The following is a 57671-nucleotide window of genomic DNA, read 5'->3' as shown; positions in this document are numbered from 1 at the left end:
ATGACTCAGGGAAAAGCATCTTAAAAGGAGCAGATGGCAAAGCGTCCGTAACAGATCTGCAAGGGCTGAATGCAAAAGCAAGCAAAGGCAAGCATGTCATCACTCTTATTACAGGTGATGTCGTGACTGTAACGGAATTTGCAGATGGAAAGAATATCATTCATGTTGAACCGGCAGACCCTTCCGCCAGCGGAGCGCGTATTTTGACGGCCAACAAGGAAACGTATGTCATTCCTGATCAGGCTATGCCTTATCTGGCATCTGGATTTTTGGACCAGGACTTATTCAATATTACGGCTTTAATTAAAGATGGCTATGATGATGAGAATCAAAAGGAATTACCTGTCATCATCCAATACTCCGAGTCCAAGGGCCGTTCTGCTAATGTTCTTCCAGCCCCAAAAGGCTCAAAGAAAACCCATGTACTTGAAAGTATCGATAGTGTGGCAGTCTCTGCTGATAAGAAGGAAACAAAGGAATTCTGGTCAGAGATTACCAAAGGAAATAAAGCTGCTAAAAAGTCTAAGGCTGCACTGGCTCCCGGCATTGAAAAGATCTGGCTGGATGGCCGGGTCGAAGCATCTCTTGAACAAAGTGTCCCGCAAATTGGAGCTCCTTCAGCCTGGGAATCCGGCTATGATGGATCAGGCGTAAAGGTGGCTGTTCTGGATACAGGAATTGATTCTGCGCATCCGGACCTGGCTGGCCAGCTGGATGAGGCTGTGAGCTTTGTTCCGGGAGAAGAAGTAACCGATATGCATGCACATGGAACCCATGTGGCCTCCACAGTGCTTGGGACTGGAGAAGCATCAGAAGGACGGAATAAGGGTGTGGCACCAGGTGCACGCCTCCTTGTAGGAAAAGTACTAAGTGACGACGGCTTTGGCCAGGATTCCTGGATTATCGATGGAATGGAATGGGCTGCTGAAAATGCCAAAGTCGTCAACATGAGCCTGGGCAGTCCTGAACCAAGCGATGGAACGGATCCGATGGCTCAGGCTGTAAACAATCTCAGTAAAGAAACAGGCTCCCTGTTCGTCATTGCTGCCGGTAACACTGGCATGGAAGGGATTGGATCACCAGGAGCCGCTGAAGCAGCCCTTACTGTCGGCGCAGTGGACAAGTCAGACAATTTAGCCTGGTTTTCGTCCAAAGGACCCAGCTTTGGAAGTGCTGGATTAAAGCCTGATCTCACCGCTCCAGGAGTCGGAATCATAGCAGCCCGTTCACAGCATACGGACAAGGGAAGCGGCTTTTATATGAGCATGGATGGCACCTCAATGGCCTCTCCTCATGTTGCAGGCGCTGCAGCTATTCTTTCCCAGCGTCACCCCGACTGGACCGGAGAACAGCTTAAGGAAGCTTTGATGAGCACGACCAAGAAGATTGAGGACATTAAACCTTTTGAAGGCGGGACAGGCCGTCTTGATACAGTCGCTGCACTTGGTGAAGTAAGAGCTACAGGTTCCCTTGATTTCGGATTCTATGACTGGCCGCATGAGAATGATGTTCCGGCTGAGAAGACCATTACGTATACAAATGATGGCGACCAGGATGTGACATTGGATCTGTCAGTGTCTGTCAAAGATGTGAATGGCACTGATGCACCTTCTGGAATGGTAAAGCTATCGGCTGAAAAAGTGACTGTTCCTGCAAAGGGAAGTACCGATGTCACCGTTACACTTGACCCGAATGCCGGTGATTTTGGCACCCGATATCAGGGACATATCAGCGCTTCATCAGAGGCGCAGAGCGTTGTTCATACTTCACTGGGCATGATCAAAGAAGATGAAAGATACCCGCTGACTATCAAGGCAATCGACCGGGACGGTGAAGCTGCCTCTGCATACTTCTATCTTTTAGGACCAACTGGCGAACCACAGTTTATGTCAGTGGAAGGGACAAAAGAGCTTAGACTGCCGAAAGGAACGTATTCGGTTATGTCGATGATGGATGTGGATACAGATACAGATCATGCTGGAGTGGCACTTGTCGGCGACCCGGAAATTAATCTGGAGGGCCCTCAGACCGTTATGCTTGATGCACGCAAAGCCAATGAGATTACAGTAGATGTTCCGAAGAAAACAGAAGCCAATTACCGGAAAATGGAGTATTTCCGCAGCATTGAAGGTAACGAAGTGAATGACATTTACATCGTCCCAGCAGTGGTGGACAAAATGTATGCTGCCCCAACAGAGAAAGTAAAAGGTGGCGAATTCACACAGGCAACGCGCTGGCGCCTGGCAGAACCACTGCTGACAATCGGTTATAAAGGAAAGGAACTGGATGATATCCCGCAGGCAGGAAGCACGCTTATAAACGGAAAGGATAATTTGAAGGCTGTCTATGCAGGGAATGGATCACCGGATGATTATAAAGGTCTCGATGTAAAAGGAAAAGCCGTCATTGTGCAGCGCAGTGATGAATTAACCGGATCCGAACGTGCGGCAGCAGCTTTAGCAGCAGGGGCAAAGCTATTAATTACTGTCAATGATGGGCCAGAGGAGCTAAGTGAATGGGTAGGAGTAGAAAATGAAGATTTCTCACTATCCGATAGCCCTCTTCCAGTTGCAGGCATCAGCGGCACTGAAGGCAAAGAACTGATTGAAGCGGCCAAGTCCGGAAAATTGACCTTAAAAGTCGAGGGTACTCCTGATTCGGACTACTTATATGACTTGGTGGACATGCATCATCAGGCAGTTCCTCAAAAAGTGGACTATTCACCGAAAAAGAAGGAACTTGTCCAAATCAACTCTGAATATAAATCAGATCGCCCTGCACCTGGTGCCGAGTTCCGGTACGATATCCTGGAACACAGCTTTGCCGGAGTTGGCTTCCTGCAGAAACTTTCACTCCCGTCCGTGAGAACAGAGTGGGTATCGGCTCAAAAAGGAACTTCCTGGTATCATCAGGCTGGAGTCCTTGATGCCCAGTGGGAAGTAAGACAGCCAAAAGTGGAATACAAACCAGGTCAAACATTGAATGAAGAATGGTTTTCGCCTGTAGTCCGCCCTCGTTTTGGCGCCGGCTTTTGGGCTCCATACCGTTCCGGCAATTATTTGATCCTCAATGTTCCTGCCTGGGCTGACTCTGGCCCTGGACATACAGGTGCTGACATGAATTACCCTGGCGACCAGACATTAAAGCTATATCAGGGGGATAAGCTGGTTAAAGAGGGAGCGGGCCAGGCCCTCTACTTATTTAATGAGTTTCCGGCAGAGAAAACCCAGTATAAACTTATAAGTGATGCTGCCCGTGATGCAGAGCGCTGGAACACATCAGTCCGTACACATACGGAGTGGACATTCTGGTCCGGGAAGCAGGAAGGATACCAGAACACACTTCCACTGATTTCCCTGGATTATAAAGTGGATACGGACATGGCCGGCAATTCCCTGGCCGGTAAGAAGATTAAGCTTGATTTATCAGCTGTTCAAATAGCCGATGCTCCTGAAAACGGCAAAATATCAGGAGCCAGCCTCGAAGTGTCCTTTGATGAAGGAAAGACATGGGAAGCGGCAAAGTTAGTAACTAAAGGCAATGGATGGTCTGCTGAAATCAAGCATCCAAATAAGAAGGGGGCCTCTGTCTCCCTGCGTGCCAGCGCATGGGATGATGCAGGCAATCGCGTGAAGCAGGAGATTATCAAGGCGTATGGATTAAAGTAATAAAGAAATGAACCAGGCTGTTAATGCCTGGTTTATTTTTTTGAACAGCGGATTGACCTCCGTGCTCTTCAGGAACGTATACTAGGCTATTTTAATATATTGGTTAAATCCGAGGCTTTATTTTTTAGAACGGAGGAATAACATGACCAATTTTCAATATTTTACAGGGACTATCAGGCAAATCACTGATTTTAACACCGAAGGCTGCCTTAAGATGATTTCCATTGAGAACGGTATGGGAGGAACCGTCCACTTCATCGTATCTCCTTCTACGTATGTTTTAGATCAAACCATGCTGTCTGCAGGGGACATCATTACCGGATATTATGACGGCAATGCTCCTGTACCCATGATATATCCCCCTCAATATCGCGCGCTTGTGGTCGTAAAACATACTTCCCATCAAAATGTAAAAACGGACCATTTTAATAGCCAGCTCATCAGCAGCGATGGCCAGCTGCAATTAAACGTCTCGCCGTATACCCGGATGGTGCTGACCAATGGGCAGGCCTTTACCGGCAGTCCCGCTAACAGAGACCTGGTTGTGGCCTATGGTCCTTCTACCAAAAGCATCCCTGCCCAGACCACACCATATAAAATTGTTGTTTTATGTTTATCCTCCATTTAAGAAAGCATGCAGTTATTTCGCGGCGCAATAGAAATAGGGCCCAATCTGGTGATTGGGGCCTTGGCTGTTTTGGATTGGGCGGGTTCGGACTCTGGGTGTTGCTTGGTGTCCGTAGGTTGGACCAGGTTCCGACTCTAAACCGGAGTTTTCTGCCTTTTGTGTCCGAAGGTGGACCAAGTTCCGACTCTAATCCGTGGTTCCATCCCTTTTGTGTCCAAAGGTAGACCAAGTTCCGACTCTATCTCGCGATACCCTGCCTTTTGTGTCCGAAGGTGGACCAAGTTCCGACTCTATCTCGCGGATTCCCACCTTTTGTGTCTGAAGCTGGACCAAGTTCCGACTTTATCTCGCGGGTTCCCACCTTTTGTGTCCGAAGGTGGACCAAGTTCCGACTCTATCTCGCGTTTTCTCTCCTTTTATGTCCGAAGGTGGACCTGGTCCCGACTCTACCCCCGGCCTCCCCTGCTTTTTTTAGTCCAAACCAAGCAGCTTATTACTCATCATCAATTTCCCCATCACCGATTTCATCCTCTTCTTCTACGTCTTCAACCTGTTCGTCTTCCTCAGGCTTTTCATCGTTTCCGCAGCCCGTTAACGTTACGAAAGAAAGCGATAGTAAAAGCATCAATAATAATTTTTTCATATAAGTAACCTCCTTTTGGCTAGTTTTTCTAAAAGACCCCTCTTCTATGTATGTTTACTAATTCGCCGCCTTCCTCCCTTTTGAATATTTGCACCCGGATAGGAAAACACTTGTATAAGGCTATACTATTTTTTTACTCAGATTAAAGGATGTGCCACAGATGGATTTTATACACAGTCAGCACTCGCTTTCTGCTTTGGAGTGGGGACTCAGGGCTGTCATCTCTTATTTCTTCTTAGTTATTGTCGTCCGGGTGCTGGGGCAGCGTGCTATTTCCCAATTAAGGCTCCTTGATTTAGTAATGGCTTTCGTCATAGGCAACATTATTGCCCATCCCTTATCAGATGAGGAGCTTGGATTAAAAGGCTCCATGATTACAACGATTGTGCTGGTAATACTTTACCTGATCAGTTTATTCAGTGTACTGAAATGGCCGGCAGTCAGAAATCTGGTGAATAGCAAGCCCATCACCGTCGTGCAGAATGGCGAAATCCTATACAAAGGCTTAAACAAAGCAAGGATTTCTATTGATGTGCTTCTGGAGGAACTGCGGGAGAAAAAAGTGGAAGATGTCAAAAAGGTGGCGCTGGCTCTGTGGGAACCGAGCGGGAATATTTCGTTCTTTTTAGATCCCAAATATGAACCTATTACACCTGCATACCTTCAAAGGAGTGCGGAACCATTTGATTTGCCAAGAACGATTATTAAAGAAGGTAAAGTGGATAAACAAACACTGCAAACCATGCAAAAGGATGAAGGATGGCTAATCGCCCATCTACAGCGTTTTTATCAGACGGAAATAAATAATGTTCTGTTAGCTACCCTGGACAGCAAAGGAACTTTGAAGATATTTTTATATCAATAATTCGGTTGTAGTTTTCACCATTCTGTCACAACTCTCTCTAATCCCCCTGTCGTTTTCCCCCTTTCATTTCGATTATCAGTGATGAAAGGGCGGTGCAAAGATATGAATCTTAAATCAGGCAGTGTGAACCAGTTTGAACAGTTTTCTCAGTTTAAAGACCTTCAGGAATTTAATGCCCATCTGGAAATGTGGCTGGCCGTATATAAAATTAAGTTTTCAAAAGGAGAACTTGTTGGGCTGAAACGGCTTATCCGTTTTGCCGCGAAGGTTCCCGGTGTTTCCAATGCAAAGATCGGGACCGTTTTAAAAGCCATTCATGCTGAATACAGCGGCAATGGCATTTCACGCTCTACTTTTAAAAGAATGATTGCAAAAGCCATAAGTCTCGGCATTTTCACTGTTCATGAAACAGAAAGAAAAAATGGCTCGCAATCCAGCAACTTATATGTATTTAATCGTTTTCCCCAAAGTGGGCCACCCAAAAAGGAAAAAATGGACCACCCTAAAACTATCAATCTTTCTAAAACTAATAACCATCAAAAGATTACTAAACGTAACGAAACCGAACTTGATTACCGCTTTACCAGTGATCGTGTTCCAAGAGCATTCACCGAGCTTGTCCAATACTTTTTCCCGGAAGCAAAGCAGATCGAGGAATTCTGGAAAATGACAGCCATTGCTGCCTATAAACATAATTGTGAACAAAATGTGAACGTTGTACAGGATTTAGCGATTCAGGCTTTTCAACAGCTGATCCGGAAAATGAAAACCTCTTCAATAGCCCGTCCTATCGCGTATTTCTATGGGATTGTAACGAAAAAATTTGAAGAACAATACTACGAAGAATTATACGAAATGGGCTTTTCAGCGTATGAAAAAGATGTTTTCGCGGAATTTTTTTATAAAAAATAAAAAAAACTTGCTTAATGCCCGTAATTCTCAAGTTAGACCCCCTAACTCCGGAATTAGACCCCTTAATTCCTGAGTTAAGGGGTCTAAACGGCCGATTTACGGCTTTTGCCCAATTCGCAAAAATAGGATAAAAAACCTATATTTGAGCTACCCGGGAATACTTTGAAAGCGCGCTTTCCTGAAGGGAATCCAGCATGGAAAGCTTTGAGCAAGTGGCAGTGCAATTTGAACCGATGATTCACCAGATTATACGGTCTTTAAACATTTATCAAAATCAGGAAGACTATTTTCAAATTGGCCTGATTCGTCTTTGGGAGGCGTGGAAACTATTTGATCCTTCAAGGGGAAACTTTTTGACGTTTGCTTATTCCATCGTTAAACAGGGACTCATTGATGAGTTGAGAAAAACCAGGATGCAGAAAAACAGCGCTGTCACCCTTAGTGAGGAATTCTGGTCATCAGTGGAATCTGTCTATACATTCCAGCCTCTCGAAAAAGAGAAGCTTCTTTCTTACTGCAGCAGCCTCACCCAAAACCAGACCATATGGGTGCTTTCGACTTTCCTCCTTGATTTGTCAACCAAAGAGATCGCTGCACAGCAGGGAGTAACTGTTTCAGCGGTAAAAGCCTGGAAAAAAGGAGCCCTGATAAAACTTAGGACTACTATTCCGCAAAACTAAAAATTTTTATCGGGCACCATGTCTTTTTTCAGCCTTCATTTCGATTATATAGGTGAAAAGGAGGTGAGCAGAAATGGCACAGGCAATCATCACTACTTCTAAGCTTCGCCTGGTTTTTGAAACAGGATTGAACGGACAGGGCAAACCTGTCTATAAATCAAAAACCTATAACAGCGTGAAGCAATCCGCTACCGCGGACCAGCTTTTCACAGTGGGACAGGCAATCGCCGGATTATCCAGCTACCCGCTGTCAGAGCTGAACAGAAATGACAGCTTCAATATTTTAGGCTAATCCCGGTTGGAAATAACGATGTGGGAGGTGAAAGGAATGGCAAAGACACTTGAAATGACATTTGTAACGGAACTGGGCAAGGAAACCAAATTATCGGTTGACAGCCCGAAGGAGCCGATTAATCCAGCTGCGGTTAAGGCAGCGATGGAACAGATCATTGCAGCTAATGCATTTGACGGCAATGGCGGGGACTTTGTTTCTATTAAGGATGCCAGATTAATAGAACGCAATGTAAAAGATTATGAGTTAGTGTAAGGAAATGAGGCCGGATTCTTAGAAACCGGCCTTTTTAAGCTATAAAGAAAGGAGCATGCCTAATGGAACAAATGGTCACCCTGATCAGCGAACTCGGCTTCCCGATTGTGGTCACGCTTTTTCTGCTGAGCCGGATTGAAGCCAAGCTTGATGTGGTCGTGTCCTCAATCCAGGGATTGCCGGATCGGCTGAAAGAATAGAAAAGCGAAAGCGCCTTGACCAAAACTATGGTCAGGCGCTCTAAAAAGGGACCTACTTTTTCGCAACCGGAATCCAGATTTCACTGCGGAAGGTGGGAGAAGCGGTATCTTTGCTTTCATTCCATAGAATTTCCGGCCCTTCTACTTGCTGGTAAGAGGATGAAGGGAACCATTCTGAGTAGATTCTTCCCCAAACATTCTGAAGCGTTTCCGGAAACGGCCCCACTGCTTCAAAGACAGCCCATGAACAGGCTGGAACCTCAAGTGATGACATTCCCTCCGGACATTCCTGAACGGTGGCAGCTCCGATAAAGTGGTCAAGCTCACCCTTTTCCTCCATTCTTCCTTCCGAAAAATTGGCTGAAGCACTGATCAGGCCAAATGGCTCTGTATCAGATAACCCTTTGAGCTTTTGAATCATTTTTTCATCCAGGCTCTTCCACATGGCTGCAATCTCCGGATTCACCCCGTTAAAAATAATCGGTACCCGTTTTTTTAAACCCACAATCCTAAAGGCCTTTTTTTCTTCTATACGATAATTCATTTCAGTTCCTCCCTTAATAGATAAATGGAAAGTCATCGGAGGATAAGCCTTAAGGGCATGGCCATTGCTCCTCGCTTCTGAAGGAGTAATGCCATGAAGCTGCTGGAATGCCCTCGTAAACGAATCCGGCGAGCTATATCCATATTGGAGCGCTACATCAATGATCTTGGCATTCTTATCCTTCAGATCAAAGGCAGCCAAAGTCAGCCGCCTCCTCCGGATATACTCGGCAAGCGTTACCCCGGCGAGAAACGAAAACATTCGCTTAAAATGGTATTCTGAGCAACACGAAATCCTTGCTGCTTCTTTGAAGTCGATCTCATCCATTAAATGCTCTTCAATATACCTCATCGCTCGATTCATATTTTGCAGCAAATCCATATCGATGACCTCCTTGTATCTATAGATTAGCAGGAGCCGCTGGTGTGAACCCGACAATACATGCACGGAAATGCAGGATTGTTATTCCTTTTTATATTTCTTTTTTAACGTGTCAGAGACAATTCCCCCGCCGAGCATGAGTACCAGCGGTCCAAAATTCCAGAAAAACGATCCGCGCAGAGGGATTTCCAAATCTGTAAAATGATTAAGTCCTAAAATGCCCAGTTTAATGAGCAGCATAGCCAGCCCGATCATAAATAAAATTTCAAAAAACACTTTCATTCTTGGATAAGCAAGCTGCCTGCTGTCCTTTATCACTTTCTCTGTCAATTCCCCGTCACTCCTTAATAATTCATCAATTGTAACTCCAAATAGATCACTCAGTTTAATAATGATTTCAATGCTGGGGTAGTTCTGGCCATTTTCCCATTTTGAAACAGACTGGCGGCTCACAAACAGCTTTTCAGCCAGTTCCTCCTGTGACCAGCCTTTCTCTTTCCTCTCCTTTTTCAGCTTTTCCGCAAAAATCATATTCGCTATCACCTTTCTCAAAGTCGATCATCTCATTATGGTAATTTTTTGGGTCAAAAGTAAAGATAGGAATGGTTGCTGGGGGGCGCACGCAGGGGTTGCATGGCTTTCCGGCGGGGTTTTTACGCCTTTTTTCCATTTATCTTAAAGCCCGCATTACTCGCTGAAAAGAGACATAAATAGGCTCCCATCCTATGCACGGGAGCCTTAATGCCATCATAATTTCGTATAGACATGCACGCAATTGCGTCCTGCCTGCTTGGCCGCATATAATGCTTTGTCCGCACGGTTCAGAAGCTGGTATAGAGTCTCCTCCGACTCTTTATCTGCCTGGGCCACACCCAGGCTCAGCGTGACCGGAATGGTTTTAGTCTCTGTCACGAGCGGATGTGATTGGAGACAGCTGCGCAGCCGTTCAGCCACTTCTGCGGCTTCAGACTCTGTGCATCCTGCTACGGCCAGTACAAACTCCTCGCCGCCATAACGGGCAAACAGTTCCTCCTTCTTCAGCTGGGATTGGCAAACAGCTGCGGCATGCACCAGAACCTGGTCACCAACGGAATGTCCATACGTATCATTAACATGTTTAAAATGATCAATATCCAAAAGAATAACGGAAAAAGGGGCAGCCGTCTTTATAGCCTCAGCGAACTGACGGGTGCTTTGCTGAAAAAAGGCCCGGCGGTTATAAATCCGGGTAAGTTCATCATAATAGGCTTGATGCTCCAGCTGAAGCTGTAAGCTTTTTAACTCCGTAATATCTGTAAAAATAATGAGCAGTCCCTTTCTCTTATGGACATGCTGTAAAGACGAGATGCGGACCTGATAAGTCCGTTTGACAGGACCCGAAGCATCCAGCTCAATTTCCTGAGTATTGTCAGCTTCCTCTAGTCTAAAAGGGAATGCGATGTCTGCCATCTTCGGCCACATCTTTTCAAAATCCTGTCCATACATAAGTCTGTCCAATGGCGGAAACATTCTTTTGCACGCCTGATTGGACTCAATAATTCTGTTGGACTCATCCAGTACAATAACACCATCATTAATGCTGTTAAAAATTGCATCTTTGGCAAAGGGCATAACGGTAAATAGCCGTGATGAGCTGATCGACCAGAAATATAGAAGTGAAGATAGCCATAGGATCATTGGAACCGGGTCGATTCCTGGAGGCGTGAATCCGACTAGATAGATAAATGCAGTCACCATAGGAACCAGCTGTCCGAACGCGATGGCGATCAGCTGCGGGCGATAGATTTTCGCAGTTTCTTTCCAATGAGAGAGAACCAGCAGAAATGCCACAAACATGCAGGAGAAGGTATACACGCCATGAATCATATACCATCTGCCAATTTCCTGATAAACATAAGGCGCACCCAGCAGCGGATCGATCTCAAAAACCCGATAATGAAGATGATGCCAATCATTAGCAGCAACCATAAGAAGCGTAATAAAGGGGAGAATAAGCAGAGCCATACAGCGTCTTAACGTTATTCTAAATCCCAGATACTGCATGATGAACAACAGTCCCAAAGGCGGAGAAAAGGCCATCCCTGTATAGAGTGCAGTGGTCCAGAACTTAATTTCCTCAAGAGTCGACGACATCAGGCCGAATGCAGAAGCAAAGCAATAAATCGTAATGGATGCCGTATAAATCATAAATAGCCGGGCGATATGAGTATACTGATGCTGTTTGGCAAAAACATAAGCACATAAGCACAAATTAAACACGCCAGATGTACAAATAAGCGTAATATAAGCTGTCAATTCCGATTTCAAGGGGGAATACCTCATCAAATTATTTTTCTTTAATGTAGCATATCAAAAGTGATATGGGGCTTTTTATGGGAAAATAATCATCCAGTCTCCCACAAAAAAAGAACCTTCATCCTTCGGATCAAGGTTCTCCAACTTTTAGCTATAAGCAAGCTCCTGCTGTTTTTCCTTTTCGCTTAGACCCAGCACCTGCCCTGTGGATTCATGAATCTCACGGAACAGCTCAGGGTGTTCAGATAGTGACATGCCGTAGGACGGAATCATTTTCTTAATTTTAAAGTGCCACTCGTCCATTTTCTCAGGGAAGCACTTCTGCAATACCTCAAGCATGACATTCACGGCTGTTGAAGCACCCGGTGAAGCTCCGAGCAGAGCAGCAACCGTGCCGTCAGACGCACTGACTACCTCTGTGCCAAACTGCAGGGTTCCTTTTCCAGCTGGTGTATCCTTGATGACCTGTACACGCTGGCCTGCCACAACGACACTCCAGTCTTCACTCTTTGCGTTTGGAATGAACTCACGCAGTTCCTCTACGCGCTGTTCATGCGAAAGCATGACCTGCTGAATCAGGTATTTTGTCAGCGCCATTTCCTTTGCACCTGCAGCCAGCATGGTGATGACATTATTTGGCTTAACGGACTTGATCAGGTCCATATTGGAGCCTGCTTTCAAGAACTTCGGCGAAAAGCCGGCAAACGGGCCAAACAGCAAGGATTTTTTGTTATCAATAAATCTTGTATCCAGATGCGGCACAGACATTGGAGGAGCACCTACTTTGGCTTTTCCGTACACCTTCGCATGATGCTTCTCGACGATTTCCGGATTATTGCAGACAAGGAACAGTCCACTTACCGGGAATCCGCCAATATGCTTGGATTCAGGGATGCCCGTCTTCTGAAGCAGATGCAGGCTTCCACCGCCTCCGCCGATAAAGACAAACTTCGCCTCATGGTTTTCAATTGTGCCGCTCTCTATATTTTTCACTTTTACATTCCATGATGCATTGCCGCCACGCTTCAAATCCTCAACGCTATGCTTGTAATGGACATTAACATTTTTATTCTTTAAATGGTCAAACAGCATGCGCGTTAACGCACCGAAGTTGACATCCGTTCCAGAGTCGATTTTTGTGGCTGCAATCGGCTCATCCGACTCACGGCCTTCCATCATCACCGGGATCCATTCCTTAAGCTTCTTTGGATCATCGGAAAATTCCATGCCCTGAAACAGCGGATTAGCTGACAGCGCTTCCAATCGTTTTTTCAAAAACGAAACATTTTTTTCCCCCTGAACAAAGCTCATATGAGGAATTGGCATAATAAAGTCCTGCGGATTAGTAATCAGGTTGTTTTCTACCAGATATGACCAAAACTGTCTGGAAAGCTGAAATTGTTCATTTACATTAATCGCTTTAGCGATATCTATTGACCCATCAGATTTTTCGGATGTATAGTTAAGCTCGCACAATGCAGCATGTCCCGTCCCTGCATTATTCCATTCGTTAGAGCTTTCTTCTCCTGCGCTAGCGAGCTTTTCAAACACTTTGATTTCCCATTCAGGTGCTAATTCTTTCAGTAAAGACCCCAAAGTCGCGCTCATGATTCCGGCACCAATTAAGATAACGTCTGTTTTGTTCTGTACGCTGCTCATTATAAACCCTTCCTTATCCCAGAATTTTGCCAAAAACTGCAGGCGCTTTACTCAGGCATCACCACTTGAAAGGCATCACCTAAGGACGCACCTTTTCCGTCACACAAAATACACATTCTATTCTATTATAATAATTGTTAGGGTAAGATAGCTAGCATTATCTGATAATTATATACTATTTTAGACAAATTAGAAAGAGGGCGGAGTATGGAGGAACAAAAACAGCAGATAAAACGATTCCAGTATTGGAAGTTTTGTCTGCTGTTTGGTACCTTTATGCCTTTTTTAGAATTTCCTGCACTTCACTCAGGCTGGGAAGACCAGTCATAGCGCCTTTTTTGGTTACGGCGAGTCCTCCTGACACATTTGCAAAGCGAATCATGGAAGCCATCTCATCCAGCGAATGATCCTCAAAAGCTTTAGATGATTCATTTATGCAATAGAGAAGTCCGGAAACGAATGCATCTCCGGCACCCGTGGTATCCACCACCTTGTAGGGCAAGGCTGGAATTCTCCCGATCTCATCTTTATAGCGGAAGATGCAGCCATCGCCGCCCAATGTAACGATTGTCAGCTTATTTTCAGGAAACCGGGATATTCCCTCTTCCATATGATTGCATCCGGTTAAAAAGGTGAGCTCCTCCTCTGAAATTTTTACAATATCGGCATAGGGAAGCGCACCCAGTATTTCTGCTTTTGCCCTTTCCTCGGAATCCCATAATCCTATGCGGAGATTGGGATCATAGGAAATAAGCATATCCATTTCCTTAGCCCTCTTCACTGCTTGAAGGGCTGCAGTTCTTGAAGGCTCATGAATGAGTGAAATCGAGCCAAAGTGAAAAATCCTGTATTCTTCGAAAATGTTCCAATCAATCTCGTCTTTATTCAGGAACCGATCTGCGCTTGGGTTAATGTAAAAACTAAAATCCCGTTCACCAGTGGGCTCTAATGTCACAAACGTAAGGCCTGTCCGCGCCACATCCGTCAATTTCATATATTGGGTATGAACCCCATATCCCTCCAGGGTCTCCTTAAGAAAATGCCCAAGCACATCGTTGCCGACTTTCCCAATAAAGGCAGCCTTTCCTCCAAGCTTCGAGACTCCAACCGAAACATTGGCCGGTGCCCCGCCTGGAGCCTTTTGATAAGCAGTATTTTCAAAATCAAGGGGGATAAAGTCTATCAGAGCTTCCCCTAAACATAGAACTCCTTTCATAGCACACCTCATAAAAAAGTTATTTTCCCCCCATCTCCCACAAGGATACCGAAACGCCCGCATCCCCGCTAAAGAAAATCGTTTCATCGTCAGAATCAGGAAAATACCGTGCGGTAAATACTTCCTCTCCTCCATTTACGAAGATCTCCAGTGAAGAGTGGTCCATAAATACATGCAGGCTGGATAGACTTGAAATCTTGCAGGTTCTTGACTCCTGCATTCCTGATTTTACATTTCTTCTTTGCAGCTGGATTACCTTTTGGTCCGGATAATAAATAAGAGAAACCTCATTGCGGAAATCCACTTTGAACATACCCCTTATGTGCATAGGTAAGTTCAGCATAAGCTCAGCCGTTTTTCCGCTTATGCCCTCCAGCTGCAGCCTTTCACCTTTTATCTCCACGTCATGGAGCTCCGTTTTATCTTTGCGGAGCTTTTTAAATTCTTCCACAGGAGTCTGTATGAGCCTTCCGTTTTTCATATTCAGCACTCTTGGCATGGTCAATGCATGGACCCAGCGATAACGGACCGTCGGCTGGCTGGATTCAGCTTCATCTGTAATGCCCATCCACCCATAAAGAATCCTTCTTCCTGAATCATCTTTAAAGGTTTGCGGAGCATAAAAATCAAAGCCGCGATCCAGCTCAGTAAAAGAACCATGTGTAAACTTCGCTTTTTCGTAATCGAGCTTTCCGGAAAAATATCCCGATTGAAAGAGATTATGGTACTCATATCCGCTGGGCTCAAGTCCCTGCGGTGAGACAAGGAGTATCTCCTGTCCATCAAGCTCAAATAAATCCGGGCATTCCCACATATAGCCAAACTCTTCAAGTCCATTCATTTTTGCGCCGGCAATCTTCCCTTTTTCCTGCCAATGGTGTAAATCCTTTGATGCAAAGAGGACAGCAGCCCCCTTCTGCTCAAGGGTCTGCGCTCCAACTACCATATAGAAGTGCCCATCCTTTTCCCAGACCTTTGGATCCCGGAAATGAGCTGTATACCCTTTTGGCAGCTCCAGGACTGGCCCTTTCTTTTCAAAATGGACACCATCCTCAGAAACAGCAAGACACTGATACGTTTCCCGCTTGCCATCCTCCGTTTTCACATTTCCTGTATAAAAGAGATACAGCTTTCCATCATGCTCTATCGCACTTCCAGAATAGCAGCCATTCCGGTCATACCACTGATCAGGAGCGAGCGCGATCGGCTCCTCCTGCCAGTGGATGAGATCCCTGGATGAGTAATGTCCCCAATACTTTGCACCATGGGCAGTCTCAAACGGGTTCCATTGATAAAACACATGATAAACACCCTTGAATTGTATTAAGCCATTCGGATCATTCAGTAATCCGACAGGCGGCATGAGATGATACTTCAGCCGGCAGGGATCCTGATTGACCAAGTGACTGTTTTTTTCTGCCTCCATGCGGGCTTTCTTGAATAAATCTATATCCGTCATATTAGAACATCCTTGCTGTTGATATTTCTGTTACTGTCCCTGTTCCACTTCTTTCTTTGCTTTATCCGAGAATCCAAACATCCATGTCAGAGCGAAGGCTACTGCGAGGGCAATCACATTGACTAAAATGTACAGGAGAACCTGGCCGTTCAAGTAAAGGAGGGTACCAGGAATAACGGTCACAGCCATTCCTGTCGCTTTCAGCTGCAGCAGGGAGGCAACGAAACCTCCGGCAGCTCCGCCAATCAGTCCCATAAGAAACGGCTTGCCGTAGCGCAGATTGACACCGAACAATGCCGGCTCGGTTATTCCCAAAAACGCAGATATAGCGGATGGGAAAGCCAGTGCCTTTAACTTGGCTGATTTTGTTTTTAAAGCAACTGCTAACGTTGCACCGCCTTGGGCTGCAACGGAACATGTAATAATTGCGTTGTATGGGTTGCTTTTATATTGAGCCAGCAGCTGTATCTCCAGCATGTTGAAAATATGATGAACACCAGTGATAACGATTAGCTGATTAAGTCCTCCAATCAAGATTCCGCTGATTCCGAACGGCCATGAGAGCACTGTGATGGTAACATCCAGTATGCTTTGCTCCACTATATGGAATATAGGCCCAATGACCAGAAGCGCTAATCCAATCATGATCAGGAGGGTTAAGAACGGGGTAATAATTAAATCCAGCGCATCCGGCACCCGTTTTCGAATAGCCCTCTCCAGTTTTGCCCCAATAATCCCGGCAATAAAGGCTGGAAGGACAGAGGCCTGATAGCCGACAATCGGAATAAACCCAAAGAAGTAAATCGGTTCAACTCCTCCGCCTGCTACATCCCATGCATTTGGGAGGGAAGGACTGACAAGCATCAACCCCAGGATTAAACCAATGATTGGGGTCCCGCCAAACACTCTAAAGGTTGACCAGGCGACAAGAGCCGGAAGGAAAATAAACGCCGTATCCGTCAGTACCTGAGTAAATAAGATGAAATTTTCTGATACATCAGCTTCTGTCATGCCAAATAAAGCAAGGATTTCCTCCTGCATCACCAGCCCGCGCAGCCCCATAAAGAGCCCTGTCGCGACAAGGACTGGAATAATCGGCACAAATACATCCCCAAATTTCCGGATCGCCCTTTGGAAAGCCGAGCCGCTTTTAACAGCTTCTTTTTTCTGCTCTGATGCTGACATGGAATCTATATCCAGGCCGGATACTTCTTCATAGACTTTATTAACGGTTCCAGTGCCAAAAATAATCTGATATTGGCCCGAATTGAAGAAAGCCCCTTTTACCTTATTGATGCTTTCAACTCTTTCCTGATCAATTTTTTCCTGATCATTCACCATTAGCCGCAGCCTGGTTGCGCAGTGGGCCACTGACTGAATATTTTCCCTGCCGCCGACTGCTTCTATTAAATCTTCCGCAATTTTACGATACTCCGACATCCTCTTCACCCCTATTTTTATAGTCTTGTGGAATCGATTCCATAATGGTTAAAAAATAACGGAACGTCCCTTTGTGAAATCGATTCCATAAAAGCGAAAATAAAAGTGTAATCGATTAAATCTTTCGTATGAAATCGATTACACGACCATTATATACTTTCTCTCTCTACAAGTCTATAATTAATTTTCCGCGTTTTTTCCAGGCTATGCTCCCCATTGATTTTTTGCAGAATCAGCAAAGCTGCTTCCCTCCCTGCATCTTCAAAGGAAAAATCAATAGTTGTTAAGGCCGGGGTGATATATTTAGACAGCTCAGATCCACCCATACCTGCAATCGCCACATCACCGGGAACAGAATAGCCATTTTGCCTTAGATACCGTAAGGCGCCAATCGCCAGACGGTCTGTCACAGCCACGACTGCCTGCGGTTTATCTTCTGCAGATTCCATAATATTCTTCATGCCATTAAACCCGGAATCAATATCAAAAATCCCCTTCTGAAGCCAGGCCGATTCAACGGATAGCTGATGCTCCTTCATGGCATCTAGGTACCCTTGTTTCCGCAGGTAACCCACCGCACGGTCAGCCTCATCCACTCCAATAAAAGCAATTTTTTTATATCCCTTTCGGATTAGCAGGCCTGCCATATCCCGCGCAGCCTGATATTCATCAAAAATGACACTCGTCAATTCTTCCGCATGCTGCCCCACCATGATAAATGGGATGTTCAGTTGACGGATCTCCCGAATCAATTCCGGCTCCACGTTTGTAGCTGACAGAATCATGCCGTCCACATTCCTGCTTTTAAGAAGCCGTATATATTCAATCTCTTTTTCGGCGTGAAGATTTGTATTAGCAAGCAGAATTTGATAGCCTTCTCCGGCCAATACTTCATCAATTCCATTAACCAGACGGCTTGACGTTTCAGTGCTGATCTTTGGGAGAATAACCCCGATAACCTTAGTTTTTTTCGTGCGGAGCGACTTCGCATGGGCACTTGGGACATAACCGGTCTCCTCTATTACATGAAGGACCCTTTTCCTCGCGTCCTCACTCACATAACCGGAATTATTCAAAACCCTTGAAACAGTTGTCCGAGAAACCTTCGCCCTTTCTGCTATTTCCTTAATGGTAATCATCTAAATCCTCCCGGGCAAAATAGTCTATTATCATTTTACACAAATGAAGGAAAAAGGAAATAGCGGGCTCTGGGCTGGATGCAATATGAATTGTTATTTTTTAAATTTGCTTTAAAATAGTGGTAAAGAAAGGAAGTGGAGAATGTTAGTAAAAAGAAGATTTCCGTCAGATGAATTAAGGTCCATGCGATATTTAAACACCCGAATGGAGTTAACTGAAAGAGAAAAGCAGCATTGGTCAAACCTTGAAAAAGGTTATGAAGGAGAGTTAAAATTTGACCTTCTCGCAGAAAACCTGACCGAAGAAAGACTGGTGATTCATGACCTTTTACTGGAAGTAAACAACTCCTATTTTCAAATTGACTCCTTAATCATTTCAGAAGGAATAATCCATTTAGCAGAAATTAAAAATTTCCAGGGAGACTGGCACCTGGAATCAGACAAGTTATATGCCGTAAATACCGGCCGGGAATATAAGAATCCTGTATACCAATTAAAAAGAAGTGCTGCCTTATTCCGCCAGCTTCTTCAAACCCTTCAATCTAACGTCCCTGTTGAAGCCTCCGTTATTTTTATCAACCCTGAATTCACCTTATACCAAGCCCCCATGGATCAGCCCATTATTTTGCCCACCCAAATAAACCGCTTCCTGAAAGACTTGAACCATATCCCGTCCAAATTAAATGAGGGTCACCGAAAACTGGCACAGCAATTACTTTCACTCCATCAAACCAAAAATCCTTACACCATGTTGCCTGAGTATCACTTTGACCAGCTGAAAAAAGGGATGTACTGCAAGGTTTGTCAGTCTCTTCTCAACCGTATAAACAAGGACCTTGTATGCGGAGAATGCGGCAGGCATGAAAAAATAGAACAGGGCATTCTGCGGAATATAAAGGAATTTAAACTCCTTTTTCCCGGGAGAAAGCTGACGACCCAAAGCATTTATGAATGGTGTAATGCTGATATTAGCAAAAGAACTTTCTCCAGGGTATTAAAGAAAAATTATTCGATGTGGGGCAGCACCAGTAATACCTATTTTGAGTGAGAGGATTGGGTTTGGCAGAGAGTTTAGGTTCTTGGTACGGAAGTAATCACGGGTTTAGACTTTGGGTGCTAGATTTCTTTACTTTAGTTTGGGCAGGTTTTGACGTTAGTTCCGGGGGGGGGCCTCTCTTGTGTCAGAAGGTGACCCAGGTTCTGACTCTAGTTACCGGGTTTCTTCTCTTTGTGTCAGAAGTTGGACCCGGTTCTGACTCTAGTTCCGGGGGGGCCTCTCTTTGTGTCAGAAGTTAACCCGGGTTCTGACTCTAGTTACCGGGTTTCTTCCCTTTGTGTCAGAAGTTAACCTGAGTTCTGACTCTAGTTCCGGGGGGACCTCTCTTTGTGTCAGAAGTTGGACCCGGGTCTGACTCTAGTTCCGGGAGGGCCTCTCTTTGTGTCAGAAGTTGACCTGAGTTCTGACTCTAGTTCCGGGAGGGCCTCTCTTTGTGTCAGAAGTTGACCCGGGGTCTGACTCTAGTTACCGGGTTTCTTCCCTTTGTGTCAGAAGTTGACCCCGGGTCTGACTCTAGTTCCGGGAGGGCCTCTCTTGTGTCAGAAGTTGACCCCGGATCTGACTCTAGTTCCGGGAGGGCCTCTCTTTGTGTCAGAAGTTGGACCCGGTTCTGACTCTAGTTACCGGGTTTCTTCTCTTTGTGTCAGAAGTTGGACCCGGTTCTGACTCTAGTTCCGGGGGTTCCTCCTTTTTATGTCAGAAGTTGACCCGGGATCCGACTCTAGTTACCGGGTTTCTTCCCTTTGAACCCAAATTCAACCAGCAAATCCAAATAAAATAAGATGTAAAGCGTTTGCATTTTATTTTATTTGCATTATAATACTTGTATACAAGTATACACGTATACTCAAATGTCATTTTATAAAGGTGATGTTATGAATAATTCCACAGAATTTCTATATCCTCAAAAATGGCTTTCTAAGGCTTCCTCTGGCGATCGTGTCGCATATGAGCTTAGGATGCGCATTATTGCAGGTTTGATTGAAAGCGGTACCACACTTTCTGAAAATAAGCTGGCAGCTGATTTCGCGGTGAGCCGTTCTCCTGTTCGTGAAGCCTTACGGACACTGGCATCTGAAAATATTATCCGCTTAGGACGAAATGGTGCGGTTGTTGCCGGTTTGACCGAAAAAGAAATAGAAGAAATTTACGATGTTCGTCTCATGATTGAAACATTTGTGTTTGAACGACTTACCAATATGGACACAAATGAATTGACCATGGAGCTCAGCAAGGTTTTAGAAATGATGAAAGTAGCAGTTAAATATCAGGATGCTGATGAGTTTGCGTATCAGGATATTCTGTTCCACGAAATTATCATCGGATCCATTGGCCATTCTTACATCCAGCTGATCTGGAATAATTTAAAGCCCGTGATGGAAGGCTTCATTCTTTTATCCATGCGCGTGCGATTTAAGGAAAATTATGAAGACCTTGATCGGATTGTGAAAAATCATGAACTGTATATTGATGCAATCAAATCTAAGGATAGAAACCTCATGATTAAGTCCTTACACGAAAATTTTGATGATGTTCAAGGGAAAGTAGACGACTTATGGAGATCACAACAAATGCTATCTAAAGGGGTTAAACAACAAGATGACTAGCTATATGTTAGGGATTGATATAGGGACCACCAGTACAAAAGCCGTGTTATTCAGTGAAAAAGGCGATGTGATTCAGCAGGAGAACATTGGTTATCCTCTGTACACGCCTGATATCTCAACTGCCGAGCAGAATCCGGAGGAGATTTTCTCTGCCGTCGTTCAAGCCATAGCGAACATTATGAAAAACCACCATGATAAAAACCTGAGCTTTGTCTCGTTCAGCAGTGCGATGCACAGTGTGATTGCGATGGATGAGAATGACCTGCCGCTTACCCCAGTGATTACCTGGGCCGATAACCGCAGCGAAGCATGGGCACGCAAAATTAAAGAAGAATGGAATGGACATGAAGTCTATAAACGGACCGGAACACCAATTCATCCGATGTCCCCATTAAGCAAGATCACCTGGCTTGTGAAGGATCGTCCGGAGATCGCCAGCAGGACAAAGAAATATATCGGCATTAAAGAATATATTTTCAAAAAGCTCTTTAATGAATATGCTGTCGATTATTCACTTGCTTCCTGCATGGGAATGATGAATCTCAAGACATTGGACTGGGATGAGGAAGCATTAGCGATTGCGGGCATCAACCGCTCACAGCTATCCAACCTTGTCCCTACTACAAAGATGTTCCAGAACTGCGATCCTATTTTAGCCAAACAAATGGGCATCGATCCTAAGACTCCTTTTGTGATCGGCGCAAGTGATGGAGTTCTTTCCAACTTGGGTGTGAACGCGATCAGAAAAGGCGAAATTGCGATTACCATTGGGACAAGCGGCGCGATCCGGACCATTATTGATAAGCCGCAGACCGATGAAAAAGGGAGAATTTTCTGCTACGCCTTAACGGAAAATCATTGGGTGATTGGCGGTCCGGTGAACAATGGGGGAATGGTCCTCCGCTGGATCCGGGATGAATTTGCCTCATCTGAAGCCGAAACGGCCAAGAGATTGGGCATTGATCCGTACGAAGTATTAACCAAAATTGCCGACCGCGTAAGACCGGGGGCAGATGGCCTGCTGTTCCATCCGTATCTCGCAGGTGAACGCGCTCCTTTATGGAACCCGGATGTGCGCGGATCCTTCTTCGGATTAACGATGTCCCATAAGAAGGAGCATATGATTCGGGCAGCGCTGGAAGGCGTCATTTATAATCTGTACACCGTTTATTTAGCATTAGTCGAATGTATGGATGGCCCGGTAAGTCGGATTCAGGCAACAGGAGGCTTCGCCAGATCTGAGGTTTGGCGGCAAATGATGTCCGATATTTTTGAATCGGAGGTCGTCATACCTGAAAGCTATGAAAGTTCATGTCTCGGCGCCTGTATTTTAGGTTTATATGCCACAGGAAAAATCGACTCCTTTGAAGCCGTTTCAGACATGGTGGGCGATACTTATAAGCACACACCGAAAGAAGAGGCGGCAAAAGAATATAGACAGCTGCTGCCGATCTTTATCAAATTATCAAGAGCGCTGGAAGATGAATATTCTTCGATCGCAAGCTATCAAAGAAGCTTAATACAACAAAACTAGGGGGAAATGACAATGCCGCTGTTAATAGTAGCAATTGGTATCGTTGCCTTATTAATTCTGATAATGGGCTTGAAATTAAATACCTTTATTTCATTGATTATCGTTTCTTTTGGTGTTGCGCTGGCACTCGGAATGCCGCTCGACCAAATTGTCAAAACCATTGAAGCTGGATTAGGCGGAACACTTGGCCACTTGGCGCTCATCTTCGGTCTTGGCGCCATGCTGGGCAAACTGATCGCCGATTCAGGCGGCGCCCAGCGAATTGCCATGACTCTTGTCAATAAATTCGGTGAAAAGAATATCCAATGGGCGGTAGTGGCTGCATCCTTTATTATCGGTGTCGCCTTATTCTTTGAAGTGGGACTTGTATTATTAATCCCGATCGTATTTGCCATTTCAAGGGAGTTAAAGATTTCCATTTTGTTTCTTGGTATTCCGATGACAGCAGCTTTATCTGTCACACATGGATTCCTCCCTCCTCACCCGGGTCCAACCGTTATTGCCGGTGAATACGGTGCAAACATTGGTGAAGTATTGCTTTATGGTTTTATCATTGCGGTTCCAACTGTTTTTTTAGCTGGACCGGTATTTACGAAAATTGCTAAAAAGCTCGTTCCGGCTTCATTCACAAAAAGCGGAAGCATCGCTTCTCTGGGAGAACAGAAAACCTTTAAGCTTGAAGATACACCAGGCTTTGGAATCAGTGTATTTACGGCTTTGCTACCTGTTATTTTAATGTCAATCGCAACGATTATTACATTGCTTCAAAAAACAATGGGATTTGCAGATAATAGCCTTTTGGCTGCCATCCGTTTTATAGGCGATGCCGGCACTGCAATGCTGATCTCCTTATTGGTTGCCATTTATACTATGGGGCTTGCAAGGAAAATTCCAATCAAAAATGTGATGGATTCCTGCACAACCGCCATCACCCAGATCGGGATGATGCTCCTGATTATCGGCGGAGGCGGCGCCTTCAAACAGGTATTAATTGATGGCGGTGTTGGTGACTATGTAGCCGAGCTTTTCAAAGGAACAAGCCTGTCCCCTATTTTACTGGCATGGATTATTGCAGCCATCCTGAGGATTTCTTTAGGATCTGCCACAGTGGCCGCATTAACTACAGCTGGTTTAGTTATCCCTCTGCTGGGCCAGTCGGATGCCAATCTTGCCTTAGTGGTGCTTGCAACAGGGGCGGGAAGCCTAATCGCTTCTCACGTTAATGATGCCGGCTTCTGGATGTTCAAAGAATACTTTGGTTTAAGCATGAAGGAAACGTTTGCAACATGGACACTGCTTGAAACCATAATATCTGTTGCTGGATTAGGATTTATTTTATTGTTAAGCTTATTTGTATAAACACTTTAAGGCAATGAAACCCTATTCATAAGAGGGGTTCATTGCCTATTAATCTGAACTGAAGGAGCAGAAACTATGTCTAATACAATTGGTGTTATTGGTCTCGGAGTAATGGGGAGCAATATCGCTTTAAATATGGCCAATAACGGCGAGAAAGTAGCAGTATATAACTACACTAGGGATTTAACCGATCAGCTTGTACAAAAGCTGGAAGGCCAATCCATAAACCCCTATTATGAAGTAGAGAAATTTGTCCAGTCTTTAGAAAAACCGCGCAAAATCTTTTTAATGGTGACAGCCGGCAAAGCCATAGATTCTGTCATTGCAAGCTTAATCCCCTTCCTTGAAGAAGGCGACGTTATCATGGATGGCGGCAACTCCCATTACGAAGATACGGAAAAAAGATATGATGATCTGAGAGCAAAAGGGATCGGCTATCTGGGGATCGGCATTTCAGGCGGTGAAGTGGGTGCTTTAACAGGGCCTTCCATCATGCCGGGCGGAGATCAGGACGTCTATGAAAAAGCGTCTCCAATTCTTACAAAGATTGCTGCAAAGGTTGACGGAATGCCTTGCTGTGTCTATATCGGACCTAAAGGGGCAGGCCACTTTGTCAAAATGGTACATAACGGCATCGAGTATGCAGATATGCAGCTGATTGCTGAGGCCTACACATTTTTAAGAGAAAAATTAGGATTATCAGTTGAAGAAATCGCGGATATCTTTGAAACATGGAATCAAGGCGAGCTGAAGAGCTATTTGATTGAGATCACAGCAGCTATTTTAAGAAAAAAGGATGAGCGCACAGGCTTGCCGCAAATTGATGTCATTCTGGATAAAGCAGGCCAAAAAGGAACCGGAAAATGGACCAGCCTGCAGGCCATCGATAATGGGATTCCAACTTCGATCATTACAGAATCTTTATTCGCACGCTATATTTCCGCATTAAAAGATGAGCGCGTGGCGGCAGAACCCCTTTTAACAGGCCCGGAGAAGGATGAAATCAGCCTTGATAAGGACGCCTGGATCGAATATATCAGACAGGCATTATATATGGGGAAAGTATGCGCCTATGCACAAGGATTCACTCAATATAAAATGTCGTCTGAGCAAAATGACTGGAATCTCCCTCTGAAGGATATTGCCCTTATTTTCCGCGATGGCTGCATCATTCGTGCGGAATTCTTAAATGTCATCAGCGAAGCCTATCAGGAGCAGCCGAACCTGGCAAACCTGCTCGTCTCTCCTTACTTTGCCGAAAGGATCAGAGACTATCAGACGGGCTTGCGCAAAATTGTCTGCGAAGGCATTCAATCCGGCATCGCATTGCCTTGCTTAAGCTCTTCTCTTTCCTACTACGACAGCTACCGGAATGGAAGGTCAAATGCCAGCCTGCTGCAGGCACAGCGTGATTACTTCGGTGCCCATACGTATGAGCGGACTGATATGGAAGGGACTTTCCACACTAACTGGAATGAATAAAACGGCAAAAAACGCTTGCCCCTCAAAAGGGACAAGCGTTTTTTTCTGTTTCCTTAATCTCTTTCCAGCAGTGCAGCACCTGCAATGCCAGGATCTGTCATTTCATATGGATCGAGGATTAAATCGAGTTCTTCTTCTGTCAGAACATCATATTTCAGGCACAGGTCCCTGATGGAACGGCCGGTTAAAATTGCTTCCCTGGCGATTCTTGATACAACTTCATACCCAAGGTGGGGATTGACGGCTGTAATGATGCCGACACTCTTTTCAACATATTCTTTTAATCTTTCTTCATTAGCTTCGATTCCTTTTACACAATGCTCAGTAAACGTATTGAACGCATTGTTCATAATGCTGATCGACTGCAAAAGGTTAAAGATCAGGACTGGCTCCATAACGTTGAGCTCAAGCTGCCCTGCTTCTGAAGCAAGAGAAATCGTATGGTCGTTTCCGATAACCTGGAATGCCACCTGGTTAATAAGCTCAGGCAGAACAGGGTTTACTTTACCCGGCATAATGGATGAACCTGGCTGTCTTGCCGGAAGGGAAATTTCCCCTAGTCCCGCTCTTGGGCCGGAAGCCATTAGGCGCAGGTCATTTGCAATTTTGGACATATTGGTCATGCAGATTTTCAGCGCTGCGGAAACTTCTGTATAAGAATCCGTATTTTGCGTAGCATCTACAAGATGCTCTGCCCCTGTAAATGGCAGTCCGCTGATATCAGCAATATGCTTCACCACTAAGTTAATATATTTAGGAATGGCATTCAGTCCCGTACCAACTGCTGTTGCCCCCATATTCAGCTCATAAAGGTGCTGCTTGGATTGCTGAATGCGCTTAATATCACGCGCAATCACACGGCTGTAAGCTTCGAATTCCTGGCCAAGCCTGATCGGAACCGCATCCTGCAGATGAGTCCGTCCCATTTTAATCACATGGTTGAATTCTTTGGACTTCTCAAGGAAAACAGAATGCATCTGTTCCATTGTCAGGATCAGCTGATCCAGCAGATTTAATACTGAGATATGCATCGCTGTCGGGAAAGCATCATTTGTTGACTGCGACATATTAACATGAGTATTTGGGCTGCAATGGGAATAATCCCCCTTCTCATGGCCCATAATTTCTATTGCACGGTTCGCAAGGATTTCATTGATATTCATATTAATGGACGTTCCGGCACCGCCCTGAATCGGGTCAACAATCACCTGATCATGCCATAGTCCTTCAATCATTTCATCTGCTGCCTGTACGATCGGGTCTCCAATGCCCGGGTATAGGCGCTTAACTTCCATATTCGCCATGGCCGCTGCCTTTTTCACGATGGCCATTGCCTTGATTAACTCCGGATGGATCCGGTAGCCGGTAATCGGGAAATTCTCTACTGCACGAAGCGTCTGAACGCCATAATAAGCATCAGCAGGAACCTCCTTAGAGCCTAGAAAATCTTTTTCAATTCTGTAGCTGTTCTTAGCTGCTAGCATATACGTCTACTCCTTTATATAAACCTTTCAGTAATATATAGGTTTTGTATTGGCTTGTCCTTCGTATACACTATAATCCGGAATAGGGGAATAAGCAATGGTAAAAAGGAGAAGTAAGCAAAAGGTAATTCCTTTCTTTTCGATGGGCATGGTTTTATCAGCGTCCGCCTCCTGTCATTACCTTTTAAAAGAATAATTTACACTCTCATTGGCAATGAATAAAAATTATTCAAGATCACCTTTATATTTTTCTGGCAATAACACCATGTCAGAGGAAAAGCCCTTCAGATAAAAACAAAATGTCCTGCGCCAATTCACAGGACATTCTTTGCACCCCAAAGCAGAAACCTCTTAACATGAACAGAAAAAATCCGCTCGAGTATTTACTCCAGCCCATTTCTCAGCACAGCCGCAAACCGGTGCAGTTCTTCCGGCTTCCGAATATGATAATGGCGTCCTTCCTTCTGCAAATAGCCTTTATCGCAAAACTGCACAAGAACATGCAATAGATGACGGTAGGACACTCCTAAAAAGTCACAGACTGTTACATGTTTCTCCTTATAGACTTCCCCATCAGCGGTTTGAAGGATGAAATCTGCCAGCCGGTTTTCAAGGGGAAAGGAAAGGCCTTGGGAATACTTTTCAGCCATTTTTGTCGCTTTCACACTTAAAAACTTAGTTAACTCCCGGAGAAATGTCGTATCTTCCAGGAGTCTTGTGCGATAGTGATGCAAAGGAATCGTAAAACAGATAGTTTTTGTAGAAGCCTGAATTCCTTTTGTATAGTACACTTCGTGTAAAAGCTCCATTTCCCCAATATAATCATGGGAGTTAATGAAATTAATCAAAGAAACCTTGCCATTTTGATAGGTCACATAAATCTTCGCTTTTCCCTCGATGACATAATACAAGTAATCTGGCCTCATGCCCTCCCGAATAATCCATTCATCCCGCTTATATTCGCGAACCTCCATAAACTCTTCGATCGAAAAAGAAAATAAATGCGAGATGGAGTGCTCATCTAAATAGTGCTGCCTTTTTTCCCCTTTAAAAATTTCCATGATTCACCCCAAAATATGAGATATCTCATATTATTGTACGAAGCTTCCTGCTATCATGCAAATATCGGAGGGATCTATCATGAATACACAAAGCTGGATGAGCAGACAGTTTTTCAGTTTCTTCCTGACATGGGGCGTTTTTCTTCCCTACTGGACAGGATGGCTGATCCATATAAAAGGAATGACCGTTTCACAGGCGAGTTTAATCATGAGCTTAGGGCTGGTTATTCGAGGGCTTGCCACACTTTTTGCTTTCCCCTATTTATCAGGAAAATTCAGCAGCCGAACGCTGCTGAACGGGATGTCAATCGGCACACTGATTGCCATCCTCTGCTATATCCCGGCCAACTCCTTCGTCAGCCTGCTTGCGGTGACACTGCTTCTGCATTTCTTTTACCCTGCACTGATGCCGGCACTGGATAGTGCGGCGGGCATTCTTGTACAGAATAAGCAGCTAAAGGATTACGGGAAAAGCCGCTCCTGGGGGTCGATCGGGTTTGTGGTATCCGGCATGATTCTGACCTTTTTCACAGGGTCAATCGGAGATAAAGCTATTTTCTGGGCGCTATTGCTCGGCATGGCTGCCGTTCTGTGCCTCGGTTTTATGAACACGCCTGAAGTTCTGTCTGAAAAACCAAAAGCCGGCCAGGCAAAAGGCGCTATCATGAAATTATTCAGCATCCGGCATTTTGGCCTGGTGCTTGTCATTGTCATTTTGCTGCAGGCTGCCCATGCTTCTTATTACAACTATGGCTACATTTATCTGCAGGAAATCCAGGCACCCAAATATCTCATTGGCGCCATCATTAACATAGGTGTGATAGCAGAAATCCTATTCTTTTTCATTGCCGACCGGACGTTTAAGAGATTTTCTATCGGCTCCTTACTGGCTCTGGCAGCACTCGGGTCGACCGCACGCTGGATACTTGTATTTGCCTTTCCACATGTCATCATGTTCAGCATTGCTCAGACTCTGCATGCCTTCTCATTTGCGATGGCGCACTACGCTTTTATGAAATACTTAATCAAGCATGTTCCACATGAACAGGTGCCGATTACTCAAGGTGTATACTCAGCGCTCGCACTCAGCTGGAGTACGGCCCTTTTCACTATCTTTGGCGGGTATCTGTATGAAATTGAACCAAGGTATGCATTTATTGGGATGGTGGTTTGTACTGTACCAGCCTTGGTCCTGGCGCTTATTTACAGAAAGCTTGCCCATCGGAAGGAAGCCGCTGCTGGCAAGTTGGCAGGTTAACAGTTAAGAGCTATTCCTGGCATGTCCGGCAGCCGCTTAAAAAAGTTGAACCACCTTTGCTTGAATGGACTCCGGCAGCAGTTGAAAGAACAGTCCTTCAAACTTCAGATCCAGCACACCTGCAATCAGCAAAAGAAGCACCAGGATAGGCACTATTTTTTTCTTAAACATCTTTCGTCCTCCTTTCATAGAAAGAGCTCCCGCAGCAGGAGCTCTTTTGATTAATACACCAGTTTATATACGATTTCCCCATCAATCACCCGGCCATCGGCTTCAAAACCGAGTTTTTTATATAGCCCCTTCGCCGGATTGTTCTCAGGCTCAAAGCTCAAATAAATCACCTTATGCTCCTGATCCTGCTTAATCCGCTCAATCAGCTTTTCCATTGCTGCTTTTCCGTACCCTTTTGACTGATGCTTCGCGTCAATCATCAGGCGGTAAATCCAGTATTCCTTATCGTCATAATCCATGCAATACATGGTAAAACCCACTAACACATCACCATGATAAATCGCTAAGCAAATACATTCCGGAAAAGCCTTCGCCTGTGCAAGCGAAAACACATTCGGCGCCACAAAATGCTTCTGTTCTTCTGCTACTTTCAAGTCAATGACCTCAAAAAAATTGTGCCGGTCTATTTCTCTGAATTCAATCACATGATCCCTCTTCTCTTTGGAAAGACAGGTCACCCGCCCTGTTTTCAGGTACATGCCTGCCAATTCACCATCGGAGTCCAAATCGCTAAACCAGCAGGGAAATCCTTTAAATAATGATATATAAAAGGCATCTTTTTTTCAGTTTTGAAATTGATCCAATACAGCAAAGAAGTCGCGGATAAAATGATAGAATATTTTCTCTGTGGGCAGCAGCTGTCGTTCACTGGAAATAATGATTCCTACTGCACGGGTAATCTCCGGCATGACCGGCAGCCTTACTGTCGAACGGGGCAGGCTGTCAACCAATGTAGACTCCGGAATAAGCGTCAGGCCCAGACCTGCTGAGACCAGGCCTTTAATCGTATCAATATCATCCCCTTCAAATGACACCTTAGGCTGAAAGCCAAGCTGACTGCAGGCATCATCGAATAGTTCGCGCAAAACATATCCCTTAGGAAACAAAATAAAGGATTCGTCTTTCAGCTGGTTCAGATTCAATGAAGATTTATCCGTTAACTGGTGGCCAGCAGGAAGCAAAGCGACCATTTTCTCCGTAAATAAAATATCCCCCTTAACCTTCTTCTCCTTCTTTGGAAGCGGGCCAATCAACGCCATATCGATTTCCCCTTCCGCCACCCCGCTGATTAAATCACGGTAACTGCTCTGTTTCAGTTCAAACTTCACTTGCGGATAGCGCCCTCGGAAAGAAGATATGATAGAGGGCAGGGTATAGAGTGCCAGACTGCTTGGAAAGCCGAATCGTATTCTGCCTTGCTCCGGATCCAGAAATTCCTTGACTTGCCGTTTGGCATTATCGATGACCTTGATGGCTTCTTCCATCTGCTCTAAAAAGATCTTTCCGATAGGCGTTAATTTCACGTTCCTTCCTTCACGGATAAACAGGTTCACACCCAGCTCAGATTCAAGGTTGAAAATCTGTCTGCTGACAGCGGATTGTGCTACATGCAACGCCACAGCTGCATCTGTTACATGTTCTCTTTTCGCCACTTCTATAAAGTATTTAATCTGTCTTAATTCCAAGGGCTCTTCCTTCTTCCATTCATCTAATTTCAGCATCATTATTATCTAATTTTCATATTGTTTAGATTGATTTTCAACTATAAAATGAGAGAATCATACAATTTTTAAAATCGTTTAACACTTTTTAATTATTTATTAATTTGGTTCTGATAAGGGAGGGTTACCGGCAGCATGACTGCATTAACAGAAATTAAAGAGACGCAAACATTACAGGCGAAAAATTATGTTGAAGAGGTGTTCGAAACAGTCAAAAGGCGCAATCCGAATGAAAGTGAATTTCATCAGGTTGCGAAAGAAGTGTTTGATTCACTGGTACCAGTATTTGCAAAGAACCCGGTTTACATGGAGCAAAATATACTTGAACGGATAGCTGAACCCGAAAGAGTGATCACTTTTCGGGTCCCATGGGTCGATGACCAGGGAAAAGTAAAGGTAAACCGCGGTTTCCGCGTACAATTCAATAGCGCAATCGGCCCCTATAAAGGCGGCTTGCGCTTCCATCCTTCTGTCAATGCGAGTATCATCAAATTTCTGGGCTTTGAACAAATTTTCAAAAATGCCCTAACAGGCCTGCCAATCGGAGGAGGAAAAGGCGGAGCTGACTTTGATCCTAAGGAGAAATCCGATGGAGAAATCATGAGATTCACACAGAGCTTCATGCTGGAGCTAAGCAGGCACATCGGACAGGATATAGATGTTCCGGCTGGAGATATTGGGGTTGGCGCCAGAGAAATAGGCTATCTATTTGGACAGTATAAAAGAATCCGGGGAGGATATGAAGCAGGAGTACTGACCGGAAAAGGACTGGGCTACGGAGGAAGCTTAGCCCGCAAAGAAGCTACGGGTTATGGTACGGTTTATTTTGTACAGGAAATGCTGAAAGAAAAAGGCCTTTCCTTTACAGGAAGCACCGTTGTAGTATCCGGCTCAGGAAATGTCTCTACCTATGCAATCGAAAAAGCGGAACAGCTGGGCGCGAAGGTTGTGGCCTGCAGTGATTCTGACGGCTATATTTATGATCCAAATGGCATCAGCCTTGAGACCGTAAAAAGGCTGAAAGAAGTAGAGAGAAAACGGATCCGGGAATATGTGAAGGAACATCCAAGTGCCCAATACTTTGATGGATGTTCAAGCATCTGGTCCATCCCATGTGATATCGCCCTTCCGTGTGCGACGCAAAATGAAATCGGGGAGGAAGCAGCAGAAATGCTCGTTTCCAATGGAGTCAAAGCCGTTGGTGAAGGGGCCAATATGCCAACCACATCTGAGGCGATTGAAGTATTCTTGAGAAACAACATTCTCTTTGGCCCCGCAAAAGCGGCCAATGCAGGGGGTGTTGCCGTTTCTGCATTAGAAATGGCTCAAAACAGCTCAAGATTATCCTGGACATTCGAGGAAGTCGATGCAAAACTGCAGCAAATTATGAAGAACATCTACCAGAGCAGTGTCAAAGCTGCCGATGAGTATGGGCATCCAGGCAATCTGGTGGCCGGCGCCAATATCGCAGGATTTGTAAAAGTCGCTGATGCTATGATCACACAGGGAGTTATATAAAAATAAGAAAGGATGATGCTATAAGTGAAGCATCATCCTTTTTATATTGTGACTGCAGAATGCAAGGTTTTATCTCCTCGTCTTATGGGCAGAATGAACGTAGCCTCTCCTGCAAACCTTCCAAGATTTCTTCCGGCATCTCCCTAGCCTTGATATCCCCTCCGAGGAAAAGCAGCCAGTTAATCATTTCCTTCAGCTCTTCAGAATTATGGACATTAATAAAGGTCTTTAAAACGGCTGTCGTTTGGTAAGGATTTGTATAAGAAATGGATACTTTTAAAGGATGGTATTTTTTGAACTGGGCAATAGCCTCCGGTCCGAGTTCAAGGATCAGATTGTTTACTTCCCTCTGCTTGCTTATTTTTTCTAAAATACCTTTCCTGCTTACTCTTTTTTTCACAGGATATCGTTCAACACTGGTGAGATTGTCCACGGGGAAGATTTTCTTCTTTTCCTCCTTTAAGTCAAAGCCTTCAATCAGCCAATTGCTTTTTTCACGATAAAGATGCAATAGGTAAATGGGATAGGACTCTTCGTTGATAGAAATCAATAAATAGTTATCCTGAAGCAGGGATTGAATGAGTTTTTCCAGCATCGGATGAGGCAGATCTGACAGTTCAAGCAGGTCGGGATTATTAGGGTTAGTCCCTTCAAAAAGCAGGATCTGATTTAAAAGAACAAGGTCTTCCTGCTGGTTTTCCGAGATGAGGCCGAGCAATTTTTCTGCTAATGACTGACGGCTTTTCAGATAAGGAAGCTGCTGATTTCTTGTAGCCATAAAGGCAAGGAACAACGCCTTGATCTCATTGTCAGTAAAGCGGACAGCAGGCAAAACAGAATTGTTCATCACAAAATAGCCTCCGTCTCTTCCCACTTCAGCGACAAGCGGCATTCCCATGGCTTCAATCTCCCGAATATCTCTAATCGCTGTCGAACGGGAGATGTTAAATTCCCGCATGATTTCAGAAATAGTAAAGTGGGCACGATTATTGATATACCGCATCATTACATTAATCCGCTCAACTTTTTTCATTTGGCCTCCTAAACAGTATCACTTTTTGACATGATTTAAGGATATTATAAACTCATCAAGTGAAAGAAGAAATCATTTGATCAATTTATCGAGAAGGAAGGTTTTGAATATGGCAGATTATACTCTGGAAGAAAAAGAAGGCTTTACCGTTTTAGGCATTGGAACTGAACTAAAGAGCCATTACACAGATTATGCGGGCATCCAAAAGGAAAAAGCGGATTTTTGGCAGGCAATCGAACAGGACGGAAGGCTTGATAAACTAAAAGCCATTGCCTCAAATGATTACATTTTTACTGTGAATGAAGCGGTGAATAACAAAATGATGCATTATGCTGGTGTTATGACAGAGGAGTCGCTGCCGGAAGCATCAAGACTGATCCAATTCCCTAAGGGAGAATACATCGTTGTCAAAGGGGAAGCCGAGACAGGAGAAGAGTTAAGCAACTTAGTTACCGGCATCGCTTTTGGTCAGGTCCTGCCGGAAGCAGAGAATGTTGCTTATGTTGGAGGGCCTAATGCAGCTGTTCAAATGGGCGAGCGTAATGGCCTGGTATTTGGTGAAATGTGGATTCCTGTTGTTAAGAAATAACAAATAATAAAGGCGGGATGGCAATGTCCTATACAGTTGATTTTAAAAACGTGTCTGCGATTGGCTTAGAGTCTTCCCCGGCAGCGGAAGCCCTTGCTGGTTTGCGCGCAAATGAAGCCAGGTACTTTAAAACCAAATACAAACATGAGTTTACGGTAGTACCAGCCAGCGAAAGCCGGGAGACCCTAGATTATGTGAACCGGATTTTGAAAGAACGCGATATAGAATTTGCAGCCAAACCTTTAGAAACAGCGCAGTTTCAAGTTGAAAACATCAAATGGACCTACGTCTTTTATGAAGATGGCCTAAGTGTTAATGTCATGTATACAGTAGACGACCCTAAGAAACGCGCGGTAGGCTTCAAGCTTTCTGAGGGGATGGAAGTACCAAAGGAATTAGAGGGGAAATTCAAGTTTGCCAAACGGAAATCTAAGCTGGCGGGAATTATTCGGGGTTCGTTTTTTGTTATTAAAGGGGAGTATTGATCTTTCTCTTAAGCGAAAAACGAACAATGGTATACACATACAGCACCTCTCTATCCATATAGTGGGTGCTGTTTGTTTATTTAGTATATGCGGATTCAGCCATATTTTTTTTGATGCTCTTTCTTTCGATTAAGATAATCTTTATCCTCACGGGCGAGCTTCCATTTTTCCATAAAGATAGCGGCTGATTCTGCCTTCACCGGATCATTCTGTCTTTCTTTTACATCGCCATCCTCATCATATTTCCTTCCGCCTTTGTAATTCGTATACCGGCGAGCTCTTGTGTAACCCATCTGCAGAAATTTCCTTGCCATGTCCATACCGACAAAATCATCTTTCTCCTTATAATCGAGAAACATTTGATAGATTTTATCCGATGATTCTTTAGCAATTTTCGGATTCTTGAATCGCCAATGCCTCAGGATTTCGCTCTTATAAGGCTCCACCAGCAGCACACCCTGCTCTCCCCTGCCAACCCTATACAGTTCGGGATTTTTGCGGAAATCTATGTTATCGAAGTCTAAATCGTAATCAAAAGCCATATCTGTCACCCTTTTTATTTTGGGTTTACCCTGGTGAGTCTTTTTGTATGCAGAGTAAAGTTAAATAGTGCTTCTGTCTATATAAAAGAATCACTTTTCTCTCGTAAATTTTTTGTTTCACGTGTAACATTCATTGTTTTATACAAACTTTGTAAAGTAAAATAACGTCACACTATTCAAGTATTACAACACTACATCATGATGGAACAACCTTCGTGAGCTATGAAACTCAATAAACAATCATTTAAAGATGATTATTAAATTGTTATATGTACTTAAGAGTTTTTTAATACATCATAGAGATGTTTCAAGGTATATCTCCAGTCTAAAAATAATTAATAGTTCACACGACACTAGGTAACTCTCTCAACAAAGAAACTCTTCAATTTCATAAGTTACTTTAAATGAATCTGGTCTTCCTCCTGCAATTTGATCTGGATTGTGAAGCGCATCTTGTCTAATTGACGCTCATACATTTTGTCACGTTGCTTTGATGCCACTCTATGTTTATTGGTTACCGGATCCTATTATAACTTAAATCTTATTCGTCATTAAAAGCCCACACAAAAAACCCCTTAAAAGGCGCTATGCCTATTCAGAGGTTTAAAGCAATACTAACTATATTTATTACTCCATATCAATATAATATTTATCGTTGTCCATAACTTTCCTTAAAAACTCTTCTAAAGAGTCGGCAATTTTTATCTCGTCGTAATAAATAGAATTATTTTTATCCTCACTCAAGTCAATTAATAATAATGCACTTTCATTTGCTTCAAAAAAAATTAATTTACCATCTTCAAGTTCTTCATACACTTCTATATCAGGATAAAATTCAAAATCATTAACTTTTAATCTGGCATCTTTTATAGAATTTGGTCCCAAAATCCGATTTATATTATATTCAGATTTTCTAAGAAAACCATAACCAACTTCTAAAAGGAATTCTCTTAAATCATATGGGAATCTTAACCCTAAGGCTGACTCAACTTCTTTAATTTCTTTTTCACTTACAGGGAAAAACTGATTACCAACTTGATTTTTAATAAAGTCAAATCTCATAAAATCACTTTCCTCCTTTAAATAATTCATTGGCAGGCGATCCCGTACCAAGGATTCCTGACTGATGTTCATTTGGAAATTTGGCAGGATGTATATTCCACCATTCATGTTCCCCTTGGAAACTATTCTCAATTATATGATGAGCGTCGTATTTATCTCCTTTTCTTCGAGCTGGTTCACCAGTCTTCTCAGAAATTACGTCTTCAGCATAAGTAGGCCACTTTTGACTTGTTTTTATCTCCCACTCCTCAATTAGCTTATCTTTTACTTTATTGAATGCTCTTCGATGTTTTCTTGTTTCGATAGGCGATAACTTCCTATATTCTCTATTTCTTAATGCTTCCTTCAATTTCTCTATTTGATTTTTTGGTAGCTCTCTTCCCGTTCGTCCTTTTACATCTCTAATATACTTTTTTATTAGGTCTGAATCTATCTTATTACCCGAACCCTTAACCCCAAACACACCATCCGCCATCGTCTTAATCTTCATCAACGGATCATTAAGAACATTTAAGGAACAGGCCCCCGAGTCAGTCCACTACCTGCCATGGCCGGTGCCTGAACCGGAGTGTAAATCGGGAATGCCTTCTCCCCTTTACCAGCCTGGCGAACCGTCTTGGCAATAGTTCCTGCTTTCCCGATTCCCTTATCTCCTATAATGCCAATTCCAAGGGAAGTGAGGCCATAGGTAAAGAAAGCAGTCCTGCTTTGGGCATCTCCATTTACGACATCCCGATCCCAGGCATCGGTAACCGCCGACCAGATATATTTCGGCATATCCAGAACTTGGCGCACTTTTCCTATAGGGTCATTTATGATGCCTAAGTAAAATTCCTGGTGCTTCCTTTGGTTTTCGAGCAGCTGGTCACGGTTAAACAGCATTTCACTGCCCAAAAACAATGGGCTAAATGGGCCCATGATGGTTCTGCCCAGCTCATAGGTTGACTTCAGCCCATCCCATGTATCCCCTACAGCTTTGGATGCCCCCTCAATGACGCCTTCAGCTATATTTTGAAGAATATTTTGCGCGCTTTCTGGATTTGGATTCGATACTTCCTCGTGGAAATCCTTCCAGCTGAGAGATTTAGGCTGGTATTGAGCCAATGATAAGCTGCTGCTTTGGAACACACCGGCCAATTTTTGGATGTATTGGTTCATGAGAGACCGATCCTGAAGTAGTGGGTCCAGCTCAGCTGTTTCCCGATGGTCGTCTCTTTAACCATGAATTAACAAAAATAAATGTGCAGTATAAATCTTTCACGGCTTGATTCCACGGAGCGCATTGATACAACTCTATGTTTAACCGTTACCAAATCCTATGATTACTTATATCTAACTCGTCATTGAAAGCCCACACAAAAAAGAAACCTTGAAAGGCATACAGCCAATCAAGGTCATCTTATTCTATAAAAATGATTATTACTTAATATCATCATATGCATCACCTAGGGAGATAAAATCACTTCTTAGCCAATACCAATATTGCCCTTTATTTTTTACAAGTCGTTCAAGTAAATCAGTAAAAGAAGTAGCAATAATCTGGGATTCACCAACAAGCCCATGGCGGTCAAAAAAACTATCGTAGCATCTACCTAGTCTACCTTCATTGAGGTCAATCGTTAAGTATTCATCCGTTCCATCATTACAAACAATATACCAGTTAGATGAAATATCTTCTTCACATAATTCTCCTACAATTATTGGATTTGCCAATACAAACTTATCAGGAGACACAAGATAAATTGGATATTCCTCATTTTCAAATAAAACTAATCCCCCACAAAGATTATAAAACTCTTTTAAATCACTAGGTAAAATATGCTTGCCTTCATCAATAATGGGTAATCCAGAAGGCTCGAAGACACGACAATGTGGTAAAGTGTTTATTTGTGTGAGCAATTGCTTTATCTTTTCCATTAGCTTCACTCCCGATAATTATATTTATTAAAGGAATTTCCCCCCTCATTTTCTGATATTTGGGTATAAAAATAAATTTATGCCATTCTTCTAGGATCATTTCATTAACTGTTTCAGCTGATGCCACTCTATGTTTATTGGTTACCGGATCCTATTATAACTTAAATCTTATTCGTCATTAAAAGCCCACACAAAAAACCCCTTAAAAGGCGCTATGCCTATTCAGAGGTTTAAAGCAATACTAACTATATTTATTACTCCATATCAATATAATATTTATCGTTGTCCATAACTTTCCTTAAAAACTCTTCTAAAGAGTCGGCTATTTTTATCTCGTCGTAATAAATAGAATTATTTTTTTCCTCACTCAAGTCAATTAATAATAATGCACTTTCATTTGCTTCAAAAAAAATTAATTTACCATCTTCAAGTTCTTCATACACTTCTATATCAGGATAATATTCAAAATCATTAACTTTTAATCTGGCATCTTTTATAGAATTTGGTCCCAAAATCCGATTTATATTATATTCAGATTTTCTAAGAAAACCATAACCAACCTCTAAAAGGAATTCTCTTAAATCATATGGGAATCTTAACCCTAAGGCTGACTCAACTTCTTCAATTTCTTTTTCACTTACAGGGAAAAACTGATTACCAACTTGATTTTTAATAAAGTCAAATCTCATAAAATCACTTTCCTCCTTTAAATAATTCATTGGCAGGCGAGCCCTTACCATGGATTCCTGACTGATGTTCATTTGGAAATTTGGCAGGATGTATATTCCACCATTCATGTTCCCCTTGGAAATTATTCTCAATTATATGATGAGCGTCGTATTTATCTCCTTTTCTTCGAGCTGGTTCACCAGTCTTCTCAGAAATTACGTCTTCAGCATAAGTTGGCCAATTTTGACTTGTTTTTATCTCCCACTCCTCAATTAGCTTATCTTTTACTTTATTGAATACTCTTCGGTGTTTTCTTGTTTCGATAGGCGATAACTTCCTATATTCTCTATTTCTTAATGCTTCCTTCAATTTCTCTATTTGATTTTTTGGTAGCTCTCTTCCCGTTCGTCCTTCTACATCTCTAATATACTTTTTTATTAGGTCTGAATCTATCTTATTACCCGAACCCTTAACCCCATACACATCATCCGTCATCGTCTTTATCTTCGTCAACGGATCACTAAGAACATTATAAGGCAATGGCCCCCCGGTCAGTCCACCACCTGCCATGGCCGGTGCCTGAACCGGAGTGTAAATCGGGAATGCCTTCTCCCCTTTACCAGCCTGGCGAACCATCTTGGCAATAGTTCCTGCTTTCCCAATCCCCTTATCCCCAATAATACCAATTCCCAGGGAAGTGAGGCCATAGGTAAAGAAAGCAGTCCTGCTTTTGACATCTCCATTTACGACATCCCGATCCCAGGCTTCGGTTACTGCAGACCAGATATATTTCGGCATATCCAGAACTTGGCGCACTTTTCCTAAAGGGTCATTTATGATGCCTAAGTAAAATTCCCGGTGCTTCCTTTGGTTTTCGAGCAGCTGGTCACGGTTAAACAGCATTTCACTGCCCAAAAACAATGGACTAAATGGACCCATGATGATTCTGCCCAGCTCATAGGTTGACTTCAGCCCATCCCATGTATCCCCTACAGCTTTGGATGCCCCCTCAATGACGCCTTCAGCTATATCTTGAAGAATATTTTGCTCGCTTTGTGGATTTGGATTCGATACTTCCTCGTGGAAATCCTTCCAGCTGAGAGATTTAGGCTGGTATTGAGCCAATGATAAGCTGCTGCTTTGGAACACACCGGCCAATTTTTGGATGTATTGGTTCATGAGAGACAGATCCCGAAGAAGCGGGTCCAGCGCAGCTGTTTCCCGATGGTCGAAGTCCTCCAGTTTCTCGACGGTTTCGCGGCTTGAATCCTCTGCCCGCTTGGATGCCTGGATAAAGCGGTCATCCTCCAGCCGTGGAAGGGTAACAATGTCGCTAACGGACTTCATGATTCCATTCGCTTCCTGTGTCAGTTCAGCTGTGATCTGAAGAGTGTTTTTCAGCCCTTGTGTGAGTTCATGCTCAAGGAATTCTTGACGGATAAAGCCTGAAGGAGAGGGTTCAAGAGCTTTCAATGAACCTATAAAACTTTTTAAGTAGGATTGATACTCATCAATCCAGGTTTTCAGGAATTGCAGGAAAGGCAGATGGCATTCCTGGTAGAACGCACGTATAGCCTGGCCACCCTGTCCTTTAAAGGCATCTTCAAGAGACACCAGCTCCTGGATGGATGCCTGAACTTGGCTTACCTGTTCTTTCAAGATCATTAATTGATTACTCGTCTCGTCGATTCCTTCAAGCAAGGAATCTGCTTCTAAAACCTTCAACAGAATCAGCTCCGCTTTGTAAATTCCAATTTATTCTATTTCTATCTTAATAGACTCTGATTCTTACTCCAATAGGAATATTGGCATAAAATAGTGTAAAAATACATTTGAGGTGTTGGTTTTTTAGGGATGACGTAATCATAGCCTGGATAACCTATAAAGCTATGAGAAAAGATCTACATAAATAAAAGATAAGGACTCCAAATTATTTATTTTTATAATATTTACAATATTTTAACTTTAAAGAAAATAAGCAATGTAATATCATGGTAAGCGGAGACTTACTCCATTAATCTGCCTGCTAATATCAATTTCTATCACGTTTTTTTCTGCACTCCATTTGGTTTCAACTATAAACATCTCATTCAATAAAACAAGATGTTAGTAGAAAAAAATACATAGGAGGCATTAACATGCTGAAGAAATCAATGATGTTTGTCTTTGCGGTAGTCCTGTCGTTTGCTGTTTTTCAATTTGACATGTCGACAGCATCGGCGCTGCCGAACGGAATTCCTTCCAAGTCCACCGCCCAATCTGAATTAAACTCGCTGACTGTGAAGGCCGAGGGGTCTATGACTGGCTATACGCGTGATCTTTTCCCTCATTGGATCAGCCAAGGCGGCGGCTGTGACACCCGACAGGTGGTGCTCAAGCGGGATGCTGATTCCTACAGCGGGGATTGTCCTGTAACGTCCGGTAAGTGGTACAGCTACTATGATGGCGTCACTTTGACCTCTCCGTCTGATCTCGACATCGACCATGTTGTTCCATTGGCCGAGGCATGGCGTTCTGGCGCGAGCAGCTGGACCACATCCAAACGTCAGAGCTTTGCCAATGATCTTAGCGGCCCGCAGCTGATTGCCGTGTCTGCCAGCACCAACCGCTCAAAGGGAGACCAGGATCCTTCGACATGGCAGCCGCCCCGTTCTGGTGCCCGCTGTGCATACGCCAAAATGTGGATTGACACTAAATATCGCTGGGGGTTAACCCTGCAGTCATCCGAGAAGTCGGCACTGCAAAGCATGCTTAACTCTTGTTCCTACTAATCTTATTAATGCTTTAAGCTGGTACTGCCAACCGGCGTTTGTAATACTTGCAGTGTAACCCCCCAACCACAGAAGGGAGTCATTCAATTGGAAAAGAAGACATCAGTCTTTCACGCAACTCATGGTGTAATGACGAATGAAGTCGGTGTGATCAGCGGGGAGCTCGAATTGATCACTACCTGCGATGATGATGGTGCCCTCAATCTCTCCATCACATATGTCGGCGCTAAAGAGTGGTACACGCTGCCGGGGAAGGACTACCGCCTGCACGACCCTCGTGACCACGAGGTTGTTCACCGTATGCTCGCCACCGTGCTGGAGCGCCCCTCATAGTTCTGATAGCTATAAGAGGGGTTTTGAACAAGCCGTTTTATAAAGCCAAAAAGCAAGCTTTTTTCCAGCTTGCTTTTTTGAAATATTCTCATTTGGAACCTTGCCAAAGCCTGACCATCTGCTTCCGAAAAAGGGTCCCGAACTGCTAAAAGCGTGCTTTGAAGCAGCATTGTTCAAAGCACGCTTTTTAATAACTGGATTGCTCGATCACTCTTATGGGCCTAATCCTTTATAAACACACGAAAGGCTATAGATGCTATTTAAATGATTCCCTATATATATCACGCAGCTTAGCTGCATTATCATGCCACACAACGGGCTGATGATTAACAATTTGGCAAAATACATCCAGACATCTATGCCAACCTGCTGCAGTGTTCACTGCCCATGAATCATCGTCAAAAGTATGGGTGAAGATCATTTTGCATCCTTTACCCTCTTCCTGCAATGAAATGTTTAACAGATCATCAACTTCACGGAAACCAAATAAATATGGCGCTTCTAACTCTGTAATGATACCGGTATATGTCGTTCCTTCCCCATCGTCAAAAGCAATTTCACCGCCAAGTTTAAGATCCATCTCCCCTGTTGCAAAAGGATACCATTTCGAAAAGTCACCAGGATTTGTGAGGACATGAAAAACATCTTCTGGGTTATGGAGAAAAAATCGTTCAAATCTCAAAGCATAACGACCGTCAACTTTATGTAGTGTGCCATATTCATTCATCATTTCATGCTCCTTTTTTAATCGCTATCCGCCTTTAATTTCAACCATTTCTGCAGGATTGTGCACTTAAAAATACAAACGTATGTTTCTTTATTATAATCAACTTTTACGATTCTTTAAACATCCTATTAGCCAGTCTGCTATTCAAAAAAAGAGGATATATGCCCGCCTATCGGACATAATATCCTCCTTATTAAAATAGTCTATTTAACTATGAAGGGTCTTACTGCAAGTAGAACCCTTAATTCAACTGTTTTTCAAAGCATGTTTCTGCGCTTCTCCTGGAAAAAATGAAGGAGCTTTACTCACACCAATTTCTTTACGTTTGTCTCTTTCACGAAACTCAAAGCTGCCAAACGAAGTGCTAGATTAAATTAAAAACTAAGATCGTCCCCATTCGTTGCTATCACTTTCTTATACCAATCAAATGATTTCTTCTTTATTCTGTTTAAGGTTCCATTTCCTTCGTCGTCCATGTCTACATAAATAAACCCATACCGCTTTTTCATTTCTCCCGTTCCGGCTGAAACTAAATCAATGCATCCCCACGGTGTATAGCCCATTAAATCAACGCCGTCTAAGGTTACTGCTTTTTTCATTTCGGTGATATGATCACGGAAATACTGGATTCGATAATCGTCTTCCACATATCCATTTTCATCCACTTTATCAATAGTGCCCAACCCATTTTCAACAATAAAAAGCGGTTTTTGATAACGATCATAAAGTTCAGATAGTGTGTATCTGAGCCCCACCGGGTCAATCGCCCAGCCCCACTCTGTTTTTCTCACGAATGGATTGTCATCTCCCATTTGGCCGCCCGTATCCGTATTCTGGACGATTTCTGTATGGTAAACACTGCTGCGGTAATAACTAAAAGATAAAAAGTCCGAAGGATGCGCCCTGATGATCTCGTCATCCCCTGGTTCTTTTTCTATGGTTACTCCCAGCTGTTCAAAAAAATGGTCCGCGTAAGAAGGATAGTAACCTCTCATCATAATATCGGAATAAATCAAAGCGCCTCTTCTATAGTCCAAGGCTCCAAATACATTTTCAGGCTTACAATCCTTTGGATAGATGCAGCTTAAAGCAACCATGCAGCCAATCTTCGCATCAGGAATAATCTCGTGGCAAAGCTTATTCGCACGGGCACTCGCAACAAACATATGATGCTTTGCCTGATAGCGCACCTGTGCTGCAGCCTCCCTCGTTCCCATAAAAGCGTAGCCATTGAGTACATTAATTTCGTTAATGGGGATCCAATACTTCACTAAATCCTTATATCTTGTGAAGACCTCTTTGCACATTCTTAAGAAACATTCAATCGTTTCACGGCCGCCCCAGCCATTAAAATGCTCCGCCAAATACGCAGGGGTTTCAAAATGATACAAGGTGACTAAAGGTTCGATATTGTATTTTCTGCACTCTTTAAAGACATCTTCGTAAAATTTCAATCCCTCTTCATTTGGCTGTTCTCCTTCAATTCCGCCTTTTGGGAAAATACGGGACCAGCTAAGAGATAACCGGAAGCATTTAAACCCCATTTCTCCATATAGTGCAATATCTTCTTTGTAACGGTGGTAAAAATCAACCGCCTTATGGCTTGGATAATAAACATGATCGTCAATAAAGCCTGTTCCCCCTTCTGGAATCGTATCTAATTGGGGATCCCCAGTTGGCCGTCTGTTTACCATTGTTTTTCTGCCATCTTTTAACTTGATCGTAATCTTTCTTGGACGGTCTGCAGAACCATTTGTAATGAAGTCGCTGGTCGCCAGCCCTCTGCCGCCTTCATTGTACCCGCCTTCATATTGGTTTGCAGCGGTTGCCCCGCCCCATAAAAAATTCTCCGGAAATGTTTTTCTCATCTAGGTCCATTCCTTTCTTTATTCAAAAGTAGATCACGAAACCATCATTTTTATAAAAAAAAGCCCAGAATGTTGGGCTTTTACATGACCGATTTTTTTTATTGCAGGTTTGAAGGCACTTAATGATTTACTGCCAGGTGCAGAGTTCGTTCTTAATCCTTTTTAATCAGCTTGTGCAAATCAATTATTTCCCTGGCTAACTCTTTAAGAGTCAATGCAGTCATTAAGTGGTCTTGTGCATGAATCATAATGAGGGGAATCTCAAATTCAGATCCGCCTGCCTCTTTTTGAATTAAATCAGTTTGAACATGATGTGCTTCGTTGAAGGCTGAATCTGCTTCGTTCAATTTTGCTTCCGCTTCATCAAAATTTCCTTTTTTCGCTACTTGCATCGCTTCCATCGCGAGGCTTCTTGCATTCCCAGCATGCAGGATTAATTGAAATGCAAGACTGTAAAGTTCTTCTTTATTCATGATGATTAACAGCCTTTCATATAATTTACTAGGAAAAGAAGATTCCCTTTCCTGCCATTTTGGTTACCCATTAAATGTTTAAGCGATATGTTCTTTTCCGCCTGTGTTCATCGCATCTTCTTCTCTCTTCTTCGCTCGATCATATATTTTGAAGAATGGTGTATAGATTAAGAAAGAAATAAGAATGTTCACCACATTCATCACGGCCCCTGAAATATGCCCGCCACTAGCCAGATAACCGGAGATAATAGGCGGCATTGTCCAAGGTACGGCTATACCTACTGGCTTTGCTACTAATCCCATATCCATTCCAATGAAAGTTACAATAACTGTTACGATTGAAGTAAGGACGAAGGGAAGGATCATGATTGGATTTAACACAATCGGCATGCCAAAGATTAATGGCTCATTAATATTAAAGATACCAGGTCCAAGTGCCAAGCGGCCAAGATTTTTCATTTGCTTGGATTTAGCAAACAATACCATTGATAGAACCAAACCAAACGTTACGCCCGTTCCGCCGATGTGAATGAAGTTATCCCAGAATTGCTGCGTAACAATGTGAGGCAGAGGTTCACCCGCCTGATAGGCAGTCATATTGTCACCCATGGCACCAAACCAGATTGGTTCCATTACACTTTTTACAATGTTTGTACCATGTAATCCAGTAGACCATAGAACCGTTACGAATAACTCAGCAACAATCGTTCCGCCCAGAGTAAGGCCAACCATTTTTAACGGGTCACCTAACACGATGGTTACTAAATCATTGATACTTTCATAAGGAGTCAATTCAACAAGTAAGCGGATTACCCAAACCGTCACCAATACAAAAAGCCCCGGAATTAAAGAAGCAAATGATTTACCCACACTTGGCGGTACACCTGCCGGCATTTTTATCACAATATCTTTTTTGACGACCCAGCGATAAATTTCAGTTGATAAAATAGCAAAAAGTAAGGCAACAAACAACCCTTTACTGCTCAAGAAGGCTTTTGAAATGGCTCCCGTTACCAGAACTCCTTCAGCATCAGCTGGGGTAAAGGTGAAACTGAACGGTGTTGTTAACAGGAACGCGGCAATGGAAATAGTACCCGCACTCATCGCATCAAGCTTATAACTTTCTGCTAACCGGTATGCTACCGCGAATGCTGCAATAATGGACATGATATTGAAGGTAGCATCAACTGGATAGGATAGTTTTGCAGCCCAGCTGGCACCAAAAATGGACGTCATCCAATCGGCATATCCCGGAATTGGAAAGTTAGCAATGATTAAGAAAATTGAACCGATCACAATGAATGGCATCGTTGCAATAAGGCCATCGCGAAGAGCCAATAAGTGTCTTTGCCCGCCAATCTTTGCTGCAACAGGCATAACTTTCTCTTCTAGAAAGCTATTGAATTTGCTCATCTTGTTACTTCCCCTCTTAAACTATTTTTTATTTACTAGGTTTATAGCTGTTTTTAGAACTTCAGCCCCATCACACATCCCGTAGTGAACTGGGTTGATTGCCTCAACGGGAATATTCTTTTCTTCCCCTAATGTTTTCATTTTTGGAAGCAGAAACCGGACTTGCGGCCCTAAGAGAAGGACATCTGCATTGTCAACGTGGAGATTGATCTGATTGGCTGGAACTGCCCAGATTTTCCCTTCAACACCTTGTTCTTCTGCTGCCTTTTCCATTTTAGTCACCAGCAAACTTGTACTCATCCCTGCTGCACAGCATAATAAAATATTCATTCCTTTTTACCTCCTATATAATAAAAATGGTTTTTGAAAAATATGTAGCCTATTTCTCTAAGCTGTCTATAAGTCTTTTCTTTTGTCTCTTTCTATTTACAGTTTATTTTGAAAGCGTTTCATTTTACAGAAAGGATTTTTCCGTTACGTAACGGAAAAAGGCTGAACGCCCTTGTTTATTCCGGCAAAAAGGAGTATCCCTTTTGGAATACTCCTTTGCAAAACTACTCGTTTTAACAATCATTTAATAGTTTTATTATTTCTTCAGCTGATCCGCACTTTAGCACCTTTTGGACCATAGCACTGTTTTCAATTAGCGTAATAAGCCTTCTATACATCCGTTCCAGGTCATCACCAGGCTCTTTTCGAACATTTAATAAACAGACAAATTGAACCATCTGTTTATCAGCCCATTCAACAGGCTTTTTTAATGTGCACACAGTCCAAAATGTTTCTTCTGTTTCCGGTGTAAGCGGGTGAGGGACGGCGACAAGGTTTCCAAAGCTGGTTGGAGCCAATGCCTCCCTCTCGAGCACTGAATCTGCATAATTTTCAGATACTAATTTTTGTTTGTATAACTCTTCACACATAAAACGGATGACGCTTTCTTTATCCTCAAACTTTTTATGAATAAAAACTCTGGATTTGTCTAAGTAGCTTTGTTCCTCGTACCCGTTTACAGACGATAAGCCCTCCCGGATACTGGCAATATCACCTTCACCTAAAAAAGTATTGACGACCTGTACAGGGACGCCCAAATCTCCTTTTAACGGTATTGTGCTAATAATAAAATCGATTGAGGACAAGTCGTATTCATTCAGCTGATAATAATTAGTGGTTGCCACAATATCGAGTTCATCTTTAAATTCATTTTTCAAGCGGTAGAACAATAGCCTGGCGCTTCCCACGCCTGAAGCACACACAACAATGACCCGTTTGGCCTTCTTTTGCAATGTCTTCATTCTTTCTAATGCCACGCCTATATGTATGGCAATATAGGCAATTTCGTGTTCTCCCACTTCAACGCCCAAATACTCTCCAATACATTTGCTGGCTATGGCCGCTCCCTCAAATGCGCTTGGGTATTTCCTTTTGATGTCGTCTAATAAGGGGTTCCGAATGTTCATATTGTAGCGTAATCGATTCATCGCAGGCCGAATGTGCAAAGTCAGTGCTTGAATGAATTCCGAGTCATCGTGAAAATCCCAATTCAGTTCCGTTTTCAGTCTTTCCAGCATGCACTGAATCATCGTACCCAGCTCATCGAATTTACTAAATTCATTCAAGGTATTCTTATGAATTAATTTTGTCCCTAACAAATGGACAATAATATAATCAATTTCAGCAAGGGGGAAATGCTGTCCGGTAAATTCCTCTACTTCTTTCACAATTTCATTTGCTACTATACTTTCAAAAGGATATTTCCCGGTTAGATCATGTTCAAGGTTTTTAATAACAAACCCTTCTTCAATTCTCTTACATCCAATGGTGATATGGGTCGCTAAATTCTCGAGTGCTATATCAGAGATTTCAAATTTGTATTCATTTACTTTTTTGATGATGATTTCCTTTATCTTTTCAAACAGCTTTTTGTCCAAAAGCTGCAAAGACTTGCTGTCAATGTTTAAGTTGCTGCTTCTGCTGATAATATGATTTGAAAAGCATAGCCGCCTCATATATTCGTCGCCTTCGACACGCGTGCCATGATGAGGTTTGGAAATTAATTTCAGCTGATAGCTTTCCAGTATTTCGCGGACGATTTTTAAGTCACTTTGCAGTTTAGGCTTAGAAACAAACAGATCTTCCTCAAGGCTTTCCAATTTGATTAAATCCTTTTCCTGCAAAAAACGCTTTAATATATATAAGACCCGATTTTCCTGTATGGAGAAATCTGATTTAGAGTCATCGATCGATTCCGCTGCATTATGTGTGAACACACTCTCAAACAGGCTATAATCCTTTATTTCTAAGAGATAGCCCTTACCGCGCACCGATTCAATAGCGATCCCTAATAAGCTTTGTGATTGAAGTTCTTTGATCTCGGTTCGGATCGTTCTATCACTTACACCAAGTTCTTTTGCCATCCATTCAGCTGTAACAGGTTCAGTTGACTTCATTAAAGACAGCACAATATCCTTTTGCCGTTTTGTAACCACCTTTCTATCCCCCTTTCGTTACTCTTATTCATGACTCTTTCTGTATATATTGTTGTGACTATAAATGAAAAAATATAACTGATGATCTTGCACCTTCCACCACGAACACAAACCCTTGATAAGGGCCTTTTTAAATAAATTCCATCCTACTTTATATTTTCCTATCCAAATCGTTCTGTCAAGGTCAATGAAAAGAGAGGCTCCCCATATAAACAGCTTCGTATTGCTCGGATACATCCTCATGATCCCATTCTCTGAAGAATCACCTCCTGGAATTTGGATTGCAGGCTTTGTCATTTATCTGCTATCCATTTTTAAACCAGTAGGCAGACAAACGAACTAAACCAATAGCCTACCCGCCAAGTCACTTTGTTAGATGCAAGGTGACTTGGCAGCAGATATAGAGTACAATCTGCCTAAATACTCCGATAAGTGCTCATCTTGAAAGAATAGTTTTACCAAAATGAAAAAGGAGTGGAAATATGAGGATTATTGTATTTGGTGCAACCGGGGGCGTTGGCCAACATGTCGTGAAGCAATCATTAGAAAAAGGGATTGCGGTTACTGCTTTCGTACGCACCCATTCAAAGATAGAAGCCTCACATGAACAGCTTCAAATTGTACAGGGAGATGCCTCTAATAAAGAAGAAGTCGCCGCAGCCATTGCAGGTCATGGTGCTGTTGTGTCATGTTTAGGCTCTAATCAGGGAATGAAAAAAACAGCAGAACTTGAAGAAATGACAAAAAATATCGTAGATGGCATGCAGGCACACGGCATCCAGCGCATCGTCTACACAGCTTCTGCAGGCATTAACAAGGAAATTCCAGGAATCAGCGGAAAACTGATCATGCAAATGCTGAGAAACCCTCTCGCAGATCATCGGAATGCCGTGGATTATATTCAAGCACATGGATTAAACTACACAATCGTCCGGCCGATGGGATTAACGAACGATGCTTTAACAGGAATGTACAGGGAGTCAGAAACGGGCGTACCAGAAAAAGCAAGAACGATTCCGCGCGCCGATGTAGCACATTTCATTGTGAAAGCATTAAGCGATGAACAGTACCAGAACTCATCCATTGGCATTGCTACCTAGGTGTCCCATTAAAAAAAGAAGCTGAATTTAAAGACGTTTCACTTACTGACTTTAAATTCAGCTTCTTTATCTGGGAAGGTCATCTTTTACTATCCCTTCACTCCTCACTATCTGGCTGGGCAATTGACTGCAAATGAAATATACGAGAAAATATAAAACAAGATTGTAGCAAGAAAGGCTGATCTCAGTGGAACAACGCTCGCTTATTCTACTTGGGCTACTCATGAGCCAAAGTCAGCATGGGTACCAGATTAATGAATTTATAGAGAGAAACTTAAGTGCCATAACGGACATGAAAAAACCTACCGCTTATGCAACATTGGATAAACTCAGTCAAAAAGGATATATTGACATCCAGTTGGAGCAAGAAGGAAACAGGCCGACTAGAAAGGTGTACTCCATCAATGAGAGCGGCAAGCAATACTTTTACCAGTTATTGCTGAACAACTTATCTTCAGCTGAAAAAGTAAATTACAATGGAGATATCGGGTTGATGTTCAGTGATTTTCTTCCTCTGGAAAAAACCATTCCTGCATTGGAAGAACGTTTAAAAAATAATAAAGAATTATTGGAAACGATGAAACAAACACCTTCCCACGGAGTAAGGTCTGGAGTCAATCTGGCAGTAGAACACAAAATGGCGATGCTGGAAGCAGAAGTCTCTTTTCTTGAAAAGACTATAAAAAATCTTTCTCTTTATTCGGAGTAAATCCTTTATGGCCAGTTCAATATAAAAAAACTGATAATTACACTTAATTGGTCACTTTTGACTAATCATGCTAATTTAGATGCTGCCTTTGATTCTAGCTGTTGATTCATCATTCAACCTAATAGAAGGATTATTCATAAACCAAAAACCTCCCTGATTGCAAGATGGATCTGGAAGGTTTTTTGTATGGTTTCATATCTCTTACAAGAAATGCGAAGGGTACTTTGTTAGTAAAAGTTCCTTTATTTCTTCTGGATCTTTATCTTTGATTTCATCAATAAAATGATCAGATAGAATTTTTCTTCGGGAACTGCTTGAGAAGCCTATTTTCAGCAATTTATCAATATCCCTCAGATTTAAATAAAAATTTAATTTTACACAGGAGTAACTGTTTTCTGCTAATAATGCGGCAATTCGATTGGAGAAAGTAATAATTAAATCATATTCAATATGTTCAAGTTCATACAGTTCATTTATATTATAGGTTCCTGCCACTGTAACGTCTAAGTGATGGCGAAGATTCTCTGCAAAATAGCTGGTTTTTTCTATTGCAGAGTTACTCACAATCACAATTTTCCTGCTATTCCTTCCAATCACTTTATTTTTCATCGTAAATTTTCGAACTAGCAAGGTCAGGGCTGAGATTTGCAGTTTTGAAAACTGAACATCCATTTTTGTTTCAATAATGGGAGTCGCCTTACTCACCGTTCTATACAACTTAGGCAATACTTTATGAGTATCATCTAACTTTTTATCATAGAGATTATAATCAAGCTTATTACGAATATAACATTTGTAAATATAGGAGTACACCTCATTAAAAATTGCTTCATAGTCATAAAAAGTCGTAACAATATGGTCTTGAACTTGATTGATAAAAGCGAGCACAGCCATCTTTAATCTCGTGTCCATAGGAGGCGGTGAAAACGACATATAGTCAAGAGACGCGGCCAAATACGTGAAAAATAAATTCTCCCTTTTTTGATTTATGAATAGCTGATAGTTTGGGACCTTTAAATCAAGTTCCATTTCTGCTTCCAGCATATATCCCTGTCTAAACCGATATAGGCTAAGAACTAAGCAGAGCAGGCAGAATTTCTTAGAAGGATATGACATTCTTACTTGATTCTCTTTGATAAACTTATTTAGTATGTCCTTTGCCTCTGCTATATCCACTTTGGCCATTTCAGCAAAAACCTCGAAAATCATTTTTTGCAGCGGATTATTGGCTTTCCGATTCATTAGATTCCCAGCCGAATCGATCTCTACAAGAGAAACTAGAATTGATGCAGTTAGAATTCGATAGGACCTTTCAGAACCTGCAACTTTCATTCCCTTTTTCGGGACAACCTCAAATCGCAGATTCCTTTTATTCAGATACTCAGTAAGCGCCTTATTATCCTTTTTCTTTGTCGTTAGGCTCATTCCCATCTTCTCATACAGCTTTGAGACATTGAGAATAGGGTAAAAAAAAGAAAAAACAATAATAGCGCAATCCGTTCCTTTTGTGATGAAATATAATGTTCAAGCTGCAGATTGCTTACAAAATCAATATAGTCATTATATTTTAACTGACTAATAATGGTGTTTTTTTCTATTCTAAGCTGTTTATCATCTGGAAGATGCAAGTTAATATTCATCATATGTCTTTTTAAGCTATTTGAACTTCGTCCGAAAAGCTGATCGGAATCTGCTAGATCTAACTTTCCTTTTTCCTGAAGAAAACCAATAAGTTTTAAGTCAAGACTATTAATGCTTATTGGGATCAGCCCCTTTCAACTAAAAGATTGTATAAAAAAAGCATAACCTAACAAGACAGTAAATTAAAATGCAGATTTAGTGTACTTTTCACTCCGGAGTATTGAACCAATGTCCAGGTATCTTTTTGGAACAGTTTCAGACCATAAAGTTCCCTTGAACCGGATCCTATTAAAAAATAAAATCAATATGAAACAATAAAAGCAAATAATAGATGTTTAATAATTTCTTTGAAGAGTTCCCTTTGCTTTTATAGCTGATGTTTTAGGGTGCTCAAAAAAGGGCAGGAGAGGATAGCATGTTTAAAAAACTTTTTAAGAAACAAACGGCTTCAGAAGAGATTGTAAGCCCTGCTAACGGGGAATTAATGAAAATAGAGGATGTCCCAGATCCTGTATTCAGTCAAAAGTTAATGGGAGAAGGAATTGCTGTTTTGCCATCAGATGGAAGGATTGTGGCCCCTGCTAGCGGCGAAATCATCCAGTTAGCTGAAACTAAGCACGCCTTTGGCATTAAAACGGACCTGGGCGCTGAGATACTTGTTCATATTGGGTTAGAAACTGTAGCTTTAAAAGGCCAGGGTTTCAATCCAGCAGTAAAAGTGGGGGATAAGGTGTCAAAGGGACAGCTCATTATAGAAGCTGACCTGGAGTTTATTTCTAAAAATGCGGCAAGTACAATTATACCAATGGTCGTAACGAATAGCTCAGAGGATTTATTCACGTTTACATGGAAAACGTCCACTGACGTTACCAGGGGAGAAAGTGAAGTCTTAGCGATTACATTAAAATAAAGAGAGATTAAGCAGAATCTACTAAAACGGCTGCAGATAGCATCCGTTTTTTCAACATGTTCTGTGATTTGCTTTTACTATAAATGAGGAAGCAGGGATGTCATTGAAACTATTTGCACTTGATCTGGACGGCACACTGCTGTCTCCTGACAAACAAATTTCACAAGAGGATGTTGAGGCTATCCAGGAGATACAGAGAGATGGTCATATTGTGATGGTCTGCTCCGGACGGGCTCCTGAAGATATTAAAGCCATTCTCAGCAAATATAATCTTACGTGTCCAATAGCGGGAAGCAATGGGACTGTTGTAGAGGCTGACAATCACATAATAAGCCAGATTTCAATGGAACAGAATGATGTAATCTCCATTATTCAGAGATTGAACGAAATGGTTTTCCCCTACTGTCTCTATACGAATAATGGAATCTACTTCCCGGATGATTGGTCAGAACGGGTAAAACAAAGTATCAAAGGTTTAGGAAATACAGATTTTCACCGGTTTATCGAAAGGCCACAAATCTCTGTGCATGTGAATGTTTTTACAGACCATACCAAACTACTGCTTGATAAGCATATAAAGGTTAACAAACTGTACATTCTCACGTTTGGTCCAGATCGAAGAAACAAGCTCGTTCCCTTTTTGAATGATTATTCAAATATTGCGGTTACTTCATCAAGCTCTATAAATGTTGAAATTATGCATAAAGGTGGACATAAAGCCGTTGGCCTGAAAAGAATGGCGGAATATTATAATATCCCTTTAGAAAATACTGTGGCTATTGGAGATAATCTTAATGACATTCCAATGCTAGAATGTGCCGGCTATTCGATTGCAATGGACAACGCAGACAAGGAAGTTAAGAAAATATGTGACTTTGTCACACTGTCCAATTCCGAAAGCGGTATCTCACATGCTTTAAAGCAATTCAGGTAATACAAGTACGCTCTACCCTTACAGAAAGGAGAATGGCTATGAAAATACTAAAAGTAAAAGATTATGATGATATGAGCAGAAAAGCGGCTGAGTTTGTTGCAGAAAAGGTACGCTCTAATCCAAGTCTAAACCTTGGATTGGCAACAGGCGGAACTCCAGTTGGCTTATATGATTATTTAATAAAAGATCATTACAAAAATCATACTTCCTATCGACACGTCACTACGTTTAACTTAGACGAATACATTGGGCTTTCGGGAGAAAATCCTTATAGCTATCGTTATTTTATGAATGAACACTTGTTTGACCATATTGATATTGTAAAGGCCAATACATACGTTCCTCAGGGAGATGGGAATAATCCAGAGAACCAATGTATCGAATACGAAAAGCTGATCATGAAGCATGGAGGAGTGGACCTTCAAATTTTAGGAATTGGAAGCAATGGTCATATCGGTTTTAACGAACCGGGGACATCTTTTCAATCGGAAACACATATTACGGAGCTAACCCAATCAACACGAGAAGCAAATGCACGCTTTTTTAACCATATAAACAACGTTCCATCCCAGGCCATCACAATGGGAATTGCCAGTATAATGAGAAGTAAGGAGATTTTACTGCTAATTTCAGGAATTAATAAAAAAGACGCTTTAACTCAACTGTTAACAGGTGAACCGAATGAAAATTTCCCTGCATCCATATTGGAAACACACCCCCATGTTACACTAATTGCAGATGCTGAGGCGCTGGGAAACGCAGCTTTTTAATCACAAAAAAGCCATGAAACGAATGGAGTATTCCTGTTCGATTCATGGCTTTCGTACTGAATCACGTTATAGTGGCATCAGTACTTCTATTAGTGTTTTTATCACTTTTTAACAGGGATAACTGATGAATGAGCATATCGACGATGACAAAGAAGCCAATTCTTGAAATTTTGTCGTTTCTTTTGGTGTCGGAGGTATGTGTATAAACATATAAATTATCATTCGTGTAACTGGCTAATTTATTGGACTGGAAAGACGTTAAGCTGATGATGTCAGCCTTTTTAATATGTACTTTTTTTGCTGTCTCAACAATCTTTTCGGTATTGCCAGACAATGAAATAAAAATAACCAAATCGCCTTCCCTGACGAAATTCGTGAAAAGTTCTGATAAATTATAATCCTTTATGAATACACATTGGATCCCAATGGACAATAACAAATGTTCTAAATAGCTCCCCACTGCTTTACTTGTCCCTCTCGCCATCACAAAGACGTTGTTGGCTGAAAGAATTTTTTTCGAGCAGCTCTCTAATGCTTCTTCGCTTACAAGTGTAAATGTTTTATCCACACTATCCCTTAACATGTCTCGAAACGAAAGCCCCTGGCTGGATTCATCAATTTCTTCTTTTGCAAGCGTACTAAAATGATATTTAAGTTCTTTAAACCCGCTAAATCCGAGCTTTTGGGCCAAATTAATGATGATGGTTTTGGATACGAAGGCAGCATCCGCTAGTTCATTTATTTTCAGATATGGAATGATTTCTTTATTATTTAAAATATAATTGAGGACTTTTCTTTCACTGGCAGTCATATCGTCATAGTTCTCTAAATAATTCATCATATAATCCCTCGAATTATGGCAGTAGTTAAACACACAGTTTATTATACCATGACAAAAATGGAATAAACATCAGCAAAAAACCTTCCATAAAGCTATGGAAGGTTTCTTGGCTAAATCAAGACTTCTTCTGTCTCTTGATATTTCGTGAAAATTCTGTCTGCCGTATCTTTCGCCCTCACAGCCTCTGTTTCAGCAATGAAAGAGGACAGCCCGGTGTAATTCCTTGGATCAATCATCTCCTGGATTTCTTCATCGGTAAATTCGCTGGCAATTAACTCATTTGCCTTCAGGCTGGTATAGAAATCCTCCCCTTCAGAGGCGGTTTTCATGGCAATCTGATACATCAAACTATGTGCTTGATCTTTCCCTAATTTACTCGATAACTTCATCATCACATATTCACTGTTGTCTAGTCCTTTATTACGTAATGCATTATGAAGCATACGCTCTTTATGGACCACCATTGTCCTTGTTAATTCCTCACAGCGCAATAGAACCTCTGTTGTCAGTTCCAGCGCTTCTTCAAGGATTCCATCAAACAGCATATAGGAACTGCTATCCCCCTCATATGGCCGGACAGCCGAGTACATGCCCACTCCAGGCAAGGAATAAAGTTTTTGTGAGTTTGCGATAATTCCCTTTGCCAATTTCGGATTTATTTTATGCGGCATTGTGCTGCTTCCTACTGTGCCTTTGCTAAATCCCTCAGATACTTCTGCAATTTCCTCGAGTGTCGTGCTATAAACTTCCTCTCCGATTTTATGGCAGACATTTGTAAGAAGGCTTAAGTTCATCATGTATTCAAGTTTATGTGTACTGATGTTTCTTGAAGGGACTTGCATAGGATACATCCCGACTAGTTCTGCCACACGTTTTTGCACACCAATTCCCACTTCAGGCATGGAGCTAAACGCACCAACGGCGCCCCCCATCATCACTTGGAATACTCTTTTCTCAGCTTCTGCCATCCGCTCAAATGCATTAATAAATTCACTTATCCAAACGGACACCTTATAGCCATAAGTGATCGGGATGGCGTGACGGCCATGTGTGCGTCCAGGCATCACTGTATCTTTATTTTCGAGTGCCAGCTTGCTCAAATTATTTAGTATTTGTCCGATAAGATTCATAAATTTCGTATGAACTTTTTTCATAATATAAAGCTGGGAGCTTTGCTGGATATTTTGGGTAGTAATCCCATAATGAACGTATTTCCCGCTTTCACCAGGGCAAGCCTTCACCAATACCTTTAAAAAGGGAACAAACCCATGGCCGATTTCCCGATAGATCCGGTCCATTTCCTCGAAATCAATATTTTCAACTTTGGCTGCTTTTTTAATATCATTGGCAGCCGCTTCAGGAATAAATCCTGCTTCCGCCTGCGCCTGGGCCAATGCTGCTTCAAATAATAGCCATGCTTTATATTTTTCTTCTTGTGTAAACAAATGTTTAATGCCTTGGTCATCTATCGTTTTGCTTTTTGAATCATATAACGCCCGCATTTTTATTTCCTGCCCCTCTCATGTTATCATCCACTGCATTTCTGACAAATTCCACCTGAGGACCAAAAACAATATGAATGTGTTTATCCGAAGGGAAGAAAAAGCCTGTACAACCGGATTTCTGCAGCAAATCTTTATCGATGTTTTTCACATCACCTAAGTCGATTCTTAACCGCGTGATACAGTTATCTACATTTAAAATATTTGATCGTCCGCCTAATGCGTTGACAACGATATCCGCAATTTCCCCGTAGCGTTTTTCTTTAATCAGAGTATTATCCAAAGCTTGCTCTTCTTCTCTTCCTGGTGTCTTTAAATCAAACTTAATAATTGCCCAATAGAAGATAAAGTATGTGGCAACAGCTAATCCTGTCCCAATGAGCACCAGATAGATCCAGTTTGTATTTTCATAAAGGAGGCCGAAAATCGCAAAGTCAAAAACGGTTCCGCGAATGTAGCCGATTGCGACTCCTGCAAAGGATAAAAGGACAGCTCCTATACCGACTATACATGCATATAAAACGTAT

Annotated in this window: 54 protein-coding genes and 3 pseudogenes (2 of these 57 cut by a window edge); 24 read left to right on the top strand and 33 right to left on the bottom strand. The window is 42.5% G+C overall.

The genetic code is table 11. From position 1 onward, the window contains the following. Together AC6CHU_RS11320 and AC6CHU_RS11315 are read left to right on the top strand one after the other, a co-directional pair. On the top strand, positions 1-3668 hold the 3' portion of the coding sequence (locus tag AC6CHU_RS11320; protein WP_498121664.1) for a S8 family serine peptidase. 85 nt of this gene lie to the left of the window's left edge; 3668 of the gene's 3753 nt are visible here — the last part of the coding sequence; its start codon lies beyond the left edge, outside the window; its stop codon occupies positions 3666-3668. 142 nt (positions 3669-3810) lie between these two features. Beyond that, complete coding sequence (locus AC6CHU_RS11315) at positions 3811-4296, top strand: hypothetical protein (protein WP_159863557.1); 486 nt, start codon at positions 3811-3813, stop codon at positions 4294-4296. Positions 4297-4789: 493 nt separating this feature from the next. On the opposite strand, the gene AC6CHU_RS11310 is transcribed toward AC6CHU_RS11315, so the two are convergent. After that, positions 4790-4939, bottom strand: coding sequence for a hypothetical protein (locus AC6CHU_RS11310; RefSeq protein ID WP_201306513.1), 150 nt, complete (start codon positions 4937-4939; stop codon positions 4790-4792). Positions 4940-5099: 160 nt separating this feature from the next. Here AC6CHU_RS11310 and AC6CHU_RS11305 point away from each other — a divergent pair, with 160 nt between their 5' ends. From AC6CHU_RS11305 to AC6CHU_RS11280, 6 genes are all read left to right on the top strand, one after another. After that, a complete protein-coding gene (locus AC6CHU_RS11305; RefSeq protein ID WP_251283851.1) occupies positions 5100-5804 on the top strand; it encodes a DUF421 domain-containing protein in 705 nt (234 codons plus the stop codon). A gap of 102 nt (positions 5805-5906) precedes the next feature. Next, a complete protein-coding gene (locus AC6CHU_RS11300; protein ID WP_159863559.1) occupies positions 5907-6716 on the top strand; it encodes a hypothetical protein in 810 nt (269 codons plus the stop codon). 194 nt (positions 6717-6910) lie between these two features. After that, on the top strand, positions 6911-7396 hold the full coding sequence (locus AC6CHU_RS11295) for a sigma-70 family RNA polymerase sigma factor (RefSeq protein ID WP_159863560.1): 486 nt from the start codon (positions 6911-6913) through the stop codon (positions 7394-7396). Between the two features lie 73 nt (positions 7397-7469). After that, positions 7470-7688 carry a DUF1659 domain-containing protein gene (locus tag AC6CHU_RS11290; protein WP_159863561.1) on the top strand — a complete coding sequence of 73 codons (219 nt, stop codon included), beginning with the start codon at positions 7470-7472 and terminating at the stop codon, positions 7686-7688. Between the two features lie 36 nt (positions 7689-7724). Then, complete coding sequence (locus tag AC6CHU_RS11285) at positions 7725-7943, top strand: DUF2922 domain-containing protein (protein WP_159863562.1); 219 nt, start codon at positions 7725-7727, stop codon at positions 7941-7943. Positions 7944-8005: 62 nt separating this feature from the next. Beyond that, on the top strand, positions 8006-8143 hold the full coding sequence (locus tag AC6CHU_RS11280; RefSeq protein ID WP_159863563.1) for a YvrJ family protein: 138 nt from the start codon (positions 8006-8008) through the stop codon (positions 8141-8143). Between the two features lie 52 nt (positions 8144-8195). Here AC6CHU_RS11280 and AC6CHU_RS11275 read toward each other — a convergent pair whose 3' ends face one another. The 8 genes from AC6CHU_RS11275 to AC6CHU_RS11240 form a co-directional block, all read right to left on the bottom strand. Beyond that, positions 8196-9068 (bottom strand): AraC family transcriptional regulator, encoded by an 873-nt coding sequence (locus AC6CHU_RS11275; RefSeq protein ID WP_159863564.1) that lies wholly within the window; start codon positions 9066-9068, stop codon positions 8196-8198. A gap of 81 nt (positions 9069-9149) precedes the next feature. Then, positions 9150-9599, bottom strand: a complete 450-nt coding sequence (locus tag AC6CHU_RS11270) for a helix-turn-helix domain-containing protein (RefSeq protein ID WP_159863565.1) — start codon at positions 9597-9599, stop codon at positions 9150-9152. 216 nt (positions 9600-9815) lie between these two features. Beyond that, positions 9816-11390, bottom strand: a complete 1575-nt coding sequence (locus tag AC6CHU_RS11265) for a sensor domain-containing diguanylate cyclase (RefSeq protein WP_498121660.1) — start codon at positions 11388-11390, stop codon at positions 9816-9818. A gap of 120 nt (positions 11391-11510) precedes the next feature. After that, the gene (locus tag AC6CHU_RS11260) at positions 11511-13022 is read right to left on the bottom strand and encodes a malate:quinone oxidoreductase (protein ID WP_159863567.1); all 1512 of its coding nucleotides are present in this window, start codon (positions 13020-13022) and stop codon (positions 11511-11513) included. A gap of 274 nt (positions 13023-13296) precedes the next feature. Next, on the bottom strand, positions 13297-14238 hold the full coding sequence (locus AC6CHU_RS11255) for a PfkB family carbohydrate kinase (RefSeq protein WP_498121658.1): 942 nt from the start codon (positions 14236-14238) through the stop codon (positions 13297-13299). Positions 14239-14257: 19 nt separating this feature from the next. Further along, the gene (locus tag AC6CHU_RS11250) at positions 14258-15697 is read right to left on the bottom strand and encodes a glycoside hydrolase family 32 protein (RefSeq protein WP_498121656.1); all 1440 of its coding nucleotides are present in this window, start codon (positions 15695-15697) and stop codon (positions 14258-14260) included. Between the two features lie 30 nt (positions 15698-15727). Further along, positions 15728-17137: a sucrose-specific PTS transporter subunit IIBC gene (locus AC6CHU_RS11245; protein WP_159863570.1), complete on the bottom strand. Its 1410-nt coding sequence runs from the start codon at positions 17135-17137 to the stop codon at positions 15728-15730. 149 nt (positions 17138-17286) lie between these two features. Further along, a complete protein-coding gene (locus tag AC6CHU_RS11240) occupies positions 17287-18276 on the bottom strand; it encodes a LacI family DNA-binding transcriptional regulator (protein WP_498121654.1) in 990 nt (329 codons plus the stop codon). 142 nt (positions 18277-18418) lie between these two features. Here AC6CHU_RS11240 and AC6CHU_RS11235 point away from each other — a divergent pair, with 142 nt between their 5' ends. From AC6CHU_RS11235 to gnd, 5 genes are all read left to right on the top strand, one after another. Beyond that, on the top strand, positions 18419-19324 hold the full coding sequence (locus AC6CHU_RS11235) for a nuclease-related domain-containing protein (protein ID WP_498121652.1): 906 nt from the start codon (positions 18419-18421) through the stop codon (positions 19322-19324). A gap of 884 nt (positions 19325-20208) precedes the next feature. Further along, positions 20209-20940 (top strand): GntR family transcriptional regulator, encoded by a 732-nt coding sequence (locus tag AC6CHU_RS11230; RefSeq protein ID WP_159863572.1) that lies wholly within the window; start codon positions 20209-20211, stop codon positions 20938-20940. Then, positions 20933-22474, top strand: a complete 1542-nt coding sequence (gntK, locus tag AC6CHU_RS11225) for a gluconokinase (RefSeq protein WP_159863573.1) — start codon at positions 20933-20935, stop codon at positions 22472-22474. Before AC6CHU_RS11230 ends, gntK begins: the two co-directional genes overlap by 8 nt. Before the next feature lie 12 nt (positions 22475-22486). After that, complete coding sequence (locus AC6CHU_RS11220) at positions 22487-23833, top strand: GntP family permease (RefSeq protein ID WP_159863574.1); 1347 nt, start codon at positions 22487-22489, stop codon at positions 23831-23833. 75 nt (positions 23834-23908) lie between these two features. Then, positions 23909-25315 (top strand): decarboxylating NADP(+)-dependent phosphogluconate dehydrogenase, encoded by a 1407-nt coding sequence (gene gnd, locus AC6CHU_RS11215; protein WP_498121651.1) that lies wholly within the window; start codon positions 23909-23911, stop codon positions 25313-25315. 53 nt (positions 25316-25368) lie between these two features. On the opposite strand, the gene aspA is transcribed toward gnd, so the two are convergent. After that, positions 25369-26799, bottom strand: coding sequence for an aspartate ammonia-lyase (aspA, locus tag AC6CHU_RS11210; RefSeq protein ID WP_159863576.1), 1431 nt, complete (start codon positions 26797-26799; stop codon positions 25369-25371). A 383-nt stretch (positions 26800-27182) separates the two neighbouring features. Then, entirely contained in the window at positions 27183-27860 is a 678-nt protein-coding gene (gene yeiL / locus AC6CHU_RS11205) for a transcriptional regulator YeiL (RefSeq protein ID WP_159863577.1), read from the bottom strand. Between the two features lie 79 nt (positions 27861-27939). Here yeiL and AC6CHU_RS11200 point away from each other — a divergent pair, with 79 nt between their 5' ends. Next, the gene (locus AC6CHU_RS11200) at positions 27940-29118 is read left to right on the top strand and encodes an MFS transporter (protein ID WP_159863578.1); all 1179 of its coding nucleotides are present in this window, start codon (positions 27940-27942) and stop codon (positions 29116-29118) included. A gap of 36 nt (positions 29119-29154) precedes the next feature. On the opposite strand, the gene AC6CHU_RS11195 is transcribed toward AC6CHU_RS11200, so the two are convergent. The 3 genes from AC6CHU_RS11195 to gltC all read right to left on the bottom strand — a co-directional run bounded on the left by AC6CHU_RS11195 (position 29155) and on the right by gltC (position 30815). Next, positions 29155-29289: a hypothetical protein gene (locus tag AC6CHU_RS11195; protein ID WP_268891649.1), complete on the bottom strand. Its 135-nt coding sequence runs from the start codon at positions 29287-29289 to the stop codon at positions 29155-29157. Positions 29290-29339: 50 nt separating this feature from the next. Beyond that, positions 29340-29774, bottom strand: coding sequence for a GNAT family N-acetyltransferase (locus tag AC6CHU_RS11190; RefSeq protein ID WP_341070741.1), 435 nt, complete (start codon positions 29772-29774; stop codon positions 29340-29342). A gap of 138 nt (positions 29775-29912) precedes the next feature. Continuing rightward, a complete protein-coding gene (gltC, locus tag AC6CHU_RS11185) occupies positions 29913-30815 on the bottom strand; it encodes a glutamate biosynthesis transcriptional regulator GltC (protein WP_159863580.1) in 903 nt (300 codons plus the stop codon). 171 nt (positions 30816-30986) lie between these two features. Between gltC and gdhA the strand changes: the two genes are divergently transcribed. Next, positions 30987-32369: an NADP-specific glutamate dehydrogenase gene (gene gdhA, locus AC6CHU_RS11180; protein WP_251283863.1), complete on the top strand. Its 1383-nt coding sequence runs from the start codon at positions 30987-30989 to the stop codon at positions 32367-32369. Between the two features lie 82 nt (positions 32370-32451). On the opposite strand, the gene AC6CHU_RS11175 is transcribed toward gdhA, so the two are convergent. Continuing rightward, entirely contained in the window at positions 32452-33402 is a 951-nt protein-coding gene (locus AC6CHU_RS11175; protein WP_251283864.1) for a helix-turn-helix transcriptional regulator, read from the bottom strand. 109 nt (positions 33403-33511) lie between these two features. Here AC6CHU_RS11175 and AC6CHU_RS11170 point away from each other — a divergent pair, with 109 nt between their 5' ends. Both AC6CHU_RS11170 and AC6CHU_RS11165 read left to right on the top strand, forming a co-directional pair. After that, positions 33512-33991 carry a GyrI-like domain-containing protein gene (locus AC6CHU_RS11170; protein ID WP_159863583.1) on the top strand — a complete coding sequence of 160 codons (480 nt, stop codon included), beginning with the start codon at positions 33512-33514 and terminating at the stop codon, positions 33989-33991. Between the two features lie 23 nt (positions 33992-34014). Further along, positions 34015-34476 carry a DUF8821 family protein gene (locus AC6CHU_RS11165; RefSeq protein ID WP_498121646.1) on the top strand — a complete coding sequence of 154 codons (462 nt, stop codon included), beginning with the start codon at positions 34015-34017 and terminating at the stop codon, positions 34474-34476. A gap of 95 nt (positions 34477-34571) precedes the next feature. Here the strand turns inward: AC6CHU_RS11165 and AC6CHU_RS11160 are convergent, their stop codons facing one another. The 8 genes and pseudogenes from AC6CHU_RS11160 to AC6CHU_RS11125 all read right to left on the bottom strand — a co-directional run. Then, entirely contained in the window at positions 34572-35018 is a 447-nt protein-coding gene (locus AC6CHU_RS11160) for a DUF4385 domain-containing protein (RefSeq protein ID WP_251283866.1), read from the bottom strand. A gap of 627 nt (positions 35019-35645) precedes the next feature. Further along, the gene (locus tag AC6CHU_RS11155; protein WP_159863586.1) at positions 35646-36080 is read right to left on the bottom strand and encodes an SMI1/KNR4 family protein; all 435 of its coding nucleotides are present in this window, start codon (positions 36078-36080) and stop codon (positions 35646-35648) included. A gap of 4 nt (positions 36081-36084) precedes the next feature. Continuing rightward, positions 36085-36534 (bottom strand): annotated as a pseudogene (locus tag AC6CHU_RS11150) (T7SS effector LXG polymorphic toxin); the annotation flags it as partial. A 56-nt stretch (positions 36535-36590) separates the two neighbouring features. Continuing rightward, the gene (locus AC6CHU_RS11145; RefSeq protein WP_201306514.1) at positions 36591-37238 is read right to left on the bottom strand and encodes a hypothetical protein; all 648 of its coding nucleotides are present in this window, start codon (positions 37236-37238) and stop codon (positions 36591-36593) included. A gap of 261 nt (positions 37239-37499) precedes the next feature. Further along, positions 37500-37997 (bottom strand): SMI1/KNR4 family protein, encoded by a 498-nt coding sequence (locus tag AC6CHU_RS11140; protein ID WP_159863587.1) that lies wholly within the window; start codon positions 37995-37997, stop codon positions 37500-37502. 254 nt (positions 37998-38251) lie between these two features. After that, positions 38252-38686 (bottom strand): SMI1/KNR4 family protein, encoded by a 435-nt coding sequence (locus AC6CHU_RS11135; RefSeq protein WP_498121690.1) that lies wholly within the window; start codon positions 38684-38686, stop codon positions 38252-38254. Between the two features lie 4 nt (positions 38687-38690). Continuing rightward, a pseudogene (locus AC6CHU_RS11130) lies at positions 38691-39140 on the bottom strand (T7SS effector LXG polymorphic toxin); the annotation flags it as partial. Between the two features lie 669 nt (positions 39141-39809). Beyond that, positions 39810-40391 (bottom strand): annotated as a pseudogene (locus AC6CHU_RS11125) (ribonuclease YeeF family protein); the annotation flags it as partial. Between the two features lie 413 nt (positions 40392-40804). On the opposite strand from AC6CHU_RS11125, the gene AC6CHU_RS11120 reads away from it, so the two are divergent. Further along, complete coding sequence (locus AC6CHU_RS11120) at positions 40805-41437, top strand: HNH endonuclease family protein (RefSeq protein ID WP_159863588.1); 633 nt, start codon at positions 40805-40807, stop codon at positions 41435-41437. A gap of 87 nt (positions 41438-41524) precedes the next feature. Continuing rightward, positions 41525-41770: a hypothetical protein gene (locus AC6CHU_RS11115; protein ID WP_159863589.1), complete on the top strand. Its 246-nt coding sequence runs from the start codon at positions 41525-41527 to the stop codon at positions 41768-41770. A gap of 256 nt (positions 41771-42026) precedes the next feature. On the opposite strand, the gene AC6CHU_RS11110 is transcribed toward AC6CHU_RS11115, so the two are convergent. The 6 genes from AC6CHU_RS11110 to AC6CHU_RS11085 form a co-directional block, all read right to left on the bottom strand. After that, positions 42027-42497 (bottom strand): SRPBCC family protein, encoded by a 471-nt coding sequence (locus AC6CHU_RS11110; protein ID WP_498121643.1) that lies wholly within the window; start codon positions 42495-42497, stop codon positions 42027-42029. 374 nt (positions 42498-42871) lie between these two features. Next, a complete protein-coding gene (locus AC6CHU_RS11105) occupies positions 42872-44365 on the bottom strand; it encodes a family 1 glycosylhydrolase (protein WP_498121641.1) in 1494 nt (497 codons plus the stop codon). 152 nt (positions 44366-44517) lie between these two features. Further along, positions 44518-44838: a PTS sugar transporter subunit IIA gene (locus tag AC6CHU_RS11100; protein WP_159863591.1), complete on the bottom strand. Its 321-nt coding sequence runs from the start codon at positions 44836-44838 to the stop codon at positions 44518-44520. A gap of 78 nt (positions 44839-44916) precedes the next feature. Next, positions 44917-46251, bottom strand: a complete 1335-nt coding sequence (gene celB / locus AC6CHU_RS11095) for a PTS cellobiose transporter subunit IIC (RefSeq protein WP_251283871.1) — start codon at positions 46249-46251, stop codon at positions 44917-44919. 21 nt (positions 46252-46272) lie between these two features. Beyond that, positions 46273-46581: a PTS sugar transporter subunit IIB gene (locus AC6CHU_RS11090; protein WP_251283872.1), complete on the bottom strand. Its 309-nt coding sequence runs from the start codon at positions 46579-46581 to the stop codon at positions 46273-46275. Between the two features lie 233 nt (positions 46582-46814). Continuing rightward, a complete protein-coding gene (locus AC6CHU_RS11085) occupies positions 46815-48737 on the bottom strand; it encodes a BglG family transcription antiterminator (RefSeq protein ID WP_251283873.1) in 1923 nt (640 codons plus the stop codon). A gap of 482 nt (positions 48738-49219) precedes the next feature. Between AC6CHU_RS11085 and AC6CHU_RS11080 the strand changes: the two genes are divergently transcribed. Further along, positions 49220-49837 carry an NAD(P)-dependent oxidoreductase gene (locus AC6CHU_RS11080; RefSeq protein WP_251283874.1) on the top strand — a complete coding sequence of 206 codons (618 nt, stop codon included), beginning with the start codon at positions 49220-49222 and terminating at the stop codon, positions 49835-49837. A 187-nt stretch (positions 49838-50024) separates the two neighbouring features. Further along, complete coding sequence (locus AC6CHU_RS11075; protein ID WP_311315918.1) at positions 50025-50546, top strand: PadR family transcriptional regulator; 522 nt, start codon at positions 50025-50027, stop codon at positions 50544-50546. A gap of 201 nt (positions 50547-50747) precedes the next feature. On the opposite strand, the gene AC6CHU_RS11070 is transcribed toward AC6CHU_RS11075, so the two are convergent. Next, positions 50748-52058 carry a PRD domain-containing protein gene (locus tag AC6CHU_RS11070; RefSeq protein WP_311315921.1) on the bottom strand — a complete coding sequence of 437 codons (1311 nt, stop codon included), beginning with the start codon at positions 52056-52058 and terminating at the stop codon, positions 50748-50750. 544 nt (positions 52059-52602) lie between these two features. Between AC6CHU_RS11070 and AC6CHU_RS11065 the strand changes: the two genes are divergently transcribed. From AC6CHU_RS11065 to nagB, 3 genes are all read left to right on the top strand, one after another. Beyond that, positions 52603-53097: a PTS sugar transporter subunit IIA gene (locus tag AC6CHU_RS11065; protein ID WP_251169696.1), complete on the top strand. Its 495-nt coding sequence runs from the start codon at positions 52603-52605 to the stop codon at positions 53095-53097. A gap of 97 nt (positions 53098-53194) precedes the next feature. Continuing rightward, entirely contained in the window at positions 53195-54031 is an 837-nt protein-coding gene (locus tag AC6CHU_RS11060; protein WP_251283876.1) for a Cof-type HAD-IIB family hydrolase, read from the top strand. Between the two features lie 38 nt (positions 54032-54069). Then, positions 54070-54801: a glucosamine-6-phosphate deaminase gene (gene nagB, locus AC6CHU_RS11055; RefSeq protein WP_251283877.1), complete on the top strand. Its 732-nt coding sequence runs from the start codon at positions 54070-54072 to the stop codon at positions 54799-54801. 61 nt (positions 54802-54862) lie between these two features. Here nagB and AC6CHU_RS11050 read toward each other — a convergent pair whose 3' ends face one another. The 3 genes from AC6CHU_RS11050 to AC6CHU_RS11040 form a co-directional block, all read right to left on the bottom strand. Beyond that, the gene (locus AC6CHU_RS11050; protein ID WP_498121636.1) at positions 54863-55639 is read right to left on the bottom strand and encodes a MurR/RpiR family transcriptional regulator; all 777 of its coding nucleotides are present in this window, start codon (positions 55637-55639) and stop codon (positions 54863-54865) included. A gap of 113 nt (positions 55640-55752) precedes the next feature. Next, complete coding sequence (locus AC6CHU_RS11045) at positions 55753-57144, bottom strand: class-II fumarase/aspartase family protein (protein WP_251283879.1); 1392 nt, start codon at positions 57142-57144, stop codon at positions 55753-55755. Continuing rightward, positions 57128-57671 carry the final stretch of a PTS transporter subunit EIIC gene (locus AC6CHU_RS11040; RefSeq protein ID WP_251283880.1) on the bottom strand. It continues 1040 nt past the right edge of the window, so the window shows 544 of its 1584 coding nt (coding positions 1041-1584); the start codon falls outside the window, past its right edge; it ends in the stop codon at positions 57128-57130. Before AC6CHU_RS11040 ends, AC6CHU_RS11045 begins: the two co-directional genes overlap by 17 nt.

Source organism: Cytobacillus sp. GQ23, from assembly GCF_059758675.1.
This window is presented reverse-complemented; position numbering and strand designations above follow the sequence as displayed.

Coding starts and splice junctions, on each gene's coding strand:
- AC6CHU_RS11240 (WP_498121654.1), bottom strand. CDS start 18,276: ATGATTACCATTAAGGAAATAGCAGAAAGGGCGAAGGTTTCTCGGACA.
- AC6CHU_RS11175 (WP_251283864.1), bottom strand. CDS start 33,402: ATGAAAAAAGTTGAGCGGATTAATGTAATGATGCGGTATATCAATAAT.
- AC6CHU_RS11290 (WP_159863561.1), top strand. CDS start 7,470: ATGGCACAGGCAATCATCACTACTTCTAAGCTTCGCCTGGTTTTTGAA.
- AC6CHU_RS11050 (WP_498121636.1), bottom strand. CDS start 55,639: ATGAATTATTTAGAGAACTATGACGATATGACTGCCAGTGAAAGAAAA.
- AC6CHU_RS11060 (WP_251283876.1), top strand. CDS start 53,195: ATGTCATTGAAACTATTTGCACTTGATCTGGACGGCACACTGCTGTCT.
- AC6CHU_RS11200 (WP_159863578.1), top strand. CDS start 27,940: ATGAATACACAAAGCTGGATGAGCAGACAGTTTTTCAGTTTCTTCCTG.
- AC6CHU_RS11145 (WP_201306514.1), bottom strand. CDS start 37,238: ATGAACCAATACATCCAAAAATTGGCCGGTGTGTTCCAAAGCAGCAGC.
- AC6CHU_RS11090 (WP_251283872.1), bottom strand. CDS start 46,581: ATGAATATTTTATTATGCTGTGCAGCAGGGATGAGTACAAGTTTGCTG.
- AC6CHU_RS11100 (WP_159863591.1), bottom strand. CDS start 44,838: ATGAATAAAGAAGAACTTTACAGTCTTGCATTTCAATTAATCCTGCAT.
- AC6CHU_RS11105 (WP_498121641.1), bottom strand. CDS start 44,365: ATGAGAAAAACATTTCCGGAGAATTTTTTATGGGGCGGGGCAACCGCT.
- yeiL (WP_159863577.1), bottom strand. CDS start 27,860: ATGGAAATTTTTAAAGGGGAAAAAAGGCAGCACTATTTAGATGAGCAC.
- AC6CHU_RS11230 (WP_159863572.1), top strand. CDS start 20,209: ATGAATAATTCCACAGAATTTCTATATCCTCAAAAATGGCTTTCTAAG.
- AC6CHU_RS11110 (WP_498121643.1), bottom strand. CDS start 42,497: ATGAATGAATATGGCACACTACATAAAGTTGACGGTCGTTATGCTTTG.
- AC6CHU_RS11310 (WP_201306513.1), bottom strand. CDS start 4,939: ATGAAAAAATTATTATTGATGCTTTTACTATCGCTTTCTTTCGTAACG.
- AC6CHU_RS11275 (WP_159863564.1), bottom strand. CDS start 9,068: ATGGATTTGCTGCAAAATATGAATCGAGCGATGAGGTATATTGAAGAG.
- gntK (WP_159863573.1), top strand. CDS start 20,933: ATGACTAGCTATATGTTAGGGATTGATATAGGGACCACCAGTACAAAA.
- AC6CHU_RS11295 (WP_159863560.1), top strand. CDS start 6,911: ATGGAAAGCTTTGAGCAAGTGGCAGTGCAATTTGAACCGATGATTCAC.
- AC6CHU_RS11250 (WP_498121656.1), bottom strand. CDS start 15,697: ATGACGGATATAGATTTATTCAAGAAAGCCCGCATGGAGGCAGAAAAA.
- AC6CHU_RS11245 (WP_159863570.1), bottom strand. CDS start 17,137: ATGTCGGAGTATCGTAAAATTGCGGAAGATTTAATAGAAGCAGTCGGC.
- AC6CHU_RS11300 (WP_159863559.1), top strand. CDS start 5,907: ATGAATCTTAAATCAGGCAGTGTGAACCAGTTTGAACAGTTTTCTCAG.
- AC6CHU_RS11065 (WP_251169696.1), top strand. CDS start 52,603: ATGTTTAAAAAACTTTTTAAGAAACAAACGGCTTCAGAAGAGATTGTA.
- AC6CHU_RS11220 (WP_159863574.1), top strand. CDS start 22,487: ATGCCGCTGTTAATAGTAGCAATTGGTATCGTTGCCTTATTAATTCTG.
- AC6CHU_RS11260 (WP_159863567.1), bottom strand. CDS start 13,022: ATGAGCAGCGTACAGAACAAAACAGACGTTATCTTAATTGGTGCCGGA.
- celB (WP_251283871.1), bottom strand. CDS start 46,251: ATGAGCAAATTCAATAGCTTTCTAGAAGAGAAAGTTATGCCTGTTGCA.
- AC6CHU_RS11135 (WP_498121690.1), bottom strand. CDS start 38,686: ATGAGATTTGACTTTATTAAAAATCAAGTTGGTAATCAGTTTTTCCCT.
- AC6CHU_RS11305 (WP_251283851.1), top strand. CDS start 5,100: ATGGATTTTATACACAGTCAGCACTCGCTTTCTGCTTTGGAGTGGGGA.
- AC6CHU_RS11080 (WP_251283874.1), top strand. CDS start 49,220: ATGAGGATTATTGTATTTGGTGCAACCGGGGGCGTTGGCCAACATGTC.
- AC6CHU_RS11270 (WP_159863565.1), bottom strand. CDS start 9,599: ATGATTTTTGCGGAAAAGCTGAAAAAGGAGAGGAAAGAGAAAGGCTGG.
- AC6CHU_RS11285 (WP_159863562.1), top strand. CDS start 7,725: ATGGCAAAGACACTTGAAATGACATTTGTAACGGAACTGGGCAAGGAA.
- gdhA (WP_251283863.1), top strand. CDS start 30,987: ATGACTGCATTAACAGAAATTAAAGAGACGCAAACATTACAGGCGAAA.
- AC6CHU_RS11315 (WP_159863557.1), top strand. CDS start 3,811: ATGACCAATTTTCAATATTTTACAGGGACTATCAGGCAAATCACTGAT.
- AC6CHU_RS11265 (WP_498121660.1), bottom strand. CDS start 11,390: ATGAGGTATTCCCCCTTGAAATCGGAATTGACAGCTTATATTACGCTT.
- AC6CHU_RS11255 (WP_498121658.1), bottom strand. CDS start 14,238: ATGAAAGGAGTTCTATGTTTAGGGGAAGCTCTGATAGACTTTATCCCC.
- AC6CHU_RS11120 (WP_159863588.1), top strand. CDS start 40,805: ATGCTGAAGAAATCAATGATGTTTGTCTTTGCGGTAGTCCTGTCGTTT.
- AC6CHU_RS11165 (WP_498121646.1), top strand. CDS start 34,015: ATGTCCTATACAGTTGATTTTAAAAACGTGTCTGCGATTGGCTTAGAG.
- AC6CHU_RS11170 (WP_159863583.1), top strand. CDS start 33,512: ATGGCAGATTATACTCTGGAAGAAAAAGAAGGCTTTACCGTTTTAGGC.
- AC6CHU_RS11155 (WP_159863586.1), bottom strand. CDS start 36,080: ATGAGATTTGACTTTATTAAAAATCAAGTTGGTAATCAGTTTTTCCCT.
- AC6CHU_RS11045 (WP_251283879.1), bottom strand. CDS start 57,144: ATGCGGGCGTTATATGATTCAAAAAGCAAAACGATAGATGACCAAGGC.
- nagB (WP_251283877.1), top strand. CDS start 54,070: ATGAAAATACTAAAAGTAAAAGATTATGATGATATGAGCAGAAAAGCG.
- gnd (WP_498121651.1), top strand. CDS start 23,909: ATGTCTAATACAATTGGTGTTATTGGTCTCGGAGTAATGGGGAGCAAT.
- AC6CHU_RS11140 (WP_159863587.1), bottom strand. CDS start 37,997: ATGGAAAAGATAAAGCAATTGCTCACACAAATAAACACTTTACCACAT.
- AC6CHU_RS11280 (WP_159863563.1), top strand. CDS start 8,006: ATGGAACAAATGGTCACCCTGATCAGCGAACTCGGCTTCCCGATTGTG.
- AC6CHU_RS11160 (WP_251283866.1), bottom strand. CDS start 35,018: ATGGCTTTTGATTACGATTTAGACTTCGATAACATAGATTTCCGCAAA.
- AC6CHU_RS11195 (WP_268891649.1), bottom strand. CDS start 29,289: ATGTTTAAGAAAAAAATAGTGCCTATCCTGGTGCTTCTTTTGCTGATT.
- AC6CHU_RS11235 (WP_498121652.1), top strand. CDS start 18,419: ATGTTAGTAAAAAGAAGATTTCCGTCAGATGAATTAAGGTCCATGCGA.
- aspA (WP_159863576.1), bottom strand. CDS start 26,799: ATGCTAGCAGCTAAGAACAGCTACAGAATTGAAAAAGATTTTCTAGGC.